The sequence below is a fragment of the Gordonia sp. NPDC127522 genome, from assembly GCF_042672305.1.
In the GTDB taxonomy this organism is placed as follows: Bacteria; Actinomycetota; Actinomycetes; order Mycobacteriales; family Mycobacteriaceae; genus Gordonia; species Gordonia hongkongensis.
This window is the reverse complement of sequence record NZ_JBHXVK010000018.1, coordinates 57,478-104,765: the sequence shown is the minus strand read 5'-3', so window position 1 is coordinate 104,765 and position 47,288 is coordinate 57,478. Positions and strand designations below refer to the sequence as shown.

At 68.7% G+C, this 47,288-nt stretch carries 45 protein-coding genes and 1 tRNA gene; 20 read left to right on the top strand and 26 right to left on the bottom strand.

From position 1 onward, the window contains the following. Positions 1-97: 97 nt before the first annotated feature. The 4 genes from ACFVHY_RS20980 to ACFVHY_RS20965 form a co-directional block, all read right to left on the bottom strand. Complete coding sequence (locus ACFVHY_RS20980; RefSeq protein WP_390275234.1) at positions 98-1,390, bottom strand: PhoH family protein; 1,293 nt, start codon at positions 1,388-1,390, stop codon at positions 98-100. A gap of 342 nt (positions 1,391-1,732) precedes the next feature. Then, a complete protein-coding gene (locus ACFVHY_RS20975; protein WP_390275233.1) occupies positions 1,733-2,599 on the bottom strand; it encodes an acyl-ACP desaturase in 867 nt (288 codons plus the stop codon). A 43-nt stretch (positions 2,600-2,642) separates the two neighbouring features. Continuing rightward, positions 2,643-3,950, bottom strand: a complete 1,308-nt coding sequence (glyA, locus tag ACFVHY_RS20970) for a serine hydroxymethyltransferase (protein ID WP_390275232.1) — start codon at positions 3,948-3,950, stop codon at positions 2,643-2,645. Between the two features lie 9 nt (positions 3,951-3,959). Next, a complete protein-coding gene (locus ACFVHY_RS20965; RefSeq protein ID WP_390275230.1) occupies positions 3,960-5,195 on the bottom strand; it encodes a DUF885 domain-containing protein in 1,236 nt (411 codons plus the stop codon). Between the two features lie 97 nt (positions 5,196-5,292). On the opposite strand from ACFVHY_RS20965, the gene coaA reads away from it, so the two are divergent. Then, the gene (gene coaA, locus ACFVHY_RS20960) at positions 5,293-6,234 is read left to right on the top strand and encodes a type I pantothenate kinase (RefSeq protein ID WP_058250729.1); all 942 of its coding nucleotides are present in this window, start codon (positions 5,293-5,295) and stop codon (positions 6,232-6,234) included. Here the strand turns inward: coaA and ACFVHY_RS20955 are convergent. Further along, the gene (locus ACFVHY_RS20955; protein ID WP_390275229.1) at positions 6,206-6,715 is read right to left on the bottom strand and encodes a carboxymuconolactone decarboxylase family protein; all 510 of its coding nucleotides are present in this window, start codon (positions 6,713-6,715) and stop codon (positions 6,206-6,208) included. The genes coaA and ACFVHY_RS20955 overlap by 29 nt on opposite strands. Beyond that, positions 6,712-7,491: an SDR family oxidoreductase gene (locus tag ACFVHY_RS20950; protein ID WP_390275227.1), complete on the bottom strand. Its 780-nt coding sequence runs from the start codon at positions 7,489-7,491 to the stop codon at positions 6,712-6,714. The genes ACFVHY_RS20955 and ACFVHY_RS20950 overlap by 4 nt, the downstream gene beginning before the upstream one ends. A gap of 82 nt (positions 7,492-7,573) precedes the next feature. Here ACFVHY_RS20950 and ACFVHY_RS20945 point away from each other — a divergent pair, with 82 nt between their 5' ends. Beyond that, the gene (locus ACFVHY_RS20945; RefSeq protein ID WP_390275226.1) at positions 7,574-9,037 is read left to right on the top strand and encodes a PLP-dependent aminotransferase family protein; all 1,464 of its coding nucleotides are present in this window, start codon (positions 7,574-7,576) and stop codon (positions 9,035-9,037) included. A gap of 27 nt (positions 9,038-9,064) precedes the next feature. On the opposite strand, the gene ACFVHY_RS20940 is transcribed toward ACFVHY_RS20945, so the two are convergent. After that, positions 9,065-9,847 (bottom strand): isoprenyl transferase, encoded by a 783-nt coding sequence (locus tag ACFVHY_RS20940; RefSeq protein ID WP_390275224.1) that lies wholly within the window; start codon positions 9,845-9,847, stop codon positions 9,065-9,067. Between the two features lie 114 nt (positions 9,848-9,961). Between ACFVHY_RS20940 and ACFVHY_RS20935 the strand changes: the two genes are divergently transcribed. The 4 genes from ACFVHY_RS20935 (at position 9,962) to ACFVHY_RS20920 (ending at position 14,678) form a co-directional block, all read left to right on the top strand. After that, positions 9,962-10,630 (top strand): hemolysin III family protein, encoded by a 669-nt coding sequence (locus ACFVHY_RS20935; RefSeq protein WP_390275222.1) that lies wholly within the window; start codon positions 9,962-9,964, stop codon positions 10,628-10,630. A gap of 59 nt (positions 10,631-10,689) precedes the next feature. Continuing rightward, a complete protein-coding gene (locus ACFVHY_RS20930; RefSeq protein ID WP_390275221.1) occupies positions 10,690-11,241 on the top strand; it encodes a hypothetical protein in 552 nt (183 codons plus the stop codon). Between the two features lie 97 nt (positions 11,242-11,338). Continuing rightward, positions 11,339-12,913 (top strand): PepSY-associated TM helix domain-containing protein, encoded by a 1,575-nt coding sequence (locus tag ACFVHY_RS20925; protein ID WP_390275220.1) that lies wholly within the window; start codon positions 11,339-11,341, stop codon positions 12,911-12,913. A 115-nt stretch (positions 12,914-13,028) separates the two neighbouring features. Beyond that, the gene (locus tag ACFVHY_RS20920) at positions 13,029-14,678 is read left to right on the top strand and encodes an alkaline phosphatase D family protein (RefSeq protein ID WP_390275219.1); all 1,650 of its coding nucleotides are present in this window, start codon (positions 13,029-13,031) and stop codon (positions 14,676-14,678) included. An 83-nt stretch (positions 14,679-14,761) separates the two neighbouring features. On the opposite strand, the gene ACFVHY_RS20915 is transcribed toward ACFVHY_RS20920, so the two are convergent. Beyond that, entirely contained in the window at positions 14,762-15,850 is a 1,089-nt protein-coding gene (locus tag ACFVHY_RS20915) for a 3-deoxy-7-phosphoheptulonate synthase (RefSeq protein ID WP_058250736.1), read from the bottom strand. Between the two features lie 250 nt (positions 15,851-16,100). Then, the gene (locus ACFVHY_RS20910) at positions 16,101-16,547 is read right to left on the bottom strand and encodes an Lrp/AsnC family transcriptional regulator (protein ID WP_390275238.1); all 447 of its coding nucleotides are present in this window, start codon (positions 16,545-16,547) and stop codon (positions 16,101-16,103) included. 97 nt (positions 16,548-16,644) lie between these two features. On the opposite strand from ACFVHY_RS20910, the gene rocD reads away from it, so the two are divergent. Continuing rightward, the gene (rocD, locus tag ACFVHY_RS20905) at positions 16,645-17,901 is read left to right on the top strand and encodes an ornithine--oxo-acid transaminase (RefSeq protein ID WP_390275218.1); all 1,257 of its coding nucleotides are present in this window, start codon (positions 16,645-16,647) and stop codon (positions 17,899-17,901) included. On the opposite strand, the gene ACFVHY_RS20900 is transcribed toward rocD, so the two are convergent. Genes ACFVHY_RS20900 through mca form a run of 3 tightly spaced genes read right to left on the bottom strand, consistent with a single transcriptional unit; the run spans position 17,867 to position 19,618 of the window. Further along, positions 17,867-18,370, bottom strand: a complete 504-nt coding sequence (locus ACFVHY_RS20900; RefSeq protein WP_390275217.1) for a TspO/MBR family protein — start codon at positions 18,368-18,370, stop codon at positions 17,867-17,869. The genes rocD and ACFVHY_RS20900 overlap by 35 nt on opposite strands. A gap of 22 nt (positions 18,371-18,392) precedes the next feature. Further along, positions 18,393-18,722: a hypothetical protein gene (locus ACFVHY_RS20895; RefSeq protein ID WP_390275216.1), complete on the bottom strand. Its 330-nt coding sequence runs from the start codon at positions 18,720-18,722 to the stop codon at positions 18,393-18,395. After that, entirely contained in the window at positions 18,722-19,618 is an 897-nt protein-coding gene (gene mca, locus ACFVHY_RS20890) for a mycothiol conjugate amidase Mca (RefSeq protein WP_390275215.1), read from the bottom strand. The genes ACFVHY_RS20895 and mca overlap by 1 nt, the downstream gene beginning before the upstream one ends. A gap of 48 nt (positions 19,619-19,666) precedes the next feature. Here mca and ACFVHY_RS20885 point away from each other — a divergent pair, with 48 nt between their 5' ends. From ACFVHY_RS20885 to greA, 3 genes are all read left to right on the top strand, one after another. After that, positions 19,667-20,164 (top strand): DUF4307 domain-containing protein, encoded by a 498-nt coding sequence (locus ACFVHY_RS20885; protein ID WP_137809254.1) that lies wholly within the window; start codon positions 19,667-19,669, stop codon positions 20,162-20,164. Beyond that, on the top strand, positions 20,161-20,931 hold the full coding sequence (locus ACFVHY_RS20880) for a queuosine precursor transporter (RefSeq protein WP_390275214.1): 771 nt from the start codon (positions 20,161-20,163) through the stop codon (positions 20,929-20,931). Before ACFVHY_RS20885 ends, ACFVHY_RS20880 begins: the two co-directional genes overlap by 4 nt. 128 nt (positions 20,932-21,059) lie before the next feature. Next, entirely contained in the window at positions 21,060-21,551 is a 492-nt protein-coding gene (gene greA / locus ACFVHY_RS20875) for a transcription elongation factor GreA (RefSeq protein WP_004020945.1), read from the top strand. 161 nt (positions 21,552-21,712) lie between these two features. Here the strand turns inward: greA and ACFVHY_RS20870 are convergent, their stop codons facing one another. Beyond that, positions 21,713-22,081: an Ltp family lipoprotein gene (locus ACFVHY_RS20870; RefSeq protein WP_390275212.1), complete on the bottom strand. Its 369-nt coding sequence runs from the start codon at positions 22,079-22,081 to the stop codon at positions 21,713-21,715. Between the two features lie 182 nt (positions 22,082-22,263). Continuing rightward, on the bottom strand, positions 22,264-23,199 hold the full coding sequence (locus ACFVHY_RS20865; RefSeq protein WP_390275210.1) for a hypothetical protein: 936 nt from the start codon (positions 23,197-23,199) through the stop codon (positions 22,264-22,266). A 206-nt stretch (positions 23,200-23,405) separates the two neighbouring features. On the opposite strand from ACFVHY_RS20865, the gene ACFVHY_RS20860 reads away from it, so the two are divergent. After that, the gene (locus ACFVHY_RS20860; protein WP_390275209.1) at positions 23,406-23,924 is read left to right on the top strand and encodes an SRPBCC family protein; all 519 of its coding nucleotides are present in this window, start codon (positions 23,406-23,408) and stop codon (positions 23,922-23,924) included. Between the two features lie 15 nt (positions 23,925-23,939). On the opposite strand, the gene ACFVHY_RS20855 is transcribed toward ACFVHY_RS20860, so the two are convergent. From ACFVHY_RS20855 to ACFVHY_RS20840, 4 genes are all read right to left on the bottom strand, one after another. Continuing rightward, on the bottom strand, positions 23,940-24,761 hold the full coding sequence (locus ACFVHY_RS20855; RefSeq protein ID WP_390275208.1) for a hypothetical protein: 822 nt from the start codon (positions 24,759-24,761) through the stop codon (positions 23,940-23,942). Between the two features lie 75 nt (positions 24,762-24,836). After that, positions 24,837-26,036 (bottom strand): threonine ammonia-lyase, encoded by a 1,200-nt coding sequence (ilvA, locus tag ACFVHY_RS20850; RefSeq protein ID WP_390275207.1) that lies wholly within the window; start codon positions 26,034-26,036, stop codon positions 24,837-24,839. A gap of 49 nt (positions 26,037-26,085) precedes the next feature. Beyond that, entirely contained in the window at positions 26,086-29,094 is a 3,009-nt protein-coding gene (locus ACFVHY_RS20845) for a BTAD domain-containing putative transcriptional regulator (protein WP_390275206.1), read from the bottom strand. Positions 29,095-29,124: 30 nt separating this feature from the next. Continuing rightward, positions 29,125-29,832, bottom strand: coding sequence for a PIG-L deacetylase family protein (locus ACFVHY_RS20840; RefSeq protein ID WP_390275205.1), 708 nt, complete (start codon positions 29,830-29,832; stop codon positions 29,125-29,127). 163 nt (positions 29,833-29,995) lie between these two features. On the opposite strand from ACFVHY_RS20840, the gene ACFVHY_RS20835 reads away from it, so the two are divergent. Next, positions 29,996-31,102 carry a class I SAM-dependent methyltransferase gene (locus ACFVHY_RS20835; protein WP_390275204.1) on the top strand — a complete coding sequence of 369 codons (1,107 nt, stop codon included), beginning with the start codon at positions 29,996-29,998 and terminating at the stop codon, positions 31,100-31,102. A gap of 16 nt (positions 31,103-31,118) precedes the next feature. On the opposite strand, the gene ACFVHY_RS20830 is transcribed toward ACFVHY_RS20835, so the two are convergent. Next, positions 31,119-32,291 (bottom strand): cystathionine gamma-synthase, encoded by a 1,173-nt coding sequence (locus ACFVHY_RS20830; RefSeq protein ID WP_390275203.1) that lies wholly within the window; start codon positions 32,289-32,291, stop codon positions 31,119-31,121. A gap of 10 nt (positions 32,292-32,301) precedes the next feature. Beyond that, positions 32,302-33,696, bottom strand: a complete 1,395-nt coding sequence (locus tag ACFVHY_RS20825; RefSeq protein WP_055474900.1) for a cystathionine beta-synthase — start codon at positions 33,694-33,696, stop codon at positions 32,302-32,304. Between the two features lie 88 nt (positions 33,697-33,784). Here ACFVHY_RS20825 and ACFVHY_RS20820 point away from each other — a divergent pair, with 88 nt between their 5' ends. After that, positions 33,785-34,720 (top strand): SGNH/GDSL hydrolase family protein, encoded by a 936-nt coding sequence (locus ACFVHY_RS20820; protein ID WP_390275202.1) that lies wholly within the window; start codon positions 33,785-33,787, stop codon positions 34,718-34,720. Between the two features lie 65 nt (positions 34,721-34,785). Then, positions 34,786-36,009 carry an acetyl-CoA C-acetyltransferase gene (locus tag ACFVHY_RS20815; protein ID WP_055474902.1) on the top strand — a complete coding sequence of 408 codons (1,224 nt, stop codon included), beginning with the start codon at positions 34,786-34,788 and terminating at the stop codon, positions 36,007-36,009. Between the two features lie 40 nt (positions 36,010-36,049). Here ACFVHY_RS20815 and ACFVHY_RS20810 read toward each other — a convergent pair whose 3' ends face one another. The 5 genes from ACFVHY_RS20810 to ACFVHY_RS20790 all read right to left on the bottom strand — a co-directional run bounded on the left by ACFVHY_RS20810 (position 36,050) and on the right by ACFVHY_RS20790 (position 42,078). Continuing rightward, entirely contained in the window at positions 36,050-36,610 is a 561-nt protein-coding gene (locus ACFVHY_RS20810; RefSeq protein WP_390275201.1) for a DUF6790 family protein, read from the bottom strand. 152 nt (positions 36,611-36,762) lie between these two features. Next, positions 36,763-37,629 carry a Bax inhibitor-1/YccA family protein gene (locus ACFVHY_RS20805; RefSeq protein ID WP_390275200.1) on the bottom strand — a complete coding sequence of 289 codons (867 nt, stop codon included), beginning with the start codon at positions 37,627-37,629 and terminating at the stop codon, positions 36,763-36,765. Positions 37,630-37,773: 144 nt separating this feature from the next. Continuing rightward, positions 37,774-38,460, bottom strand: a complete 687-nt coding sequence (locus tag ACFVHY_RS20800; RefSeq protein WP_390275199.1) for a TetR/AcrR family transcriptional regulator — start codon at positions 38,458-38,460, stop codon at positions 37,774-37,776. Positions 38,461-38,515: 55 nt separating this feature from the next. Continuing rightward, the gene (locus ACFVHY_RS20795; RefSeq protein WP_390275198.1) at positions 38,516-40,786 is read right to left on the bottom strand and encodes an MMPL family transporter; all 2,271 of its coding nucleotides are present in this window, start codon (positions 40,784-40,786) and stop codon (positions 38,516-38,518) included. Between the two features lie 53 nt (positions 40,787-40,839). After that, complete coding sequence (locus tag ACFVHY_RS20790; protein ID WP_390275196.1) at positions 40,840-42,078, bottom strand: oxygenase MpaB family protein; 1,239 nt, start codon at positions 42,076-42,078, stop codon at positions 40,840-40,842. 189 nt (positions 42,079-42,267) lie between these two features. Here ACFVHY_RS20790 and ACFVHY_RS20785 point away from each other — a divergent pair. The 4 genes from ACFVHY_RS20785 to ACFVHY_RS20770 all read left to right on the top strand — a co-directional run bounded on the left by ACFVHY_RS20785 (position 42,268) and on the right by ACFVHY_RS20770 (position 44,359). Continuing rightward, positions 42,268-42,341 (top strand) — tRNA-Leu (locus ACFVHY_RS20785). Between the two features lie 256 nt (positions 42,342-42,597). After that, entirely contained in the window at positions 42,598-43,467 is an 870-nt protein-coding gene (locus ACFVHY_RS20780) for a DNA/RNA non-specific endonuclease (RefSeq protein ID WP_390275194.1), read from the top strand. Positions 43,468-43,472: 5 nt separating this feature from the next. Then, positions 43,473-44,036, top strand: a complete 564-nt coding sequence (locus ACFVHY_RS20775; protein ID WP_390275192.1) for a hypothetical protein — start codon at positions 43,473-43,475, stop codon at positions 44,034-44,036. 104 nt (positions 44,037-44,140) lie between these two features. Beyond that, positions 44,141-44,359: a hypothetical protein gene (locus ACFVHY_RS20770; protein ID WP_004020299.1), complete on the top strand. Its 219-nt coding sequence runs from the start codon at positions 44,141-44,143 to the stop codon at positions 44,357-44,359. On the opposite strand, the gene ACFVHY_RS20765 is transcribed toward ACFVHY_RS20770, so the two are convergent. Further along, positions 44,356-45,210 carry an SDR family NAD(P)-dependent oxidoreductase gene (locus ACFVHY_RS20765; RefSeq protein ID WP_390275190.1) on the bottom strand — a complete coding sequence of 285 codons (855 nt, stop codon included), beginning with the start codon at positions 45,208-45,210 and terminating at the stop codon, positions 44,356-44,358. The two genes, ACFVHY_RS20770 and ACFVHY_RS20765, sit on opposite strands and share 4 nt — an antisense overlap. A gap of 177 nt (positions 45,211-45,387) precedes the next feature. Here ACFVHY_RS20765 and ACFVHY_RS20760 point away from each other — a divergent pair, with 177 nt between their 5' ends. Beyond that, positions 45,388-45,735 carry an L-rhamnose mutarotase gene (locus tag ACFVHY_RS20760; RefSeq protein WP_390275189.1) on the top strand — a complete coding sequence of 116 codons (348 nt, stop codon included), beginning with the start codon at positions 45,388-45,390 and terminating at the stop codon, positions 45,733-45,735. 108 nt (positions 45,736-45,843) lie between these two features. Beyond that, positions 45,844-47,217, top strand: a complete 1,374-nt coding sequence (locus ACFVHY_RS20755; protein WP_390275188.1) for an MFS transporter — start codon at positions 45,844-45,846, stop codon at positions 47,215-47,217. Positions 47,218-47,288: the final 71 nt, after the last annotated feature.

Below are 47,288 nucleotides of genomic sequence, written 5' to 3'. Positions count from 1 at the left end.
CGTCGACTCCCTTCCGGAGTCGACGCGGCCCTCGTGTATCCGGCGGCGAAATCCCCACGGCCACCGAGTGACTGGAACCCAGAGGTCCGCGCCGGCCCTACGGCGCGAACTCCTCGAGCATCTCGGTCACGAGCGCGGCAATCGGCGACCGCTCGCTGCGGGTGAGCGTGATGTGCGCGAAGAGCGGGTGTCCCTTCAGCTTCTCGATGACCGCGGCGACGCCGTCATGGCGGCCCACGCGAAGATTGTCCCGTTGCGCGACATCGTGTGTCAGCACCACGCGAGATCCCGACCCCAGGCGGGACAGGACGGTGAGCAACACGTTGCGTTCCAGCGACTGGGCCTCGTCCACGATGACGAACGAATCGTGCAGCGACCGCCCGCGGATGTGCGTCAGGGGCAGCACCTCCAGCATGCCGCGGCTCAAGACCTCGTCGATGACCTCCGGCGACGCGAGCCCCTCCAGCGTGTCGAAGACCGCCTGCGCCCACGGACCCATCTTGTCGGACTCACTACCGGGCAGATAGCCGAGCTGTTGTCCGCCCACGGCGTACAGCGGGCGGAACACGACGACCTTCCGCTGGGTACGCCGTTCCAGGACCGCTTCCAGTCCCGCACAGAGCGCGAGCGCCGATTTCCCGGTACCGGCCTTGCCGCCGAGCGAGACGATCCCCACGCTCTCGTCGAGGAGCAGGTCGAGGGCGACACGCTGCTCGGCCGACCGTCCGTGCAGTCCGAAGGCCTCGCGGTCGCCGCGGACCAGTTGCACCCGCTTGTCCGCGTTCACCCGACCCAGGGCACTCGACGTGGCGCTGAGCAGCCGAACACCGGTGTGACACGGCAGTTCGCGTGCCTCGTCGAGGTCGACGACGCCCTCGGCGAACAGCGTGTCGACCGTGGCGGTGGCGACATCGAGTTCGGTCATGCCCGACCACCCCGAGACCACGACATCCTGCGCGTGGTACTCGTCGGCGGCCAGGCCCACCGCGCCGGCCTTCACCCGCAGCGGTGTGTCCTTCGAGACCAGGGTCACGTCCTTGCCCTCGGAGCGCAGGTTCAGTGCACAGGCGAGGATCCGGGAGTCGTTCGAATCGGTGCGGAAGCCGGCGGGCAGCACGGCGGGGTCGGTGTGGTTGAGCTCCACCTGGAGGGTGCCGCCCTCGTCGCCGATCTCGAGCGGCAGGTCGAGTCGGCCGTGTTCGAGTCGCATGTCGTCGAGCATGCGCAACGCCTCACGCGCGAACCAGCCGAGTTCGTGGTGGTGACGTTTGCCCTCGAGTTCGCTGATGACCACCAGTGGCAGCACGACGTGGTGTTCGGCGAAACGCATGACCGCCCAGGGATCGGACAGCAGCACGGAGGTATCGAGGACGTAGGTGCGTGTGGTCACGTGGGGCTCCTACGTTCGTGCGGCTCCCGCACAAACCAGTGTTGGTCGACCGGCCGGTTCAGTTGTCCGTTGTCCCGGCGTCAGCCGAGGTGGACGAGGACCGGGGCCGGCCCCCTCGCGTTGCTCGCACAAACCACGAATTGAACCTCCCGAACGAACCGCTTCCCCGCGGTCCGTCACTCGCCAACGTACGCGCGGAAATCGTTGGCGGCGCGCCGGAATCCGGTGTGTCGGCGTGAATTGTGGGTAAACCGCCGTATCGTTTCCACCGGAGACGCAACACGGCGCCACCAGGACTTTCGTCGTCCCGGTGGCGCCGTGTTCGTATTGTGGCGCGAGTCGTCAGCGGCCGGTGCGCGCGAGGATGCGGGTGCGCGCGGCCTCCGCCTCTTCGCCGAGACCGGAGACGGTGTCGAGCTTGACCGCGTCGGCCAGGGCCGCCGCGATGGCCGCCCTCACCTCGGCGTTCTCGTAGTCGGCGATGAGTGCGCGCTCGGTGTCGAAGTCGGCGATGTCGTGGCCGATCGGCTCGTCGAGGGCCAGCGCCCGGTCGATGGCGAGGACGGTGGCGTCCTGGTCGGCGACAATGCCGGCGTTGAGGAACGCGCCGAAGGTGGTGGCCTGGCCCTGGTCGTCGTTGGAGATCTTCGTCAGGATCTCCACGAGCGCCTCGTCGCCGGCGACCGCGGACAGGCGCTTGATGAAGTGGACACACTGGTTCTCGTGTACCGCCATCAGCGCGAGCACGTCGAGCGGGCCGAGGGGCTCGACCTGCTCCGGCGTCTGCCGATACCCCTGCGTGACGTGGATGCGACGGCGCTCCTCGGCGTCCACCGGATCGATCGCGCGCCGGACGACGAGGTAGTCGCGCAGGACGATCGCGTGGCGGTTGTCCTCGGCGGTCCACACGCCCACGAGCTGCCGCCAGTCGGAGAACGCCGGGAAGTGCTTGGCCAGCACCCGGTGGTACGACGGCAGGTTGTCCTTGGTCAGCAGGAGGGCGAGCAGTCCCGCACGCGCCTCATCGGACAGGAAGGCCTCCGACGGATCGAAATCCGCTCCGCCGAGGAACCCGAAGTTGCGTCCGTCGTCCCACGGCACCCAGTCGTGCGGATTCCACGGACTCGCGGCCGACTGGTGGTCTTCGGCGATCTCGGGAAGAGCCTTCTCGAGCGCGATGATCAGGTCGTCTTCAGTGAGGGCGTTCATCGCTGAAAGGATACGGACGCGCCGCCGGGACAGGCAATCCAGGTCAGATCCGGCTCATCAGGCCCCACTCCTCGAGACCGTCGTAGAGCGGGAAGTCGAGCGCGAGCTTGGACACGCGGCCACGCAGGGCCGAGACGTCGGCGGAATCGCCGGCCGCGAGCGCGGTGGCGATGATGTCGGCGACCTCGGTGAACTGTTCGTCGCCGAAGCCGCGGGTGGCCAGCGCCGGGGTGCCGATGCGCAGGCCCGAGGTGACCATCGGCGGCCGCGGATCGAACGGCACCGCATTGCGGTTGACGGTGATGCCGACCTGATGCAGCAGGTCCTCGGCCTGCTGGCCGTCGAGGGCGCTGTTCCGCAGATCGACGAGCACGAGGTGGACGTCGGTACCGCCGGTCAGGACCGAGACGCCGGCCCCGGCCACATCCGAGCCGTTGAGGCGTTCGGCGAGAAGCCGCGCCCCGGACAGGGTGCGCCGCTGGCGCTCGGCGAATTCGTCGGTGGCGGCGATCTTCAGGGCCACCGCCTTGCCGGCGATCGCGTGCATGAGCGGCCCGCCCTGCTGACCGGGGAACACCGCCGAGTTCAGCTTCTTGGCCCACTCCTGCTTGGCGAGGATGATCCCCGAGCGCGGGCCGCCGAGGGTCTTGTGCACGGTCGACGACACGACGTCGGCGTGCGGGACCGGCGACGGATGCAGGCCGGCGGCGACGAGACCGGCGAAGTGGGCCATGTCGACCCAGAGGTGTGCGCCGACCTCGTCGGCGACGGAGCGGAACGCCTCGAAGTCGAGCGTGCGCGGGTAGGCCGACCACCCGGCGACGATGACCTTCGGTTTGACGTCGAGGGCGATCTTGCGCACCTCGTCCATGTCGATGCGGAAGTCCTCTTTGCTCACGCCGTAGAAGGCGTTCTCGTAGAGCTTGCCGGAGAAGTTCAGGCGCATGCCGTGGGTGAGGTGACCGCCGTGCGCGAGGTCGAGACCGAGCATGGTCTCCCCCGGCTCCATCAGTGCCTGCAGCACCGCGGCGTTGGCCTGGGCACCCGAGTGCGGTTGCACGTTCGCGAAGTCGGCGCCGAACAGTTCCTTCGCCCGGTTGCGGGCGATGTCCTCGACGACGTCGACGTACTCGCACCCGCCGTAGTAGCGACGTCCCGGGTACCCCTCGGCGTACTTGTTGGTCAGCACGCTGCCCTGGGCCTGCAGCACCGCACGCGGCACGAAGTTCTCCGAGGCGATCATCTCGAGGGTGTCCCGCTGGCGGCTGAGTTCACCGTTCATGGCGGCTGCGACGTCGGGGTCGACCTCGGCCAGGGACATCGAGTTCAGGGATGACGGGTTCGCGGTCATGCCCCGATTCTAGGCACCGAGTTCGCGCCGCAGACTCGCCGGGATGAGTGGCTCGTCGAGCAGGCGTCCGAAGGCGGCCGCGCGGTCGTCGGCCGTGTCGAGCCACGCCTCGAGCAATCGGTATCCCTCGACGTAGGTGCTGATGTAGGCGCGCCAGAGCGGCGAGGTGAGGAATCGCAGCATCTGTCGGGCCCGTTCCTCGGGCGCGAGAAGCCAGCGCCGGAGATGTTCGGCGACGGTGTCGGCGTCGGCGTGGCGGTCGTGCAGCAGCAGCGCGGCGTCTTGTCGAACGCCGAGGAGCCCGGCGGTGGCGCGTCCGACGCCCATCGCCCGCCCGGCGTCGAAGCGGAGTCCGAGGTCGGCGTAGATCTCCTGTGCCCACGTTCCCCACTCGGGACCGACGATCGCGGCCAGCGCGTGGTCGGCGAGGCCCTCGGCCATCAGGCACTGCGGGGTGTTGACCAGGAAGATCGACTGCTCGTCGTGCCCGGCGCCGACGAGCAACTGCTCTTTCCGGCAGTGTTCGGTGTGGTGTCCGGGGTAGGCCTCGTGCGCGATGAGCGCGGGCAACGAGGACATGTACTGCGTGAGATCGGCGTTGATGGCGACGCGTGAGCGATAGTTGCCGAGGTAGTAGTTGAATCCCGACCACGGCTTGTCGGTGACGACCTCGAACTCCACGATCTCGTTGTCCAGCAACGGATATGCGGACCGGACTCGTTCGCGGAGCGCGCCGCTGAACGCGCGGACACACTCGTCGACCCGCTCGGGCGGGATCTCGTCGGCACGCCGGTGCGCGGCGTAGATGTCCCGGAGCTCGTCACCGGTGGCGCCCGGGACGCCGAGGGCCTCCGCCAGGTCGGCGTGCGCCTGCCGATACCGGTCCGGATCGGCCATCGCGATGTCGACGTCGAAGTAGGCGCGGACCTCGTCGACGAATCCGACGTCGTCGCCGGTGAACTTGCGCGCCGAGCACTCCAGCGCGCGCAGGTGGGCGCCGACGAACTCGGCGCGCTGCGCGTCCAGCGCGCCGGGCAGGTCGGCGAGCAGCCCGCGCGCGCGGTCGGCGAGCCGGGCTGGGTCGGGTGCGGGTGCGTTCTCGACCTCCGCCTTCAGCGCGGGATCGCCGGTGTAGGCGTCGACGAAGCCCCGTTCGAGGCGATCGAAGGCGAGGCCGAGGCGGAGGTACTCGGCCACCAGCGGGTCCGAGGCGTGGTCGGCGTCGGCGGCGGTCGGGGACGGCATACCGGCAGGCTACCGATCGACGCTGTCACACGTCGCCCTAAGCTGTACGCATGATCACTCCGGGAGCGGCGGAACCGACATCGGCGGAGCTGCCCTGATGGCCCGCAACGCCACCGATCGGGATCCCAGTCTGTACCTGGAACTCGACCGGAGGCAGTGGCGCGAACTCCGCGAGTCGATGCCCCTGGTGCTCAACGAGGACGAACTGGCCGAGCTCGTCGGCCTCGGTGAGCAGATCGACCTCGACGAGGTCGCCGACGTCTATCTGCCGCTCTCTCGTCTGATCCACCTGCAAGTCGCTGCGCGGCAACGGTTGTTCGCCGCGACCTCGACCTTCCTCGGTGAGCGGCAGACCAATCGGCAGGTGCCCTTCGTCATCGGGATCGCCGGCAGTGTGGCGGTCGGGAAGTCGACGACGGCACGCGTGCTCGCCGCCCTGCTCGCCCGCTGGGAGTCGCACCCGAAGGTGGACCTGATCACCACCGACGGTTTCCTGCTCCGCACCGCGGAGATGCAGCGTCGGGGCATTCTGCACCGCAAGGGATTTCCCGAGTCCTACGATCGCCGGGCCCTGCTGCGCTTCGTCACCGAGGTGAAGTCGGGTGCGCGCGAGGTCGCCGCGCCGGTCTACTCACACCTCGCCTACGACATCGTGCCCGACGTCTATCACTATGTGCGCCAGCCCGACATCCTCATCCTCGAGGGCCTCAACGTGCTCCAGACCGGAGCGACGCTGATGGTCTCGGACCTGTTCGACTTCTCCATCTACGTCGACGCCAAGATCGACGACATCGAATCCTGGTACATCTCGCGCTTCCTGCAGATGCGGACCACCTCGTTCGCCAACCCGGACTCGCATTTCCACGCCTATGCGTCGCTGACCGACGATCAGGCGACCGCCGCGGCCCGGGATCTGTGGACCTCGATCAACCGGCCGAATCTGATCGAGAACATCCTGCCCACCCGGCCGCGGGCGTCACTGGTGCTGCGCAAGGACTACGACCACTCCATCAACCGGGTGCGCCTGCGCAAGCTCTGACCGACGACGCGGCCCGGCGTTCGTCGAGTCCGGCCGGGTACCCGCCGGCCAGCGCGATGCGGTTCCACGCGTTGATCATCACGATCGACGCGACCAGCTGACCCATCGCGGCGGCGTCGAAATGGGCTCGTGCGGAATCGAACACGTCATCGGGCACACCGTTCTCGCCGATCAGCGTGACGCTCTCGGTGAGGGCGAGTGCAGCCCGTTCGGCCGGGGTGAACGCCTCTCCGGCCTCCCGCCACGCGGCGATCAGCATCAGTTTGTGCGGGTCGATGTCCTTGGCGAGCGCATCGGAGGTGTGCATGTGCAGGCAGTAGGCGCACCCGTTGAGTTGCGAGGCCCGGATGACGATCAGTTCGGCCAGTTCGGGGTCGACACCGGCCGACGACGCCCGCTGCAGCGCCACGAGGGCCTTGTACACGGACGGATTGTCCTGCGGTATCCACATTCTCGTCGCGGGCCGGGCGGCGGTGCTCATCGCCGTTCCCCGGCATTCGCACTCTCGCGACCGGCCAGCCACCCGTCGAGCGTCGTCGACGTGACGACGTCGGGATCGGCGGGCACGAGTCCGCCCCCGCGGATCGTCGGCCCCCCGAACCGGAGGCCGAACACCCACCGTGGTGAACCGGTCTGCGCAGCAACCGCTTTCGCCACATCGACCAGGTCCATCTCCACGGGGCCGCTCACCTCGATGGTCCGCTTCCCGGTCGGCCCCGCGGTCACCACGTCGGCGACCGCCACGGCCACGTCGGCGACAGCGGCCGGGGCGCACCGCATCCTGGGCACCACGGCGATCGGGCCGAACCCCATCGACGACATCATCTGCTCGGCGAGCTCGAACCACTGCACCGACGCCAGGATGGTGAGTGCCGCGGGGTCGACGACCTCGCCGTAGGCGGCCTCCTGTGCCGCTTTGCCCTGGTAGTAACCGAATTTGGCGTTGACCGCCGGATCGCCGGCGTTGACGATCGACACCACGACGACGTGCGCGACGCCCGCCGTCGTCGCGGCACGGCCGATCTTGGTCGCCGTGGTCTCGAAGAAGTCGATCGCCTCCTTCGCCTTCAGCGTCTGGAGACTGAGGCAGTCGACGACGGCGCCGGCGCCGTCGAACGCCGCCGCCAGACCCGTTCCGGTGTAGGCGTCGACGCCGGTCGCCCGGCTGGCACGCACCACCTCGTGGCCTCGCTCGACGAGCAGGTCGGCGACCCGACTTCCCAGCGCACCGCTGGCACCCACGACCACGATCTTCATCTCGTTCCTCCTCAAGGACGGACAGCTGTGTGTTGTGGGTTTAGGCTATGCCGCAATTAGCTCAAGAAAGTGGTCCAATCCGATGGCAGAAAAGCGGGTCAATTCGACGGCGGATCCCTGGGCCGAAGTGGCCGAGCGGCTGGGCGCGGACCTTTTCCTCGACCTGCAGCCCGATCCGGGCGCGGGTGCCCGCGGGCGCGGTGCCACCCTGCGCCGGGCCCTCACCGAGGCGCTGCGCTCGGCCATCCTCGACAACCGGCTGCCCGCGGGCACCGCATTGCCGCCGTACCGATCCCTCGCCGCGGACCTCGGTCTCGCTCGCGGCACCGTGTCGGCGGTCTACTCCGAACTGATCGCGGAAGGGTGGCTGACCGCGCGCCAGGGCTCGGCCACCCGGGTCGCCGACGGTGCCGCACGGCCACCGGCCATCGACGATCCCGGCGCGTCCACCGCCTTGCCGGCCCTGCGTCACGACTTCTCGCTGGGGCGACCCTGCGCCGGGATGTTCCCGCGCAACGACTGGATCCGCGCCACCCGGCGCGCCCTCACCGAGACCCCCGACGACGCCTTCGGACCGGCTCACCCCCGCGGGCGCCTCGAGCTGCGGAACGCCCTCACCGGTTACCTGGCCCGCACTCGGGGTGTCCGCACCGCACCGGACCTGATCGTTCTCGGGACGTCGGTGCTGTCGGCACTGGAGTTGTTGGCGCGCACGGTGATCGGTGGTGTCGTCGCGGTCGAGAGCCACGGTCTGCCCTTTCACCGGCATGCCCTCGAGCGCGGCGGCGCGCGGGTCGTACCGGTGCGCATCGACGCCGACGGCATGGTCATCGACGAGCTCGAACGCACCGGGGCGACCGCGGTCGTGCTGACCCCCAGCCACCAGTTCCCCACCGGTGTCGCCCTCTCGCCGGCGCGCCGGATGCAGGTCGTCGACTGGGCGCGGCGGACCGGCGCGGTCATCGTGGAGGACGACTACGACGGCGAGTTCCGCTACGACCGCGAACCGGTCGGTGCGTTGCAGGCGCTCGGCCCCGACGTCGTCGTCCACACCGGTTCGTTGAGCAAGAGCCTGTCGCCGGCGGTACGCGCGGGTTGGCTGGCCACTCCCGCCCATCTGGTCGAACCGGTGTTGCGCGGCAAGGGGTTCCGTGAGGCCGACGCGAGCATCGTCGATCAGCTCACGCTGGCCGAACTGATCGGTTCCGGAGCCTACGACCGGCACATCCGGCGCAGCCGTCAGGCCTACCGGACCCGACGCGATGCGTTGGTGGCGGCCCTGGCCGGAATCGGACTGGAACTCCCCGGCATCGCCGCCGGACTGCACGCGTTGATCCCCGTCGACCATGCCGACGAGGGAGCCATCGTCCACCGGGCCTACGAACGCGGAATCGCGGTGACCGGACAGTCCCTGTTCCGGCATCCCGACGCCGACCCGCTGCCCTCCGGCGGGATCGGTGTCGGCTTCGGCACTCCTGCGGCATCGACGTTCGGCGCCGATCTCACCGCATTGACCAGGCTCCTGGCCGACTCCGTGGCGCGTTGAACCCGGCGCGGGTCGGCACCGGCGGAGTCACTTGCCGAACCGCCGGCTCCGCGCGGAGTAGTCGCGCAAGGCGCGCAGGAAGTCCACCCGACGGAACTCCGGCCAGTAGGCGTCGGTGAACCAGATCTCCGAATAGGCGCTCTGCCACAACAGGAATCCCGACAGTCGCTGCTCTCCGGAGGTCCGGATCACGAGGTCCGGGTCGGGCTGACCTTTGGTGTAGAGATTGGCGTCGATCGCCTCCACGGTGACCGCATCCACCATCTCGGCCGCAGTCGCCCCGGCGGCCACCTTCTCCTCCAGGAGCGCGCGAACCGCGTCCACGATCTCCTGACGCCCGCCGTATCCGACGGCGACGTTGACGTTCATCCCCCGCCGTTCGGCGGTGCGGTCGGCGGCCGCCCGCAGACGTCCGGCCACCGGCTCGGGCAGTGCGTCGAGGGTGCCGACGATGCGGATGCGCCACTCGCCCTCGGGCGCGGAGATCTCGTCGACGATGTCCGGCACGATCTCGAGGAGTGCGTCGAGTTCGTCTGATGACCGGTTGAGGTTCTCGGTCGACAACAGGTAGATCGTGACGGCCTCGATGCCCAGGCCCGCGCACCAGCCGAGCATGTCCGCGATGCGCTGGGCACCCACGCGATGTCCGTGGCTGACGTCCTCGAAACCAGCCTCACGCGCCCACCGCCGGTTGCCGTCGCAGATGATCGCCACGTGACGCGGCAGGCGCTCGGTGTCGAGGAGCTGGATGAGCCGGCGTTCGTAGACGGAGAGGACGGGTCGTCGAAGCCGGTCCGGCAGGAGCTTCATCGTCGCGTCGTTCCGGCGTCGTGTCGGCCTCGTGTCACGCAGGACACCTTACGCGTCGGATCGCGGCTTGCCGGTGACGCTGTGGACGCGCGAAGTTACGGTACCGTAGGTTTGGTGAGCACGTTGCTGAACCCGTCGGCCGACGTCCGCCCACGACTGCGCGGGGTCATCCACCACTACTCCGCCTATGTGGCCGCGGTCGCCGGGCTGGCCCTGGTGATCGGCGCGGCCACGGTCGGCGACCCCGTCGCCGTCGTCCCGTGTGCCGTCTACGCGGTCACCGTGCTCGGACTCTTCGCGATCAGCGCCGGCTACCACCGGATTCCGTGGAAGACCGCCCGCGCGCGGACCCGGATGAAACGTGCCGACCACGCCATGATCTTCCTGTTCATCGCCGGCACCTACACGCCGTTCTGCGCCCTCGGGCTTCCCTCGCCGACCAGTTGGTGGGTCCTCGGCACCGTCTGGGTCGGCGCAGCCGCCGGTGCGACCCTCAAGATCGCGTGGCCCGGCGCACCCCGCTGGCTCGGGGTCACCCTCTACATCGTGCTGGGCTGGGTGATCGTGGCCGTCGCCCCGGCGCTCGTCGGCGAGACCGGTCTGCCCGTTCTGATCCTGCTCGCGCTCGGCGGTGTCTTCTACAGCGTCGGCGGCGTCCTCTACGCGGCACGCTGGCCCGACCCCTGGCCGGAGACCTTCGGTCATCACGAGGTGTTCCATGCATGCACAGCAGTCGCGGCCCTGCTGCACTACGTCGCCGCCTGGCTATTGGTGTTGGGCTGACCTGCCCGTTCGGTGACCGCGCACGGTTCGGGCGCGGTCGCCGTCGCTATGCTCCTTCCGTGAGCCCGGACATGCGCGCCCTCCACCGCCTCCGCGGTGGGGTCGTCGGCGCGCTGTCGGCCAGCACCGCGGTGGCCGCGCACGGGCTCGCGGCCGGCTCTCTCCCCGCCACCTCATCTCTGGTGTTCATGATCGCGGCGTGCACCGTACTCGGCTGGGCGATCGGCGCGACGGCCCGTCGTCGTCCCGGGTGGCTCGGCACGATCGGGCTCCTCGCGGCCGGGCAGGTGCTCGCACACGTGTCCCTCACCGCGCTCGATGCCTCGTCGGCGCACCACGCCGGTGTGAGTGCGCTGGCACACGCCCCGAGCGGAACCATGCTGTTCGTCCACGCGGTGGCGACTCTGCTCACCGCCGCCGCCATCCACGTCGTCGAACCCGCCCTGCTCAGCGTCCTGACCGCGGTCGTCGCACTCATCCGGGCCGTCCTCGACCCGCCCGCTGACGACGCGATCCTGCACGCCCCGCTGGCGACCCACGACGACGCGCGGCCCCGCCTGCGCGCCATCGCCGCTCTCGACACCCGCGGACCACCCTCTCCCGCACGCTGAATCCATCGACTTCCGCCGACCCGTCCATCCGACGGGCCGGTCGGTGCGCGTCTGCCATCCCGCCTGACCGCGGTCGATGCCGCGCGCCGTCTTCCGCATGAGAGGCCCACCCGTGACCCTGTCGAACTTGTCCCGCCCCGGTGAACCCACCGGGCCGCCCGACCCACGTCCCGAAACATCCGACGACAACCCGACTCCACCAGCCGCCGCACCAGACCGGCGAGTGACCCCGAACAGCTGGCAACCTCTGCTGCGCCGGTTGCACTTCTACGCAGGCGTCTTCATCGCGCCGTTCCTGATCGTTGCGGCCGTCAGCGGCGGGCTCTACGCGATCTCCCCGTCGCTGGAACAAGTCGTCTACCGCGATCAACTCTCCACCGACAGCACCGGCGACGCGCGGCCGGTCTCCGAACAGGTCGAGGCGGCGGCCCGGATCCGGCCGGACCTCACCCTGTCCGCGGTGCGCCCGGCCGCCGAACCCGGCGACACGACCCGCGTCCTGTTCGACGATCCCTCCCTCGGGGCGTCGAAGCGCCAGGCCGTGTTCATCGATCCGGTGACCCTGGAGTCGACAGGGCAATCGGTGTCCTACGGCAGCAGCGCCGCTCTGCCGCTGCGCACCTGGCTGAGCGAGTTCCACCGGCACCTCCACCTCGGTGAGCCCGGCCGGATCTACAGCGAACTCGCCGCATCGTGGCTCTGGGTGATCGCGCTGGGCGGCCTCGCCCTGTGGATCTCCGACTACCGCGCACGACGGAAACGGCGCACCGCCGAGTTGGTCACCTTCGACCGATCGGCGACCGGACGCAACCGCACCCGCAACCGGCACGGCGTGATCGGCGTCTGGATCGCCGTGGGATTGGTGTTCTTGTCGGCCACCGGTCTGACGTGGTCGAAGTACGCCGGTGAGCACGTCTCCGATGTGCGCACGGCGCTGAGCTGGACGACCCCGACGGTCGACACCTCGCTGTCCGGATCGACGTCCGGATCGGACGGGCACGGTGATCACAGCGGGCACGGCGATCATGGCGGCGCGGGTCACGAGCAGCACGTTCCGGAAACGTCCGGGCAGACGATCGCGCAGCTCGACCGGGTGCTGGTCGCCGCTCGGGCCGCCGGTGTGGACGGCCAGGTCGAGGTGTCCGTCCCGACCGATGCGGACACCGCCTTCACCGTCGCCGAGACCAGGCAGCCCTGGCAGTTCGCCCAGGACACCGTCACCGTGAACGGCGCGACCGGTGCCGTTGTCGACGAACTGTGGTTCGCCGACTGGCCGCTCGCCGCGAAACTCACGACCTGGGGCATCGCACTGCACATGGGCATCCTGTTCGGCTGGGTGAGCCAGCTGGTTCTCCTGCTCCTGGCGATCGCGCTCGTGGTGCTGATCGCCCGCGGCTATCAGATGTGGTGGCAACGTCGCCCGCGGCGCGGCGGCCCAGTCGCGATGGGTCGCCCGCCGGCACGGGGTGCACTGCGTCGGGTGCCGGTGGCCGGCGCGGTCACGATCGTGGTGGTGGCCGCGGTCGTGGGCTGGTTCGTGCCGTTGCTCGGACTCAGCCTCCTCGGGTTCCTCGTGGTCGACGCGGTGCTCGGAATGCTCGCCCGTCGCAAGCGAGTCGGCGTCGTCACCGGCGCCGGAAACGAGTCGAGCGGGTCGGTCGACTCGCGGTAGCCCGTCGGGCAGGCGGCGGGGACGTACGCGAGGAGGTCGGAGACTTCACCTCCGCATCATGTCCCCGCCGTCTGCAGGTGGAGCCCAGGTCAGGTGATCCTGGTCGGCTGAGGCCATGCGGGGAAACCCGGCCGACGCCTCACCGGCCCCTCTCACACCGTCGACCATCCGTTGTCATCCCGACCTCACGCTCCGCGGCGGCACTTCCCGACGCCGCTTCCTCACCTGGTCGGCACTCGTCGCCGGTCTCGCGTTCACGCCCGGCCTCCTCGGCGGCACCTCGCCGGCCCTACCCACACCGGCTCACCCCGCCGGCGTGTTCGGACTCGGGGTGGCGTCCGGTGACCCCCTCCCCGACGGCGTCGTGCTGTGGACGCGGTTGTCGCGCAACCCGTTCGCGCCCGGTGGCGGCATGGAACCACGCCCGGTGCGGGTCGACTGGGAGATCGCCGCCGACGAGTCCATGACCCGCATCGTGCGTCGGGGTACTGTCCACGCCACCGCGGAATGGGGACACAGCGTGCACGTCGACGTTCGCGGTCTCGCGCCCGCCGCTGACTACTTCTATCGGTTCCGGGCACTCGGCGAGGTCTCGACGATCGGCCGGACCCGAACGGCACCCGCACCTTTCGCACGCGTCGAGAAGATGACGGTCGCCGTTGCCTCCTGCCAGAACTGGTCCGACGGCTACTACCATGCGTACGCCGACCTGGCGGCGCATGCACCCGATGTGGTGCTCCACCTCGGTGACTACATCTACGAGAAGCCGATCCCGGCTCATGGTGGTGCGAGACCCGATGCGGTGCTTCCGCTCTCGGTAACACGGGAAGCAGTCGACCTCGACGACTACCGCGAGCGTTACGCGCTGTACAAGTCCGATCCCGACCTCCAACTCGCCCATGCAATGGCGCCGTTCGTGATCACCTTCGACGACCATGAGGTCGACAACAACTGGGCCGCAGCAGTTCCCGAGGACCACACCCCACTCACCGCGTTCGCGCTGCGTCGCGCCCGCGCCCTGCGCGCATGGTGGGAGAACACGCCGGTGCGGGTGGCGGCCCGACCGAACGGAACCGTCATCCGCGCGCATCGGCGGCTCGGTTTCGGAGACCTGGTGGACCTCACCCTGCTCGACACCCGCAGTCACCGCAGCGATCAGGCCAACGGGGACAACGACACCGGGCAGAACGCGCCCACCGCGGACGCCTCCCGGACCATCCTCGGTGCCGAACAGGAACGATGGGTGCTCGCCGGCTTCGCCTCGTCCCGGCGCCGGTGGAACGTCCTCGCCCAGCAGGTACCGATGGCCGACCTCGCCCGAATCGTCGACTCGACCCGGGCGGTCAGCATGGACGGGTGGAGCGGCTACGAGGCGTCGCGCTCCCGCGTCCTCGGCGGCGCCGCCGACCGGGGCGTGCGCAACCTGGTGTCGCTCGCCGGCGACATCCATCGCAGCGTGGTCGCCGACCTCCGGACCTCCTACACCGATGAATCGCCCACGCGCGGCATCGAATTGGCCGCGACGTCGATCACCTCCGGCGGCGACGGGGTGGACAGCGACGACGGCGACCGCCGCCTCAAGGAAGCCTCACCCCACGTCCGCTTCGGCAACTCGCAACGCGGCTACCTGCTCAACCGGATCCACTCCGATCGATGGGAGGCCGAGTTCCGCGTGGCGCCGTCGGTACGGTCGCCCCGCGGAACACTGCGTCGTCGAGCACTGATCACGATCCCGGACTCGACGTCTGAGGTCGACGTCGTCTGACGCCGCTCCCTGATCCGAAAGAACGCCCTGCCCCCTGCTCCCTCAGGAGCGCCCGGAGCTTACGGAGGGCGCGTCACGAAGGGTCACCCCCGCGCGAGCGCCGCCAGGACCTGGGCGCTGGCCTCCCAGCCCATGCACTTGTCGGTGACGGACTTGCCGTACACCAGCGGGGTGGCCTCGGTCGACTGCGCGCCGGGTTCGAGGAAGCTCTCCAGCATCACGCCGCTGACGTTCGACGGCTCACCGGCCTCGCGCGCCGCCCGAAGGCGCGTCGCGATCTCGGTGGCGACCTCCGCCTGACGGACATGATCCTTGCCCGAATTGGCGTGCGAACAGTCGATCATGACCCGGGCGGGCAGGCCGGCCGCGGCGAGCGCCTCGGCGGCCGCCGACACCGACTCCGCGTCGAAGTTCGGGCCGCGCGTGCCGCCGCGCAGGATGATGTGGCAGTCCTCGTTGCCCGCGGTCTCCACCACGGCACCGTTGCCGAAGTCGTCGACGCCGAAGAAGACGTGTTCGGCCGCAGCGGCTTTCACACCGTCGATGGCGACCTGGACGTTCCCGTCGGTACCGTTCTTGAACCCGATCGGCATCGACAGACCGGACGCCAGCTGCCGGTGGACCTGGGACTCGGTGGTGCGGGCGCCGATGGCCCCCCACGCGACCGCGTCGGCGATGTACTGCGGACTGGTCGGCTCGAGGAATTCGCAGCCGACCGGCAGGCCGAGGTCGATGATGTCGAGCAGCAGCGACCGGGCGGTGCGCAGGCCACGCTCGACGTCGAAGGTGTTGTCCATCCCGGGGTCGTTGATCAGGCCCTTCCACCCCACGGTGGTGCGCGGCTTCTCGAAGTAGACGCGCATGACGATCTTGAGCCGCTCGGAGTAGGCATCGGCCAGCGGCGCGAGGCGCCGGGCGTAGTCGATGGCGGCGATCGGATCGTGGACCGAACAGGGCCCGACGATGACGAGCAGCCGGTCATCGCGGCCGGCGAGGATGTCGGCGATCTCGTCCCGGTCGCGCTGGACGGCGACGGCTCGTCGTGCCGAGAGGGGCAGTTCGCTGCGCACGGTGTCGGGCGACGGGATCGGACGGAACGCCCGGATGCGGCGGTCGGAGGTCGATTCGGCGTTGTCGTCGGATCGGATCGGGAGGTCCGGCAAGGTGGTCACGTTGTGTGCCTTTCGAGGTCATGCCCGTGTCGTTGTGGTGACGAGGCATGCCCTGGGTGTGGTCGGAGCCCCGCTCAAATGACAAGAGCAGCGACCGTGGGGGTCGCTGCTCGGGCTCCGGGTGTGTCGTACGCGCGTCAGGTCAACGCATCATCGTGGCCCCACCCGGAGCCTCGATAAAGCGCCAATACGCGCGCACGGTGCTGATCACGGCGACCACACTAGCACAACGGTTTCGACACCCCGATTCTCACGGGTGCCCCCGGTCGATCAGCTCGCTGAGCACGAGGATCGACTCTGATCGATCCACCGGGCCCGCCCGCCGGATGCGTTCGAGCGCCTGCTCGAGGTGGCGTACGTCGCGGGCCATCACGTGCAGGACGGCGTCGGCCTGACCCGTGACCGTCGCCGCACCCACCACCTCCGGTATGGGCTCCCACGCCGCCTTCAACTCGTCGGGCGAGATGTTGCCCCGGCAGTACACCAACACGTATGCCTCGGTGGTCCACTGCATCGCGTGCGGGTCGACGACCGCGGTGAAACCCCGGATGACGCCGTCGGCGACCAGGCGGTCGACGCGTCGTTTCACCGCGGGGGCCGACAACCCCACCTGCTGCCCGATCTGCTGGTAGGTCGCCCGGGCGTCCCGGGTGAGGTGCGCGAGCACCCTCTCGTCGAGGTCGTCCAGTGTCCGCAACAGACCGCTCCCCTTCGCTTCCATACCGGCGATCCGTTGCGTTCAGACGCAATCGACGTCGATTGTTTGCACCAGACCTCGACGATACCCTCGATTCATGACGATGACGAGCCCCGGCACCGGCACCCACGCCAGCGCGGGCGCACCTCTCGGTGTCGTCGAACCTCATGTGGCGCACAACTATTCGCCGATCCCGGTGACCGCGGCCACCGCCGAGGGGGCCTGGATCACCGACATCGACGGCCATCGCCACCTCGACTGTCTCGGTGCCTATTCCGCGGTCAATTTCGGCCACCGCCATCCACGCATCGTCGCCGCCGCACTCGATCAGCTGGCGCGGGTCACGCTCACCAGCCGCGCGTTTCGGTCCGATCGACTCGAACCGTTCTGCGCCGCACTGGCTTCCCTGTGCGGCAAGGACATGGTCCTGCCGATGAACACAGGTGCCGAGGCGGTCGAATCCGGGATCAAGGTCGCCCGCAAGTGGGGTTACGACGTCAAAGGCGTACCCGACGGCCGCGCCACGATCGTGGTGGCCTCCGGGAACTTCCACGGCCGCACGACGACGATCGTCTCGTTCAGCGACGACCCCGAGGCGCGCGCCCGATTTGGCCCCTACACACCGGGATTCGTTCGCGTCCCGTTCGGCGACCTGGCTGCCCTCGATGCCGCGATCGACGAGAACACGGTAGCCGTCCTGCTCGAACCCGTCCAAGGCGAAGCCGGCGTCGTCGTGCCTCCCGACGATTACCTGCCCGGCACGCGGGCCCTCTGCTCCGAACGCGGCGTGCTGTTCATCGCCGACGAGATCCAGTCCGGTCTGGGCCGCACCGGTAGGACCTTCGCAGTAGAGCACTGGGGCGTCGAACCCGACGTCTACCTGCTGGGGAAGGCACTCGGCGGCGGGCTCCTACCGGTGTCGGCGGTGGTTGCCGACCACGACGTCCTCGGCGTCCTGCATCCCGGTCAGCACGGATCGACCTTCGGCGGTAACCCGCTCGCCGCGGCCGTCGGTCACACCGTCGTCGACATGCTCGCCGACGGGACCTGGCAACGACGGGCGGCGGAACTGGGCGATCATCTGCACGCCCGACTGCGCGACTTCGTCGGGAACGGGGTGGTGGCGGTGCGCGGCCTCGGCCTGTGGGCAGGGATCGATCTCGACCCCGCGCTCGGCACCGGCAAGGATTTCTGTCTGCGGCTGTCCGAACGCAATGTCCTCGCCAAGGACACCCACGGCTCGACGCTGCGACTCGCACCGCCGCTCGTGGTCACGGAATCCGAGATCGACTGGGCGATGGACCGATTCGCCGCGACGCTCAGGCAGGCGCCGGTGACCGCCGACCACGATTGAGCCACCAGGTGCTCGTCGAGAGCACGGTGGCGAACGCGCACCACGCCGGGTAGGCGGCGAGCGCGGCACCTGCCGTCCGGTTCGTCCGTGCGGTGCGCCGGGCGAGGTCGGCACTGCTCACGGTGAGCGCCGCCGCCGCGACCGACGCGGTTCCGAGGGCGCCCCGGCCGAAGTAGATCCAGCTCCACCCGCCGTTGAGCACGAGGTTGGCGCCGAGCGCCGCGAGATACCGCTGACGTTGTTCGTGGTCCCCGTCGTCGGCCAGGTCGTCGAGAGTGACCGCCGAGGTCACCGCGAGGTCGGCGTAAAGGGAGGTCCAGGCGAGCGGGAACGCCCAGTTCGGCAGCACAAAGGACGGTTTCGCCAGCTTCGGATACCAGGTCTCGACCGCCGGCTTGGTGACCACACTGCCGATGGCCGCCGCGGCAGCGGTCGCGAGTGACGTCCCGATCAGAGTGGAGATGCGCATGACTCCACTTCTACGCCTCGACTCAGGTGTCGGCGGGCCGCCGGTCGTCGGTGCCCGCGGCACTGGTGGCACCCGGGGTTCCGGGCGGGTTCGGTGCGACCGCGTCCGAACCGGCCGGGCCCGGCGAATCGGTTCCCTCGTCGAAGGCCTGGTCGGCTTCGGGGTGGTCGGCGTCGAAGGACGCGGGCAGCTTCTTCAGCTGCCGGTTCATCGACCAGATGAGGAACGCGGTCCCGACGAGCAGCAACAGGATCACGAGCAGGCCCAGCGGTGAGGCCTTGCCGAACTCCGGTCCCTGGGGTTCCTGCGCCAGGACCATCAGGGTGTCGTTCACGACTGTGCTGGTGCCCATCACGCCTCGATCCCGGCGAAGAGATCGGTCTCCGGCAGCGCGGTCTTGACCCGGGTCCGGGCGAGCTCGAACTCCTCCGTCGGCCACAGGCGTTGTTGCCACTCCAGCGGCACCGCGAAGAACACCCCGTTCGGATCGATCTGCGTGGCGTGGGCGCGCAGCGCGTCGTCACGCTGCGGGAAATACTTGGAGCACTCGACCTGGGTCGTCACACGGCCCATCAGATCGCCACGGCTCGGGTCCCACTTGCTGAGCCACTCGGCGAACGGACTCTCCTGGCCGTGCCGCGCGAACTCGTCGGAGAACAGGACCATCCGGTCCCGGATGAACCCGTGGGTGTAGTAGAGCTTCGACACGGTCCACGGTTCCCCTGCTTCCGGGAACGCATCCGGATCGCCGGACTGCTCGTACGCCGCGACCGATACCTCGTGGCAGCGGATGTGGTCGGGATGCGGATATCCGCCGTGCTCGTCGTAGGTGACGATCACGTGCGGGCGGAACTCGCGGACCACACGCACCAACGCCTCGGTGGCCTCGTCGAGCGGCACCGTGGCGAAGGAACCCTCCGGCACAGGCGGGAGCGGGTCGCCCTCGGGGAGTCCCGAGTCGACGAAACCGAGCCATGTCTGTCGGACGCCGAGCGCCTCGGCGGCCTTGGCCATCTCCTCGCGACGGACCTCGGTCATCCGCTCTTTGATGCCCGGGCGGTCCATCGCCGGATTCAGGATGTCGCCACGCTCACCGCCGGTGAGTGTGACGACGAGCACTTCGTTGCCCTCGGCCGCATACTTCGCGGTCGTGGCGGCACCCTTGCTCGACTCGTCGTCTGGGTGCGCGTGCACCGCCATCAGCCGGAACACACCCGACTTGGGGTCGCCGACGTGGGATTCGGTCACAGTTCCTCACCTTCGGATCGCTACTCCTCCCATGGTAGGTATTGACGCGTGAACAGTTCGGACGGGGGCGCCGCAGACGCCGGTGACGCGCCGCGCGCGACACCCGACACCTCGCGACCGCACAGCGGTCCGCGCGCCACCTATCCGGAGCGTTCGGAGACCGCCTCGGGGCGTCGTCGCTGGTTCATCGCCCTGTCGATCCTGGTCGTCGCAGCCGGGGTGGCGCTGGCGGTGATCGGCTACAACCGGTTCTCCACGGCCGATGTCACCGGCGAGGCCACCGGATACGAGATCCTCGACGACTCGACGGTCGCCGTGCAGTTCACCGTCGAACGGTCCGACCCGAGCCGTCCGGCGGCCTGCGTCGTGCGCGGACGTTCCCGAGACGGCAGCGAGACCGGCCGGCGCGAGATCCTCGTCCCCGCCGACTCCGCAGATCGCATCGGCGTCCGCACCGAGATCACGACGTCGAAACCGCCGGTCATCGGCGAGGTCTTCGGCTGCACCCTGGACGTCCCCGCCTACCTGAAGCCCTCGGCCTCGTGACCGCGTCCACCGGCAGCGAGCTGCCGTCGCCGCGCGCCGCCTTCGCCTCCATCGGCAGCCGCTACTTCCCCCTTCTGGTCGCCGTCTTCGTCGGCGTCATGCTCATCAGCAACGTCACCGGCACCAAAGGCGTCGTGCTGTTCGACGAATGGCTGCGGGTCGATCTCGGGCCGATCCAGATGGACGGCCTGGTGACCGACGGTGCCTTCTTCCTGTTCCCGCTCGCGTACGTGCTGGGCGACGTGATCAGCGAGGTCTACGGGTTCCGTGCCATGCGCCGGACGATCCTCGCCGGGTTCGCGGTCCTGATTCTCGCGTCGTTGTGTTTCTGGTTGACCATTCACCTGCCGGCCGCCGAATTCTACGAAGGCCAGGCGGCTTTCGAGACGGTTGCCGGGGTCGTCCCACAATTCCTGCTCGCCGGATTGGCCGGTTATGTCGTGGGCGAATTCCTCAATTCCTTCGTCTTGGTCAAAATGAAGGAACGCGCCGGGGAAAATCGTCTCTGGGCGCGCCTGTTGGGTTCGACGATTGTCGGCCAGTTGGCCGACACCATCGTCTTCTGTTCGATCGCCGCCACCGCCCTGGGTATCTCGACCTGGGGAGATTTCATCAATTACACGATCGTCGGGTTCGTCTGGAAGACACTCGTCGAGGTCATCCTCATGCCTTTGACGTATTTCGTTGTGGGATGGCTGAAACGGATGGAACCGACGTATCAGGACGCTCTCGGCGCGCTGTCGCGCGGCAGTACCGATGTGCCATAGGTCTCACCACCTGGTACCCTGAACGGATACACGGCTCCGCGAGGGGTCGTGTTGCTGCATTTTCAGCAGTCCATATGCCCCTGGTGTAAACGGTCGCCCGGGGCGCGGACAACACAAAGGAGTGACCGATGACCGACACCCAGGTGACCTGGCTGACCCAAGAGTCGCATGACCGCCTCAAGAGCGAGCTCGATTCGTTGATCGCCAACCGTCCGGTCATCGCCGCCGAGATCAACGAGCGTCGCGAAGAAGGCGACCTCAAGGAGAACGGTGGCTACCACGCCGCTCGCGAGGAGCAGGGCCAGCAGGAAGCGCGTATCCGCCAGCTGCAGGAACTGCTGAACAACGCGAAGGTCGGCGAGGCGCCGACCCAGTCCGGCGTCGCACTGCCCGGTTCCGTCGTGACCGTCTACTACGACGGTGACGAGAAGGACACCGAGACGTTCCTCATCGCCACCCGCGAGGAGAGCGGCCAGGGCGGCCTGGAGACCTACTCCCCGAGCTCCCCGCTCGGTGCCGCCCTCATCGACGCCAAGGTCGGCGAGACGCGCGAGTACTCCGTGCCCAGCGGCGCCACCATCAAGGTGACCCTGGTCAGCGCGGAGCCCTACCACGGCTGATCGGACGACGAACACAACCCGGGACGGCATGACCGTCCCGGGTTCTGTGTTTCCGGGGGTGCTCGTCCGTGAGCTGCCGGTCGCGCTACCGGCGAACCTCGACTCGACTCCTGGACTTCGATCGAAGTCCAGGAGTCGAGTTGGGGTTCATCGGTCGTGCCCTACGCGTGGTCGACCCCATACGTCGCCTGCGCGGACGTGAAGCCCTCATACTCGAGCTGTTCGATCAAGCCCTGCCGCGAGAACGCCGTCATCGAACGATAGTCGCGGGCCTTCTGCGCCGCCTGTTCGTTCCAGTCGACGGCGCCCTGAGCCTCGACCTCGGTCACGGCGTACGTCGCGTCGGCCGTCGAGAACCCTTCGTACTCCAGCTGATCGATCAGACCCGCTCTCGAGAACGCCATGATCGAGAGGTACTCCTTCGCCTTCGCCACTGCGCTCGTCTGCTCCCAGGTCGCGAGTGACTCTGCACCGGGAGTCCCGGTCGTCGGTGACTGCTCGAACTCCTGGCTCGAACCGGTAGCGGTCACAGCGACGCCACTTTGAGTGCCGATCGTACTGACTCCCAACGCAATTCCGCACACCGCGACCACGCCGGCAATCAGACGGGGCCACACACGGTGCGCCAACGCCGGTCGCGCTCCGACCGGCGAACCTCGACTCGACTCCTGGACTTCGATCGAAGTCCAGGAGTCGAGTTGACGTTCATCGGTCAAGCCGCGGTCAGCTTGTCCAACCACGGCCGGAGCAGACTCGCCAGCTCGCCGCGTTCGAGCGTTCCCCACGTCCACCGGATCACCATGATCCCCTGTGCGCGCAGCGCATCCTCCCGACGCTTCTCCCGGATGAGTGCATCGCGCGGGCTCTCACCCTGGCGCAACAGTCGGCCGTACTTCTGTAGTCCGTCGAACTCACCGACAAGTGTTCCGTCCCAGTCGAAGTCGGTCCGCGCGTCTCCGGCGTCCGTCTGGAACGTGTGCTGCAGTCGCGGAGTCGGCAACCCGGCCTCGATCATCTGCGCCCGGCTCCACGACTCCCCGACACTCTCCGACGCACCGTCCGCATGCGCAAGGGCACGACGCGCGGTCCCCGCACCGCGCCAACGGTTCCGCGACGCGAGGATACGGGTCATCGTGGCGATGTCAGCGCCGGACGCTAGCGCACGATCGAACACGACCAGCGCTTGGGCGAAGTCACCGGACATCGCAACATCTACAGCGGTTCGCTCACGAGACGTGACTCTGATTCCGCCGATGTCGACCACCTCGTCGGGCGCCACCGGCCCGGCATGGACGATCCGTAACCCGTGCCCGAACCCGCCCACCTTCGACTTCTTCGTCAGATGCACGACCTCGCGTTCCGGGTGCAGCAGCGGCAGCTGGTGAACGGCTGCCGCCGAGTCGTGACTCAGGATCGACGCGTCACAGTCTCGAACAGACGTCGCGACCGCGATCGATCTGAGTCGGTACAGACGGTCACCCGGGTCCTCGGCGGACGCCTCGTCGGCCGCCATTGCGCAGACCCCCGGGGCAAGACGAATCAGTTCGCCGCGCCGTACGGCGGCTGTCACAGCGTCGTCGTTGATGCCGAGTCGCAGCGTTGCCGTGCGGCGAATCAGCCCGTGTCTGTCGGTGGGAAAAGAGGTCATGACTTTAGGACGCACCAGGGCCGATATCGGATCCGCTTGCGAGGGTCGCTTACCCCACGACCGGCGAACCTCGACTCGACTCCTGGACTTCGATCGAAGTCCAGGAGTCGAGTTGACGTTCACCGGTTGACCTCAACAGGAGGCTGATCCTGTTTCGACCCGCTCGCCCGGGGCTCGACCCGGAAGCCCGTGCTTCAATGTGACCCATGGCACGTTCTCATGAGCTGGAGTCCTTCGATCTCGACTTCTTCGACGATGCGCCGGTCCGGCACGTCATCGACGTGCGCCTGCCGGTCACGCCGGAACGCGCGTGGGCCGAGTTCACCCGTCAGCACACGCTGGACTGGTGCCGCGCGATCAAGAAGATCGAGTTCGTGTTACCGCCGCCGTACGGTGTGGGAACACAACGCCGCGCGGTCCTCGGTCCCGGCTATGTGACCCTCGACGAGGACTTCTTCGACTGGACCGAGGACCCGGCGAATGGCCGCTACCGCAACGGTTTCCGGGTTCTGAGGGCGAACGTCCCCGGCATCCGACGCTTCGGTGAGGCGACCGAGATCCTGCCCGCCGACGTGGGCTGCCGACTCAAGTGGACCTTCGCGCTCGAGTTGCCCACCTCGTCCCGTGTGGTCAGCGCGTTCTCCGGTCCCGCGTCGTCGACGGTCTACAAGACCATCGAGGCCGACACCCTCAAGCATTTCGCGAACCTCGAACCTGCGATGTGAGCCGTCGGCCGGTTGTCAGGCCACCACCGCGACGGCCGCCGAAGTTCGACCCGTCGTCGGCATCGGCGAGGCAGTCAGCGTGCCCCGGCCCAGGTCATCGGCGAGACGCATCAGCACGCGAACCGATGGAGAGGCTTGTGCGCTCCCCGTCCACGCAGGCTCGATCGCCACGGTGAACGCGTCCACGTCGACGACCGTCGGGCGTCGCCCGTCGACCTCTGCAGAGCGGCAGAGCTTCCGGTCGCGGGTCAGCACGTGCAGCGTGATCATGTCCACGACGGGCGGCGAGTTCTCCCCACCGAGTGTTGCTCGCCACCAGCACAAGCCGTCGATCCCGACGTCGCGATTGTCGAGACCGGGACATCTCTTCGATGGACGATGGCGTCCGGCGGACCTCTCGAACAAGGCGAGACCGGCGCTACCCAATGTCGGTAGGACGCGGGTGTCCACACCGCCACCCCCGGCGGTGGCTTCCTCGTTCTGCACGCCTGTGATCAGCTCTACTGCCGGGGCAGTGACCCAGTGCACCGGTGCGTCGGCGAGATTCAACACCGTCACCGCGAGCGACGAAGACCACCAGTTGATGAGGCTGAGGAGTCGGTCCGCCTCCTCGAGTGCGGCCTCCCTGTCGGTGTACTCGTCCGGATCGAGATGCAGCGAGCCATCGTCGGCATCGTTGAGATCTTCGGCCAGCAGTCCCGCTTCGGCCTCGAGTTCGTCCAGCCGCCGGTAGGCCTTCCGTCGTTGCTCGTGAACGTCATCCATGAGCTCGTGCCGGACCTGGTGAGCAATCCGTGGTGTCCAGGCCGCCTCGGCGGAGTGTGTGCGTCGTCCCATGGCGGGCAACGTAATCCGTCCCGCTGTCGCGGCCGCGCCGGGAATCCACAGCAGGAACGCCCGTCCACAAACTCGTCACTCCCGGAGAAACCCCGCGTCGGCGAGGGCCCGCCGGACGTCGTGCTGGTGGTCGTGTCCGCGGGTCTCGACACTGACGGTCACCTGCACCTCGCCGAGATACAGGTCGTCGGCGACGCGGGAATGGACGACGTCGAGCACACTCGCGCCGAGGTCGCGGAGCAGTTCCAGCAGTGCGACCAGTCCACCGGGCCGGTCGGAGACGGTCGCGGTCACGGTCAGGAATCGTCCGGCGGCGGTCAGGCCGTGCGTCGTCACATGGCGCAGCAGCAGCGGGTCGATGTTGCCGCCGGACAACACGACGCACACGGTCCCGGACAGCGCGAGCCGACCGCTCACCGCCGCCGCCACCGCCGCGGCCCCGGCAGGCTCGACCACCAGCTTCGCCCGCTCCAGCATGAGCAGCAGCGCGGTGCTCAACTCTTCCTCGCTGACCGTGACGATCCGGTCCACGAACTCGGAGACGTGCGCGAACGGGACCTTCCCGGGTGTCGCGACGGCGATGCCGTCGGCCATGGTGTTCATCGCCGCGACCGGTGTCGGCCGCTCCTCGGCGAGCGACGTCGGCCAGGCCGCGGCCTGCGCCGCCTGCACGCCGATCACCTCGACCTCCGGTCGTCGCAGACGCGCCGCCGCGGCGACGCCGGCGAGCAGCCCACCGCCGCCGAGTGGCACGAGAATCGTTGACACGTCCGGGATCTGCTCCAGGATCTCGACGCCGACCGTCGACTGTCCGGCGACGATGTCGAGATGATCGAACGGATGGATCAGAGCCGCGCCCGTCGTATCGGCGTGACGCTGCGCCTCGACCAGCGCCTCGTCGACCGTCGATCCGGCGAGCACCACCTCTGCGCCATAGGCTTTCGTCGCGGCGATCTTCGGCAGCGCGGCCCCGGCCGGCATGTAGACCCGTGAGGCGATCCCCAGTTCCGATGCCGCCCAGGCGACTCCCTGCGCATGATTGCCCGCACTGGCCGCGACGACCCCCCGGGCACGTTCCCCCGCCGACAACCGGGAGATGCGCAGGTACGCGCCGCGTGGCTTGAAAGATCCGGTGCGCTGCAGGTTCTCGCACTTGAGCCACACCTGCGCACCGCTGCGCTCGGACACCACCCGCGACGCGATCGTCGGGGTCCGCCGGATCACGGACGCGAGCTCGTCGGTGGCGCGGTCGACGTCGTCGGCAGTCAGCAGCATGCGACCAGTATCGGCCATCCCCCACCGGCGGGAACCACCAGAGGAGACGTCATCGCGCCGTCGAGCTCCCGCGGTCGTCCGGTGACGTCGACTCCCCGATCTCCCGGAGTTCGCGCATCGCCCGGTCGAGCACGGCTGCGGTGTCGGCGTGCACCATGTTGTCGGTGTGCACCATGTCCCCGTCCGCATGGTCCGCGGCACCTCTGCGTGTGTCGACGGCCGCCGCGGGGTCGAGATCGGCACACTCGACGAGCAGGTCGGCAACGTCGATCCGGCCCCGGGCGCGCAGCAGTGCGGCGGCGTCGCGCGCCGTGGTCCACAGCTGCGTCGGCTGACCGCTGTCGCGCCATGCCCCGAGCAGGACGACGTAGGCCTGGGCGGCACGCGGTACGTCGCCGACGCGGACGAGACACGCCGCTGCGCCGACACGAGCGACCCCGACGATGAACGTCGCCCCGACGCCGGCGGCACGTTCGTGGGCGCGTTCGTAGAGGGCGAGCGCGCTGGACGGGTCGTGCGGAGACAGCAGCTCGCCGTGGACGTAGTCGAGGAAGGCGTGCTGCGACGGCCCCGCCGACGGGTCCAGCGTCGACCGGGCCTCGGCCAACAGCCGGGCAGCCTCGCTCGAGTCCCCGGCGTACGACGCGGCGAGCGCCGCAGACGCGAGAAACGCCGACCCCAGGGACGGGTGGGTGCCGCAGCGGGTCCATTCCCGTACCGCCACCGCGAAGTCGCCGCGGAAGTGCGCGACCGCCGCCCTGGCCGCCCGCGCACCGACCAACGCGGGCGCATCCGGATCCGGTGGCGTCCCGGTGGCATTGGGACGTAGGGCAGCGGTCGCGAAGTCGACGGCGAGGTCGAACTCGCCGACGAGCCGCGCGGCCTCGGCCGCCGCGGACAGCATCTCGGCGCGATCGGGATGACCATCGAGCCACACCGAACGCGCCGATTCGATAGCCCACGTCCACAATTCGGTGAGGTTGCGCCATGTGCTGACCAGCGACAGCGATGTCGTGATCGCCACGAGTACGTCGACGCGTCCGCGCGCCAGGGCCAGGTCCCGCGCCGACCGCAGGTTGTCCATCTCGGCATGGAGACGTTCATTCGCCTCGAACTCCGCGACGCCGAGCCACTCGTCGCCGATGTCCCGCACCGTTGCGACACATTCGTCGAGGAACCGGTCCTCGGCCGCGGCGAGCACGCCCGCACGGTCGAGGTGATCGAGCAGATGGGTCCGGATGAGATGCAGGAGACGGTATCTGCCGCCCGACGCGTCGGCGACGAGCAACGAGCTGTCGATCAGACGGTGCAGGGTCTCCACCGGATCCAGCCCGCCGTCACCTCGCACGCCGATGCCCCCTGCGCCGATGACCTCCGCGTCCACGCTCCGCGCGACGGATTCGAACGTGCGCAGCGACACACCGCCGGGAAACGGTGCGAGGGCGGCGAGTACGGCTTGATCGACCACGGTCAGCCGTCGAAACGACATGTCGATGCTGCTGCGGAGCGTCAGCCGCCGTTGGTCGTCGGGTCCGGTTCCCGTCGCGAGATCGAGTGCACCATCGAGCATTCGGGCCACTGCCGACATCGGCATCACGGCGGCCTGACGCGCCGCCAGTTCGATGCCGAGCGGGAGCCCGTCGACACGGCGCACGACGTCGACGAGATCCGCGAGCTCACGACTCGACACCGCGAAGTCCGGATTGCGTCGCAGCGCGTGCTCGACGAACGCGCGCACCGCAGGCTGCCGGGCGACCGCGTCGACGTCGACGTCGACGATGCGAGTGGGAAAGGTCAAGGGCTGCAAACGCAGGACGTACTCGGCGGGGAGTGAGAGCACGACTCTGGAGGTGGCCAGGATCCGCACTGCGGGAGCCAGTTCGACGATCGCCGCGATCACTTCGCGACAGGACGACAACACATGTTCGCAGTTGTCGAGGACGAGCAGGAGCGACCCGTCGACGGCGCGCGCGATCGCGTCCACGGAAGCACCCACCCCGACCTCGAGACCCAGGGTGGACACCACCGACGGGAGGACGCGGTCGGCTCGCGCGACCGCGGCGAGGTTGACGACGACAACGGCGTACCCGGGGAACACCGCGGGGTCGGCGGCGACGTCGAGCGCGAGACTGGTCTTGCCGACGCCGCCCGGACCGGTCAGGGTCACGACCCGATGCGCCGACAACAGCCGGATGATCTCGGCGCGTTCTCGCTCCCGCCCCACCAGAGGCCCGGCCGGCGGAGCAGGTCGACGCCGCGAGGACACCCCGGACCCGTGATGTGTCTCGGCCGGCCCGTATTCGGAGCCCGCCGCCACGCGCTGCTCGAGCGACGCGAGGGCCGGACTCGGATCGAGACCCGTCCGCTCACGCAACCGGTCGCGGAACTCCATCGCGACCGCCATCGCGTCGCCGACACGCCCGTCGGCGGCGAGTGCGCGGATGAGCAGTCGTGCCGAACTCTCGCGCAACGGCGCGGACGCGACACCGGCCCTCGCCGTCGCGGTCGCGCTCGGGTCGCGGCACTCCACCAGCGCTTCGACGTGGGTGTCGGCGAGCCGGTTGTGGAGGTCCTCCAACGCAACGCGTTCGGTGTCCAGGTCGGGGATGCCGGCGAACTCGCCGAGCGGCTCGCCGCGCCAGAGTTCGCGGGCCCGGACGGTCAGACGGAGACGCTCGGCGGGATCGGGCGTGTCGGCGGCGGATGCGAGCAGGTCGCGCACGATCATCACGTCGACGACGGACACCCGGAGCCGGTAGCCGTCGGGGCGTCGTTCCAGCAGATCGCCGTGTCGGCCGAGATGGCGTCGCAGCCGGGACACCAGATTGTGCAGTGCGGCAATCGGTTCCCGCGGCAGGTCGTCGCCCCAGAGAGCGTCGACGAGCCGCCCGGTACCCATGCCGTACCGGCCCGCGACGGTCAACAGCGCGAGCAGGGCGCGTCGTCGTTCCCCGGGAACCGCGACCTCGACACCGTCGACCCGCAGCCTCAGCGCACCCAGCAGGCCGACCTCGACTGCGGGCCGCACGTGCCCGTCTTCGGTTCCGCGCACCACCATCCCGATCGTCGCTCTCTGTTTTCCGACGGCCTATGCAGGATGAGCGTAGGTCTCCACCGACACCCATGTTCGATATCGCTCGAGGCCGATCGCCGCGGCCAGGTCCGCGGTCTGCGAGCGCTGAGCCAGCAGGGCTCGCACCTTACGGTCCAGTTCGGCCCCGTCGAGATCGATTCGCAACGCGACCATCTCCTCCGGACACTGGCGCGGCCCGCCCAGCGCCCACATGTCGAACTCACGGGCGAGGTCGAACTCGATCCCCCGCCCGGTGCCCACCGGGTGGAGGATTCGCGGGCAGGTCGACGAACGGTCGACGGCGAGGCGGACCCACCGATTGACGGTGCGGTGGTCGGGGTGCCCGGTCACGCCGTCGGGACCGAAGGTCAGGACGGTGTCGGGTGACACGTCGTCGAGGAGGGTGGCGATGCGTCCGACCGGCCCGCTTTCGTCGATCGCCGCCAGTGAACCATCGGGTAGGTCCAACCAGTGGTGCTCCTGAACGCCGAGCTCGATGAATGCCTTCTCGAGTTCGCCGGTCCGGACCAGGGCGAGCTCCGAACGCTCTGCGGCGGTGGCATTCTCGTCGGCCGCTTCCCCGCGGCTCGCGGTCACGCACACCACGCGCCCACCCGCGTCGCGGACGGCGGCCATCACGCCGCCGGCGAGGTAGGTCTCGTCATCGGGGTGAGCCCAGACGGACATCACGGTGCCCAGGTCGCTGATCTGTGTTGTTCTCATGCGTCGACGGTCTCTGAGCCCGCTGTCACGGGGCTGTCACCATCGGCTCACCGCCCAGCGGGCCACGGTCCGGTCATGACAGCGCCGCGACAGGACCCCGGCGCACGCTCGGTGCACACGCCGCCCGGCGTGGTTACGACATCGCACACGAGAGGTTCATCCCATGACCACCACACACGCCGCCGGTTCCGACACCGCGATCGACTTCGCTCGGGTCGAGGCCTTCGCCGGCCAGGTGAGCGCCGATCTCACCCATGCCTACCACTCGATCAGCACCTACCTGGGCGACCGCCTCGGACTGTGGCGGGCGCTGGCGCAACTCGGTTCGGCGACGAGCGCCGAGCTCGCCGAACGCTCGGGACTCGCCGAACGGTATGTGCACGAATGGTTGTGCGTGCAGGCCGCGGCCGGATACGTCCTGCTCCGCGACGCCGGTGATGACGCCGCGAATGGCCCAGAGGTGTTCGTGTTCCCCGCCGAGCACGCGATGGTGCTCGCCGAGGACAACAGTCCGGCGGCGATCGTGGCCGGCTTCGAGGTCGCCGCCGCGGTATGGTCCTCGGTCGACCAGCTCGCGCATGCGTACGCGACCGGCGACGGCGTGCCCTGGCACGCGCACGATTCCCGCCTGTTCTCCGGCGTCGAACGGTTCTACGGCACGATCTACCGGGCGTCGTTGCTCAGCGAGTGGGTTCCGGCGATCGACGGCCTCGGACAGCGCCTCACCGACGGCATCCGCGTTCTCGACGTCGGGTGCGGGTACGGGGTCCCCACGATCCTGCTCGCCGAGGCCTTCCCGAACTCCACGTTCGTCGGCGTGGACAGCCACGAGGAGTCCGTCCGGCGCGCCACCGCAGCCGCCCAGGCGGCCGGGGTCGACGACCGGGTCCGCTTCGAGGTGGCGACGGCCCAGTCGTACGCCGGCGACCACGACGCGATCATGATCTTCGACGCCCTGCACGACTTCGGCGATCCGGTGGGTGCGCTCGCACACGCACGGTCGTCACTGCGTCCCGGCGGTCAGGTGATCGCCGTCGAACCGCTGGCGCACGACACACTGGCCGAGAATCTGACCAATCCCGTTGCGCTGCTGTTCTATTCGGGTAGCTCATACCTCTGCGTGCCGCACAGCATCGCCGACGGCACGACCTCGCTGGGCGCCCAGGCCGGCCCCACTCGACTGCTCGACACCTTCCGGGCGGCCGGTCTGACCTCGGCGCGTGTCGCGGCGACCACTGCGTCGAACCTGCTCCTCGAGGCGCGGGTCTGACGGCGACCCCGACTCCTCAGCGCAGCGCGTTCTCCAGGTCCCCGAGGAGGTCGTCGATGTCCTCGATACCGACCGAGAGCCGGACGAGGTTGGCGGGGACCTCGAGGAGCGATCCGGCGGTCGAGGCGTGCGTCATCGCACCGGGGTGTTCGATCAGCGACTCGATGCCGCCAAGTGATTCGGCGAGCGTGAACACCTCGGTGCGGGCGCAGAACTCCTTGGCGGCGTCGAGCCCGCCCTTGACCAGCACCGACACCATGCCGCCGTAGCGCTTCATCTGCTTGCCCGCGACCTCGTGGCCAGGATGGTTCGCCAGACCCGGGTACAGGACGGCGTCGATCTTGTCGTGGCCGCTCAGGTAGTCGACGACCTTTTCCGCGTTGTCGCAGTGCCGGTCCATCCGGACGCCGAGGGTCTTGATGCCGCGCAGGGTGAGGAACCCGTCGAACGGTCCGGGGACCGCCCCGGCGCCGTTCTGCAGGAACGCGAACGCCTCGTCGAGCTCCTCGCTGTCGGTGACCAGTGCGCCGCCGACGACATCCGAGTGCCCGCCCAGGTACTTGGTCGTGGAGTGGAGCACCACGTCGGCGCCCAGGACGAGCGGCTGCTGCAGGTACGGCGAGGCGAAGGTGTTGTCGACGACGAGCTTCGCGCCGGCCTCGTGCGCGACGGCGGCGAGGGTCTCGATGTCGCCGACGTTGAGCAGCGGGTTGGTCGGCGTCTCGGTCCAGACCAGCTTGGTCTCCGGCCGGATGGCGTCGCGCACCGCGGCGACGTCGGACACCGGGGCCACCGAGTAGGTGATGCCCCACTGGCTGAACACCTTGTCGATGAGCCGGAAGGTCCCGCCGTAGGCGTCGTTGGGGATCACCAGATGATCGCCCGGCCGCAGCGTCGAGCGCAGAACACAGTCGGTGGCGGCCATGCCGGAAGCGAAAGCCCGTCCGTACGTGCCGCTCTCGAGCGCAGCGAGATTGGCTTCGAGGGCGCGTCGGGTCGGGTTTCCGGTGCGCGCGTACTCGAAGCCGTCGCGCAGTCCGCCGACGCCGTCCTGGGCGAAGGTCGAACTGGCGTAGATCGGGACGTTCACTGCTCCGGTCTGCGGATCCGGCTCGTACCCGGCGTGGATGGCGCGGGTCGAGAAGCCTTGCCAGCGAACCGAATCCGCGGCACTGCGTCGTTCACTCACGGTGATGCTCCTATCCGACGATCGGGTGGCTCGACACGAAGGCGAGCAGGTCGTGGCGCGTGATCACGCCGATGGGCTTGCCGTCCTCGACCACCATCAGCGCGTCGCAGTCGCCGAGCGCCTTGGTGGCCGCCGACACCGGTTCGCCGGAACCGATGAGCGGGAACGGCTCCCCCATGTGTGCCGACACCGGGTCGGCGAGGCTGGCACGACCTTCGAAGACCGCGCTGAGCAGGTCGCGCTCGGTGACCGCACCAGCGACCTCGCCGGCCATCACCGGCGGTTCGGCGCCGACGACCGGCATCTGCGAGACGCCGTACTCACGCAGGATCTCGATCGCGTCGCGCAGGGTCTCCTGCGGGTGGGTGTGCACGAGGTCGGGCAGGGCGCCGGTCTTGCCGCGCAACACATCTCCGACGAGGGACTCCTTGGTGTTGGCGTCCAGCGGCGTCCGCAGGAAGCCGTAGCTGCTCATCCACTGATCGTTGAAGATCTTCGCCATGTAGCCGCGGCCACCGTCGGGCAGCAGTACGACGACGACGGCGTCGGGCCCCTCACGCTCGGCGACCTGCAGGGCCGCGACCACCGCCATCCCGCACGAGCCGCCGACGAGCAGCCCTTCCTCGCGGGCGAGACGCCGGGTCATGTCGAACGAGTCGGCGTCGGACACGGCGATGATCTCGTCGGGGATGTCCGGGTCGTAAGCCGACGGCCAGAAGTCCTCCCCGACACCCTCGACGAGGTAGGGGCGCCCGGTCCCGCCCGAGTACACCGACCCCTCGGGGTCGACGCCGACGATCTTCACCGAGCCGCCGGACACCTCCTTGAGGTACCGGCCGGTACCGGTGATGGTGCCGCCGGTGCCGACGCCGGCCACGAAGTGCGTCACCTTGCCGTCGGTGTCGGCCCAGATCTCGGGACCGGTGGTCTCGTAGTGACTCTGCGGACCGGCCGGGTTCGCGTACTGGTTGGGCTTCCACGCACCGTCGATCTCGGTGACCAGGCGGTCGGAGACGCTGTAGTAGCTGTCCGGGTGGGACGGCTCCACCGCGGTCGGGCAGACCACGACCTCGGCACCGTAGGCGCGCAGGACGTTGCGCTTGTCCTCACCGACCTTGTCCGGGCAGACGAACACGCACTTGTAGCCACGCTGCTGGGCGACGAGCGCCAGGCCGACGCCGGTGTTGCCCGACGTCGGTTCCACGATGGTCCCGCCCGGCTTCAGCTCACCCGAGGCCTCCGCGGCGTCGATCATCCGCACGGCGATGCGGTCCTTGCTGCTGCCACCGGGATTGAGGTACTCGACCTTGGCGGCGACCAGGCCCGATCCGGGTGAGGTCACCGAGTTCAGCTTGACCAGCGGGGTGTTGCCCACCAGGTCGACGACGTGATTGGCGATACGCATGCGTCCATGGTCCCAGAGCCGCCGCGAACAGCGACACCCGGCCGCTGCCCCGGTCAGCAGATCCCGCTGAACGCCTAAACTGGCACTCGTGTCCGGTTCGAGTCGTCGAGGAATCGTCCCCGCCAGGATCGTGCGCGACGTCGGCGCGACAGCGGCCGCGACCGCGGGCGCGGCCGGCGCCGGATGGGCCGCCTACAACCTGTTGAACAGTCAGGCCGCCGAGGCCCGCGTGGTGATCCCGCACCGTACCGACAACGCCCCGGACGGCGACGGCGTGTACCGCCCCGACGGCACCAGCGCACGTTTCACCCGGGACACCGTGTACGACCTGTATCTCGTAGTGTTCGGGGACTCGACGGCGGCCGGACTGGGTGCCGAGACCGCGGACGAGACGCCGGGAGTTCAGATCGCCCGCCGCGTGGCCGCGGAGACCGATCGGGTGGTCCGCTACGCCAACAAGGCCATCGTCGGCGCGACGTCGAAGGGGCTCGCGGCCCAGATCGAGGCCATGTTCGTCCATCACGAGCGACCCGACGTGGCCGTCATCCTCGTCGGCGCCAACGACGTCACCGCTCGCAACAGTCCGCTCCCGTCGGCGCGCCGGCTCGGGGAGGCGGTCCGCGCCCTCGTCGACGAGGGCGCGAAGGTCGTCGTCGGCACCTGCCCGGATTTCGGCGTGGTGACCGCGATCCCCCAGCCCCTACGAATGGTGTTGCGACGCTGGGGACTCACGCTGGCAGCCGCGCAGCGATCGGCGGTCCGGGCCGCCGGGGGGCGGCCGGTCCCACTGGCCGACCTGCTGACCGAGGAGTTCCTCGCGCGCCCCGAGCACATGCTGTCGCCCGATCGATTCCACCCGTCGGCCGCGGGGTATGAGCTCGCCGCCGACATCCTGGTGCCCGAGGTGCTCGCCTCGATCGGCGAGTGGGGTCCGACGCCGCTGCCCGAACCACCCAAGGTGTCCGAAGCCGTCGAAGAAACACGGTTCGTCACACGTCTCAGGAGACGTCTGACACACCGGTGAGCAGCCACGAGCCCGGCTGACCGACCTCCCGACCAAGCAGATGCTTGGTGCGGTAGTTTCGAGGTATGCCTGAAGCCGTCATCGTCGCCCACGCCCGTTCCCCGATCGGCCGCGCCGCCAAGGGATCCCTCAAAGACATCCGACCCGACGAACTGTCGCGTCAGATGGTCGAAGCCGCGCTCGCCAAGGTGCCGGAGCTCGACCCGGCACTGATCGAGGACATCCACTGGGGCATCGGCCAACCCGGCGGACAGGGCGGTTACAACATCGCCCGGGTCATCGCGGTCGAGCTGGGTCATGACCACATCCCCGGCGTCACGGTGAACCGCTACTGCTCGTCGTCGTTGCAGACCACCCGGATGGCGCTGCATGCCATCAAGGCCGGCGAGGCCGACGTCCTCATCTCCGGTGGTGTCGAGAGCGTGTCGAGCTTCGGCATCTCCGGCGGCGCCGACGGCGCACCCAACTCCAAGAACCCGCTGTTCGACGACGCGATGGCCCGCACGGAGAAGGCGGCCGCCGGTGACGCCGGCATCTGGCACGATCCGCGCAAGGACGGGGTCATCCCGGACGTGTACATCGCGATGGGGCAGACCGCCGAGAACGTCGCCTCGTTCACCGGCATCTCCCGCGAGGACCAGGACAAGTGGGGCGTACTGAGCCAGAACCGCGCCGAGGAAGCCATCAAGTCCGGTTTCTTCGAGCGAGAGATCGACCCGGTCACCCTGCCCGACGGCTCGCTCGTCACCACCGACGACGGTCCGCGTGCGGGCACGACCTACGAGAAGATCTCGCAGCTGAAGCCGGTCTTCCGTCCGGACGGCACGATCACCGCGGGTAACGCATGCCCGCTCAACGACGGCGCCGCGGCGCTGGTCATCATGAGCGACACCAAGGCGAAGGAACTGGGCCTCACCCCGCTGGCGCGCGTTGTCGCCACCGCGGCCACCGGCCTGTCGCCGGAGATCATGGGACTCGGTCCGATCGAGGCGATCCGCAAGGTGCTGCGGGTCTCGGGGATGTCGCTGTCGGACATCGACCTCGTCGAGATCAACGAGGCCTTCGCCGTGCAGGTCCTCGGTTCGGCCCGTGATCTCGGCATCGACCACGACAAGCTCAACGTGTCGGGTGGCGCGATCGCCCTGGGTCACCCGTTCGGGATGACCGGCGCCCGCATCACGACCACCCTGCTCAACAACCTGCAGACCCGCGACAAGACCTTCGGCATCGAGTCGATGTGCGTGGGCGGCGGTCAGGGCATGGCCATGGTGCTGGAGCGCCTCAGCTGATCAGTGCTGGAGCGCCTCAGCTGATCAGTGCTGGAGCGCCTCAGCTGACCGAGGCCGTCTCCGTCTCGTCGACGCCCCTCGCCGCGTTCGGTCCCCGGACCGCGACGCTGCGGGGGGTCGTTCGTCGGTACACGAACCAGGCGATGACGACGGCACCGACGATGTAGATCTCGGCGGGGATCGCCCAGACGTTGTTCGTCGCGGTGTTGTCGTGGATGTAGTACTGCGAGATGTGGCCGGCGAGGTCTCCCCCGTAGCTGATCGCCAGTGCCCACACGGCGGCGTCGAGCCATCCGCCACGATTGCGCACCCGGTAGCAGAGCACGCCGAGCACGCCCACGGCGATGTCGTTCCACCCCAGCTCCCACTGGAACATGGACGGGATGAAGTCCGGCCCGATGCCCTCGGCGATCTCGGGGGCGTTCGGGCCGACGTGGCCGACCCCGGCGAGGATGCCGAATGCGCCGCCGGGGACGAGTATCCAGAGCAGCACGAGTTCGGCTGCGCGGCCGGCGGTGCGTCGTCGCATCGACCGGTCCACCAGTATGTGCACGACGGCGCCGATGATCATCAGCGCCAGCTGGATCAGAAAGAACACCATGTCCGCACGGTAGAACCGCGGTGATGGGGTTGTTCCCGCAAACGCACCCGGGTGGCACACTTTGTCGCCAACCGACCCTGACACGACGATGATCCTGAATACGACAGTGGCCCCGCACCTGCCGAGGTGCGGGGCCACTGTCACATGACCGACTAGTCGGAGTTGAAGTAGGTCAGCAGACGCAGGATCTCGACGTACAGCCAGACCAGGGTGACGGTCAGGCCGAGTGCCACGCCCCAGGCGGCCCGGTCGGGTGCGCCCGCGCGGATCAGGCGATCCGCGGCGTCGAAGTCCAGCAGGAAGCTGAACGCGGCGAGGGCGATGCAGACCAGCGAGAAGATGATGGCGATCGGGCCACCGTCGCGCAGGACTCCGGCCTCACCGGTGAACAGACCGATGACCAGGTTGCCGAGCATCAGGACCAGGACGCCGATCATGCCGGCGAACAGCATGCGGGTGAAGCGCGGCGTCACGCGGATGGCGCCGACCTTGTACACGAACAGCATGCCGAAGAACACACCGAAGGTGCCGAGGACTGCCTGTCCGATCAGCGCACCGGCCGAGGTGTCGCCAGCGACCGCCCAGTTCGCGAACACGAACGAGATGGCGCCGACGAAGAGGCCCTCGAACGCGGCGTAGGCCAGCACGATGGCCGGGTTGTCCTGCTTGCGCCCGAAGCTCGCCACGAGAACGAGGACGAGACCGGCGATGGCGCCGACCAGCATCAACGGCGTGGCGAGTGCTGCCTGGGCGGCCTCGGTCGCGCGGCTGCTGATCGCGAAGTACGTGGCGACCGCGGCCAGCGTCAGCACTCCGAGGGTGATCGCGGTCTTGGTGACGACGTCGTCGATCGTGAGCTGACGAGTGGCCGGCGGTGCCGGCTGGGTGTAGGGGTCAGTGGCCTGACCGAACTGGTTGGCCGCGGCGCCGGCGCCGGCCATGCCGGCCCCGAAACCCGCGTATCCGGATTGATTGTCGCGGACCACGCCGCGCATCACCGGATTGCTGCTTTCTCGCACGAAGCGCTCCTTCATCGGTACGGATGTCTGCCGTCTCAACGTCGGGCCGTTTCTGAGAGTTCCCTGACGGGAACTCGCAACGACCGAGTCGACGTCGACTTTACCGACTCTTGACCCTTCTGTCGTCAGACACCCGCCACCGGGTCAGTTCACCCGGTCGCGCAGCGATCTCAACCGGCGGCCCACTGCGGTCTGATCGATGCCGCCGTCGGTTGCGAGCGAGGCCCGGCCCAGGCACATGGCGGTGAGCATGGCTTCCGCACGCGCGAAGTCGTCCCCCCAGGCGAGACCCGGTTTGGCGAGCATCAGCGACGCGATCCCGTGGGCGGCGGCCCAGAACTCGAGAACGATGTCGGCGATCTCGGCGTGATCGAACACCCCTTCGTCGGCCAGCTCGGTGACGGTTCCGGCGAACCGGGAGTACGCACTGGCGGCGAGCACCTCGTCGACCTTCGACGGATGCCCCGCGGAGGTGGGCTTGCCGAACGCCACCCGGTAGAGCACCGGGGTGGCGACGGCGAAGCGTACGTAGGCCATCCCCTGGTCGAGTGCCCGCCGGAAGGCGTCGTCGACTCCCTCCGACGCGGCGGCCATCTCGTCGTCGAGACGCTCGAAGTAGCGGGCGCACACGGCGTCGAGCAGGGCTTCCTTGTCGGCGAAGTGCAGGTAGATCGACGGCGGTGTGACCCCCACGCGGTTGGCGACCGCGCGGATCGACATCGCGGTGTCGTCACCGTTCTCCACCAGCAGCTCGCCGGCCGCCTCGATGATCTCCTCCGCGAGGTTCTCGCCGGACCCGCGCGGTGATCTCGCTCGTCTACGTGTCGTCACTGCACTCCTGCACCTGTCCCGCCGCCGTTCGTCCGTCGTCATGACGTATTCGGTGTCAGACCCTCGTCGGCGCGGTGTCCGGCGCCGCTTTCTCGGGACGCCCGACCTCCGGGGCCTCCTCGGACAATCCGATCCGATCGTGTAGCCGTCGCAGCGGACCCGGCGCCCACCAGTTCGCCCGCCCGGCCAGACGCATGAAGGCGGGGACGAGGAACATGCGGATGATCGTCGCGTCCATGAGGACGGCCAGGGTGAGACCGACCCCGAACATCCGCATGAACGAGACCTCCGACGCCGCGATGGCGGCGAAGACGATGCTCATCAGCAGGGCTGCCGCTGTGATGACCCGGCCGGTTCGGGCCAAGCCCAGGGCCACGGCATGGTCGCTGGCCGCGCGCGTCCGGTCCGATCGCAACCACTCCTCACGAATCCGTCCCAACAGGAACACCTCGTAGTCCATCGACAGGCCGAATGCCACGCAGAACAGCAGCACCGGCATGGTCGCACTGAGCGTGCCCGTGGCGGTGGTCCCCAAACCTCCGAGGTGCCCTTCCTGGAAGAACCAGACCATCGCGCCGAACGTCGCCGACAGCGACAGGATGTTGAGGACGAGCGCCTTCAGCGGCAGCACGACGCTCCCGGTGAACAGGAACAGCAGCACGAACGTCGCGATCGCGACGAGGCCGAGCACCCAGGGCAGATGCGCGTAGATCGACCCGACGGTGTCGTCGGTGGCGGCGGCGAGCCCGCTGAACAGGGTCTCCGCTCCCGCCGGCGGCGGCACCGCCCGCAGCTCGTCGAGCTGGGCGATCCCCGACTCGCTCATCGGGTCACGGTCGGTCGACACCTGCAGGACGTGTACGTCGCCCCGGGTGTCGTCCGGGCTGCCGGGCGCGGCCGGCGCACCCCGGACGAACGTCCCGGCCGACGACCCCGCGGAGTTGACGTCTCCGACCGTCGACAGGGCGCGGGTGTAGTCGGCCAGGGTCGCATCGTCCACCGGCCCCCGCACGACGACGGTGACCGCTGCGGATAGGTCGTCCTCGTAGTCGTCCCGGATCTCCTGCTGGATCGCGTGGGCGCTCGCCGACTCCGGCAACACCCGGTCGTCGGGGAACCCCAGCTTCATCGACAGGAACGGCGCACCGAGTACCAGCAGGAAGACCGTGACGACCGCGGCGACCGGCAGGGCGTGGCGGAGCACCCACTGAACGAGCCGGTACCACCAGGTGTCCTCGGGTTCGACGGGCCGCGCCGGCGGCAGTCGCAGCAGGCGCCGGAGAGGCTTCCGGGCGTCGAACGCGTCGATGCGATCACCGAGGAGCATGAGCACCGCCGGCGTGAGGACGAGTGCCGCCACCGCGGCCACGACCACGACGCCGAGACCCGCGAAGGCGAAGCTGCGCAGGAAGTACTGCGGGAACAGCACGAGAGCGCTGAGCGACAGGGCGACGGTCACCGCGGAGAAGGCGACCGTCCGCCCGGCCGTGGCCAGGGTCCGGACGATCGCGTCGGGCCGGCTCAGACCGTGTCCGACCTCTTCCCGGTAGCGCGTCAGGATCAGCAGCGTGTAGTCGATCGCGAGCGCGAGACCCAGTGCGGTGGTGAGGTTGAGCGCGAACACCGAGACGTCGGTGACCGATCCGATCGCCCGGAGCAGCGCGAAGGTGAGGATGATCGAGACGATGCCGATGCCGACCGGGACGGCCGCCGCGAGCAGTCCGCCGAAGATGAAGATCAACACGATGAACGTGATCGGGATCGCGATGGCCTCGGCCACGAGGAGATCGGACGCGGTCTGGTCGTTGACCTGTGCAAAGACCATTCCTTGACCGCCGACCTGCACGGTGATCCCGTCGCGGTCACCGGCCAGGGCCTCGGCGATCTCCTCGGCGTGGCCCGGCGCCGCATCCTCGCCGCCGTCGAGCGAGGCGATGATCAGCGTCGACGTCCGGTCGCGACTGACGAGCGCGGAGTCGAGCGCCGGATTGGCCCACACCGAGAGGATCTGGTCCTGCACGTACTGATTGCGATTCAGGTCGGCGACGATGTCCTCACCGACCGCCCGTGCCGTCGGGTCGCGGGAGATGTCGACTCCGTCGGGACCGTCCAGCTTGACCACGACCTGGACCCCGCCGCGGTTGAACGTCTCGTCGAGCGTTCTCTCCGCCCACGCCGACCCCGAGTTCGGATCGCTGTACCCTCCGGCCAGCAGATGTTCGGCCGCGGTGGCGCCGTACGCGCCGGACACCACCAGCAGGATGAGTGCGCCCAGCAGCACTCGTTTGGGCATGGATATGACCAACCGTGTCAATCTGACCAGCATGCGGACCCCTGTCGCGTCGGTCGACTTTACGGCGTTAAGTTATCAGCAGTAATCTAGGCGGTCAAGGACGATTCGGGGACGTGCGGCATGCCGAGTCCGCGTCGGACCGTTCGCAGTTCGCGCTCGATCACCGTCGACTCCGATCCGAGCAGTCCGGTCGCGCGCGCGATCTCGCGCAGCCTGACGGCGGGCCGTGCGACGTCGACGAGATGGTGCAACGGCGTCCGGCGCAGACCCATCCGCCGGGCGACCGGGCGCTCGACCCATCTGGTGCTGATGGCCGAGAACGACGACATGAGCAGGGGTCTGGTGATCGTATCCACCGCGGAGACCAGCAGCCCCGGCACCGGAATCGGAGCGGCCCCGTGCACGACGCGCGGAAGGTCGTACCCCTCGCGAAGCAGCGCCTTGATCAGCACCTTCGACGAATCGTCGGGCTGCAGCTCGAATTCGCCTGCTATACGGAACAATTCGCTAGACGACTCGTAGCTCGTCGGCAGCAGGTCGTCATCGACCCCGATGACCCAGCCGATCCAGCGCCACAGATGTGTGATCGCCTCACATTCCGCACTGCTGTAGTGGATCCCGAAATCCCGTGCGACGACGAGAGGGAGAGCCAAGAAGCCGCACGAGATGGTCATCACGGCATACGTCTGGTTGATGGGTGCGCCCCACTCCCCTTCGTCCCAGCCCCCGGCGTCGTCCGTCGGATCGCCACCGGGCGGGTGCCGCAGGACGTCGCGGATGTAGGCGTGTAGCAGCCGAATACGAAGCGTCGCAACCCAACCGGGACGGCCCGGGAGCATGGATCCGGGCGTGGTCGCCTCGGCGACCCAGCGGGCCGTCGACTCGACCCGATCACGTGTCCCCGATCCCAGCCGGCCGGTGGCCACCAGCGGACGGACGAACCCCTGCGCCTTGAATCCGTAGATCAGCGATTGATACAGCGTCGACGACTGCAACGTCCCGAACCGCCACCAGGCGCGGGCGCCGGCTTCCGCCCAGGCCGGGTCGAACCACGGAGGTGGAGTGCTCGCGACCTGCAACAGATGCGTCATCGAGGCGGGCATCTCGAGGTGATCGACATCGGTCTCCGCCTCGGCGGAGGTGTGCTCTTCCAAGAGCGCGACCAGTGTGGAGAAGGAGATCCCGCGTTCTCTGGCCTCGACGATCACCGCGTCGGCGAGCGGATCGCCCTGGGTCAGACCCGCCTCGAGGCGCTCGACGATGACGGGATGCCGTTCTCGGACGGCCTCCCAATTGCGTGCCCCGGTCACCGCTGCCGCGTCCATGCCCCATGATGGCCCCGGCGACTGGGCCGGTCAAGGACGGCTGACTCCCGGACGTCGACTCGACTGCCAGACCTCGATCGAGGTCCGGCGGTCGAGTTGACGTCTGTCGGTGGCAGCGCCGGACGAATTCGGACACGCTGCCGCGGCTGACTATGCTCACCGTGGGGACCGTCGTCGAGCGGACCCCACGCCCCCATAGCCCAATTGGCAGAGGCAGCCGACTTAAAATCGGCACAGTGTCGGTTCGAGTCCGACTGGGGGCACCTTCCGACCGGGCATTTTCGCCGTTTCGGGTGCCACTTCCGGCGGCGCGTCCAAGTTCTCCGACCCGATCCGCGTCGATCAAACGCATGGCCGTTCAGCCGAATTCGTACGTGGACACCGCTCCGATCTCCACGGTTACATGACTGCCGGTGGTACCGAACGACTCTCGGGACCTTCCGAGTCCGTTACGGCCCATCGAGACCTGTCAGGACGACCCGTCGGGGGAACAGATGAAAGATATTGATGCGTGGGGCGATGATCGCTCTCGTTCTCGTCGTCGCACTTGTCACGCCGGTCCATGCGGCGAATGCCGTACCGACCGGATGCAGTGACCGCGACATCGCGCAGGGAAATGCCGAGGCCCGGTCACTGAACGCCCGCATCGCGGCGCACAACTCCAAGCCGAGGCAGTTCCGGATTCCGGAGCAGCAACTACAGGCCACCGCCTACCAGGCCGAGGCCAATCGACTGAACACCGAACGTGCGGCCCTCGTCGCCTGGGCCAACGGGTGCCGCATACACCTGCAGGGAATGGGCCCGGGCTCGGGCGGTCCACACCGGCCGAGCCCTCCCCCACCGCCGCAGCGGCCAGGCACCCCGCCGCCGTCGGTCACCAATCCGACGCCGGGTTACCCAGCGCCACAGCGCTACCCGTACAACGGAAAGATCGCGAGCGACCGTACAGACCGGACGACCCTCACGCGTACCACCCGATTCCGCGACGGTGGCGAAGTCAACCTGACGCGGATGCAGGGTCGCGCGGCGACCGGTATGAACGCAGCCATCACTCCGAACATGCTGCGGACCGGCACTCCGAGTACGCGCTCGGTCACTCCGCCGGGGTACCGGCCGGGACTGGAACGCGGACACCTGCTCGCCAACCGGCTCGGTGGGCTCGGCGGCGACGCCCGGAACATCGTCGCGTTGAGCAATACCGCCAACACCCGCATGCGCGTCCTCGAGAACCGGATCGCTCGTGTCGTCGCCAGGGGCGAAGCCGTCCACTACAGTGTGACCCCGATCTATGGGAACGGATACCACCGTCCGCCGACCGACATCGCCGTCGGCGCGTTCGGCGTGCGGGGCGGAATCGCTCATTTCGAGATCATCCCGAACGTGAGGTGACCACCATGCCGAAGCACACCATCGATGATCTGATCGCGCTGATCCCACCACCGGCGGCGCGCCCGGCGACAGTCGCCTGGGCGCAGACCGAGCACCGGCTCGGCTTCCGGTTACCGACCGACTACAAACAACTCGCCGACACGTACGGACCGGGAGTCTTCTGCGACGACTTCCTCGTGTGGACCGGACTCCCCTGGCCCGACGCGTCGATCGAGGAGGCGGGGCGCCACGCGGTGGCCGACCTCGAGCCGCTTCTCGAGGACTTGAGCATCGTGACGTGGGCGCATGACGACGGCACCGACACGGCCGTCGACCTGTCCGGCGATTCGTTGTTCGGGTGGGGACGTTCCACCGACGGCGACTCGGGATATTGGCACCGGACGGGCGACGACCCCGACGGGTGGCCGGTCCTGGTCACCGACGGCGTCATGGTCTGCGACTACCACCGCGGCGGTCTGGTCTCGTACCTGTACGACTTCTGGACGGGCGGCTTCCCGAACCGGCAGGTCTTCGCCGGCCGCGAAGCACCGGAACGACTGACCTTCGAGCAGGTGACCATCGGTTCGTAGGCGGGCGCCGGACCCGCCGCTCTGGCGCGGCTACACAGGCCCGTCCACGCGACTGCGTGGACGGGCCTCCGCTATCCCGGTACCGGCGTGCTGTACTCGGTGTCATGTCCACTCGGGTTGTCCTGCTCGCCGACTCCTCCGTCGCCCTGCTCACCCTCGGTATCTCGGTGTACTCGATCGCGGTCCTGGTGTGCCTCGGGATCGCGATCAACGCGGCCCGGTTCGGACGCAGACGGGTCGCGATCACGATGGCCTGGGTCGTCGGTGTACTGACCGTGGCCGGTGTCATCATCGCCATCCTGAGCAGCACCGCCGGCGGTTAACCCTCCGGCCGCAACTCCGCGCGTTGGCGATCGATGAATTGCGCGGCAAGCCGATTCGTGAGGCCGGGCGCCAATCGCTGGACGCGCCAGGTGATCCGGGATCGACGCGGGACTACCAGCAGTGGCTGATTCCGCTCGATGGCGGCGAGCGTGTCCCGGGCGAGGCGGTCGGCGTCGTACGCGGTCGACGAACCCTGACTCGCCAAATAATAAGAGCGACCGACGAATCCGCCGACCGATCCCTTGTCCAGGATCGGGGTCTCCACCGCCGCGGGACACACCGCCAGCACGTTCACCCCGCGGCCCGCGGCCTCGGTACGTAGTGCGAGCGACAGCCCCACGACCGCATGTTTGGTCATCACATAGCTCGTGATCAGTCCGGCGGCGACGAGCCCGGCCATCGACGCCGTGTTGACGATGTGTCCGCTACGTTGCTCGATCATCACCGGGTACGCGGCCGCGACCCCGTGCACGACGCCCCGGATGTTGACGTCGATGATCGAGTCCCATTGCTCCGGCGTCAGCATCTCGGTCGGACCACCCCAGGTGATCCCGGCGTTGTTGAACATCAGATCCAGGCGCCCCCACTCGGCGACGACCTCGTCGACCACCCGCTGCACAGCGGCGGCATCCGTCACATCAAGTTGCACCGCCCGTGCCGTGCCCGGCCCTCCGGACAACGAGGCCGTCACCCGCTGCGCCGCGGGTAGGTCGATGTCCGCGCAGGTGACGTGGGCTCCCCGGGTCACCAGCGCGCGCGTGAGCGCGGCCCCGATACCGGACCCGCCCCCGGTCACGATCGCGATCCTGCCCCCGACATCTGCTCCGCGCGTCTTCCCGAATCCCAGCACGGACAGAGCATGACCGATCCCGTCCCGGCGGGGTGCGCTTTGCGCGAACCGGGTCTTGACATCCTCACAGGCCGCTCTTAGTGTTGCTGCCATCACAAATTGAAACGTTTTAATTCGCCGGGTTGATCCTCTCTCGACGGTCTGCGTTTCCCATCACGTCGTTTGTCAGGAGCAGCCATGTCCGACCCCCAGCGCGTCTGCTTCGTGCTCCAGCTCCGCCCGGAGCGCGTCGAGGACTACCTCGACGCCCACACGGAGGTGTGGCCGGAGATGCTCGACGCCCTGCGCGCGACCGGATGGCGCAATTACTCGTTGTTCCTCCGCAAGGACGACGGCATGGTCGTGGGTTATCTCGAGACCGACGACTTCGCGACGACCACCGCAGCCATGGAGGCGACGGACGTCAACACCCGGTGGCAGGCGCACATGTCCGAGTACTTCCTCCCGCCCACCGGCGGCGACGCCGACGGCGCCAATCCCGACACCATCCGCACCGAACTCCTCGAGTACTTCCACCTCGACTGATCCATATCGAACACACGACGCGTACTGACGGGCACACCGACATCAGCGAACCCGGCTTGACCCTTCCGATCCCGACCCTCTCTACTGATCTCCGACGCTAGGAATCCCATGAAAGTAGGAGCGCGCTCCACCACCGGCTGGCGGGCGACCATCTCGGTTGCCATGTCGAACTACATCGAAGCCGGCTCGATCATCGCGATCGCCACCAGCCTGACCTTCTGGCAGGACGAGTTCGGCATCAGCAATTTCGCCGTCGGCCTGCTGGCCGCACTGAGCGCCAACGCGTTCGGCGCGGCGGTCGGTGCCGCCATCGGCGGACCGCTGTGCGACCGCTACGGCCGCAAGGCGATCTACACCTACGACCTGCTGGTCTACATGGCCGGCGTGTTGCTCGCCGCCTTCGCGCTCAACTTCACCATGCTGCTGGCGGCGTTCATCATCACCGGCCTCGCGGTCGGCGCGGGCGTACCCGCGTCCTGGACCTACATCGCCGAAGAGGCGCCATCGGTCGAACGCGCCAAACACGTCGGCACCGCCCAGCTCGCCTGGTCGGTCGGACCGCTGATCGGCTTCGCACTGGCGGCCGCGCTCGCCCCTATGGGCCTGCTCGGTTCGCGGATCATCTTCCTGCACCTCTTCGTCGTCGCCGCGGTCGTCTGGTGGATTCGCCAAGGGCTCGCGGAGTCCAAGATCTGGTCCGACGAGGCGGTCAACGAGACCCGTGAGCTCACCGCTTCCGTCGGCGCCCGCGGAATCAAGGGCCTGTTCTCCAAGAAGGTCAACATCACCGCGCTGCTCCTGCTCGGTGGCATCTACCTCTTCTGGAACACCGTGGCCGGACAGGCCGGCATCTTCATGCCGCGTGTCTACGAGACCGCGGGCGTCGAGAGCGCGGTCCAGCAGAACCTGCTGCAGGTGCTGGTCTGGGGATGCACCGTCCTCGCGACCTACTTCGGCTTCATGCGATACGCCGATCGGGTCTCCCAGCGCGCCCTGTACGTCTTCGGCGCCGCATTGGGCATCGTCGCCTGGATCGTGCTGGTCGCCTTCACCGACAGCGGTGTCGCCACGATGCTCGTCTTCGCGGTCCTGTGGGGCATCTCCTCGGGCATCGGCGCGCAGGCGTTCTACAGCCTCTGGGCCAGCGAGATGTTCGCGACGCCCTATCGGGCCAGCGCCCAGGGCGTCATGTTCTTCGCCGTCCGCACCGCAACCGGTCTCCTGAGCTACTTCTTCCCCACCATGCTCGCGGCCACCGGACTCACCACGGTCGGCATCCTGCTGGTCGCACTGCTCACCATCGCGCTGATCATCGGCGCCATCGCGGCTCCGGACACCCAGGGCAAGACGCTGCAGCAGATCGAGGTCGAGCGCTACGGCGCTCCGCTGTCACCCGAGCTCATCGAGACACCGGCATCCGCCGCGCACCCGACCCCGGGCACCAACCCGGCCGCGGAGTCGGGACACAGGGCCCCGGCCTGACACCACGGCCGGATCGCGCCGTGCGCGATTGAAACGTTCCACCAACTCGAATGTTCCACTCAGACCTCCCC

Bases quoted from the DNA above. Each gene is read 5' to 3' on its own strand.
- ACFVHY_RS20975 (WP_390275233.1), bottom strand. From the start codon at position 2,599: ATGAACGCCCTCACTGAAGACGACCTGATCATCGCGCTCGAGAAGGCT.
- glyA (WP_390275232.1), bottom strand. From the start codon at position 3,950: ATGACCGCGAACCCGTCATCCCTGAACTCGATGTCCCTGGCCGAGGTC.
- ACFVHY_RS20965 (WP_390275230.1), bottom strand. From the start codon at position 5,195: ATGCCGTCCCCGACCGCCGCCGACGCCGACCACGCCTCGGACCCGCTG.
- coaA (WP_058250729.1), top strand. From the start codon at position 5,293: ATGGCCCGCAACGCCACCGATCGGGATCCCAGTCTGTACCTGGAACTC.
- ACFVHY_RS20955 (WP_390275229.1), bottom strand. From the start codon at position 6,715: ATGAGCACCGCCGCCCGGCCCGCGACGAGAATGTGGATACCGCAGGAC.
- ACFVHY_RS20950 (WP_390275227.1), bottom strand. From the start codon at position 7,491: ATGAAGATCGTGGTCGTGGGTGCCAGCGGTGCGCTGGGAAGTCGGGTC.
- ACFVHY_RS20945 (WP_390275226.1), top strand. From the start codon at position 7,574: ATGGCAGAAAAGCGGGTCAATTCGACGGCGGATCCCTGGGCCGAAGTG.
- ACFVHY_RS20940 (WP_390275224.1), bottom strand. From the start codon at position 9,847: ATGAAGCTCCTGCCGGACCGGCTTCGACGACCCGTCCTCTCCGTCTAC.
- ACFVHY_RS20925 (WP_390275220.1), top strand. From the start codon at position 11,339: ATGAGAGGCCCACCCGTGACCCTGTCGAACTTGTCCCGCCCCGGTGAA.
- ACFVHY_RS20920 (WP_390275219.1), top strand. From the start codon at position 13,029: ATGCGGGGAAACCCGGCCGACGCCTCACCGGCCCCTCTCACACCGTCG.
- rocD (WP_390275218.1), top strand. From the start codon at position 16,645: ATGACGATGACGAGCCCCGGCACCGGCACCCACGCCAGCGCGGGCGCA.
- ACFVHY_RS20900 (WP_390275217.1), bottom strand. From the start codon at position 18,370: ATGCGCATCTCCACTCTGATCGGGACGTCACTCGCGACCGCTGCCGCG.
- ACFVHY_RS20895 (WP_390275216.1), bottom strand. From the start codon at position 18,722: ATGGGCACCAGCACAGTCGTGAACGACACCCTGATGGTCCTGGCGCAG.
- greA (WP_004020945.1), top strand. From the start codon at position 21,060: ATGACCGACACCCAGGTGACCTGGCTGACCCAAGAGTCGCATGACCGC.
- ACFVHY_RS20865 (WP_390275210.1), bottom strand. From the start codon at position 23,199: ATGACCTCTTTTCCCACCGACAGACACGGGCTGATTCGCCGCACGGCA.
- ACFVHY_RS20860 (WP_390275209.1), top strand. From the start codon at position 23,406: ATGGCACGTTCTCATGAGCTGGAGTCCTTCGATCTCGACTTCTTCGAC.
- ACFVHY_RS20855 (WP_390275208.1), bottom strand. From the start codon at position 24,761: ATGGGACGACGCACACACTCCGCCGAGGCGGCCTGGACACCACGGATT.
- ilvA (WP_390275207.1), bottom strand. From the start codon at position 26,036: ATGCTGCTGACTGCCGACGACGTCGACCGCGCCACCGACGAGCTCGCG.
- ACFVHY_RS20845 (WP_390275206.1), bottom strand. From the start codon at position 29,094: ATGGTGGTGCGCGGAACCGAAGACGGGCACGTGCGGCCCGCAGTCGAG.
- ACFVHY_RS20840 (WP_390275205.1), bottom strand. From the start codon at position 29,832: ATGAGAACAACACAGATCAGCGACCTGGGCACCGTGATGTCCGTCTGG.
- ACFVHY_RS20835 (WP_390275204.1), top strand. From the start codon at position 29,996: ATGACCACCACACACGCCGCCGGTTCCGACACCGCGATCGACTTCGCT.
- ACFVHY_RS20825 (WP_055474900.1), bottom strand. From the start codon at position 33,696: ATGCGTATCGCCAATCACGTCGTCGACCTGGTGGGCAACACCCCGCTG.
- ACFVHY_RS20815 (WP_055474902.1), top strand. From the start codon at position 34,786: ATGCCTGAAGCCGTCATCGTCGCCCACGCCCGTTCCCCGATCGGCCGC.
- ACFVHY_RS20810 (WP_390275201.1), bottom strand. From the start codon at position 36,610: ATGGTGTTCTTTCTGATCCAGCTGGCGCTGATGATCATCGGCGCCGTC.
- ACFVHY_RS20795 (WP_390275198.1), bottom strand. From the start codon at position 40,786: ATGCTGGTCAGATTGACACGGTTGGTCATATCCATGCCCAAACGAGTG.
- ACFVHY_RS20790 (WP_390275196.1), bottom strand. From the start codon at position 42,078: ATGGACGCGGCAGCGGTGACCGGGGCACGCAATTGGGAGGCCGTCCGA.
- ACFVHY_RS20780 (WP_390275194.1), top strand. From the start codon at position 42,598: ATGATCGCTCTCGTTCTCGTCGTCGCACTTGTCACGCCGGTCCATGCG.
- ACFVHY_RS20775 (WP_390275192.1), top strand. From the start codon at position 43,473: ATGCCGAAGCACACCATCGATGATCTGATCGCGCTGATCCCACCACCG.
- ACFVHY_RS20770 (WP_004020299.1), top strand. From the start codon at position 44,141: ATGTCCACTCGGGTTGTCCTGCTCGCCGACTCCTCCGTCGCCCTGCTC.
- ACFVHY_RS20760 (WP_390275189.1), top strand. From the start codon at position 45,388: ATGTCCGACCCCCAGCGCGTCTGCTTCGTGCTCCAGCTCCGCCCGGAG.
- ACFVHY_RS20755 (WP_390275188.1), top strand. From the start codon at position 45,844: ATGAAAGTAGGAGCGCGCTCCACCACCGGCTGGCGGGCGACCATCTCG.